General features: G+C 64.9%; 55 protein-coding genes and 1 pseudogene (1 of these 56 only partly in view). 29 read left to right on the forward strand and 27 right to left on the reverse strand.

The features are described from left to right. Positions 1 to 123 precede the first annotated feature (123 nt). From AC0L3X_RS34250 to dnaK, 7 genes are all read right to left on the reverse strand, one after another. Positions 124 to 1,425 carry a calcium-binding protein gene (locus AC0L3X_RS34250; protein WP_231143746.1) on the reverse strand — a complete coding sequence of 434 codons (1,302 nt, stop codon included), beginning with the start codon at positions 1,423 to 1,425 and terminating at the stop codon, positions 124 to 126. A gap of 409 nt (positions 1,426 to 1,834) precedes the next feature. Continuing rightward, complete coding sequence (locus AC0L3X_RS34255; RefSeq protein WP_063980243.1) at positions 1,835 to 2,137, reverse strand: DUF1330 domain-containing protein; 303 nt, start codon at positions 2,135 to 2,137, stop codon at positions 1,835 to 1,837. A gap of 73 nt (positions 2,138 to 2,210) precedes the next feature. Then, positions 2,211 to 2,924, reverse strand: coding sequence for an orotidine-5'-phosphate decarboxylase (gene pyrF, locus AC0L3X_RS34260; protein WP_063980244.1), 714 nt, complete (start codon positions 2,922 to 2,924; stop codon positions 2,211 to 2,213). A 6-nt stretch (positions 2,925 to 2,930) separates the two neighbouring features. Next, the gene (locus AC0L3X_RS34265; protein ID WP_063985970.1) at positions 2,931 to 3,509 is read right to left on the reverse strand and encodes an NADPH-dependent FMN reductase; all 579 of its coding nucleotides are present in this window, start codon (positions 3,507 to 3,509) and stop codon (positions 2,931 to 2,933) included. A gap of 57 nt (positions 3,510 to 3,566) precedes the next feature. After that, complete coding sequence (locus AC0L3X_RS34270) at positions 3,567 to 4,166, reverse strand: class I SAM-dependent methyltransferase (RefSeq protein ID WP_028148799.1); 600 nt, start codon at positions 4,164 to 4,166, stop codon at positions 3,567 to 3,569. Between the two features lie 88 nt (positions 4,167 to 4,254). Next, a complete protein-coding gene (gene dnaJ, locus AC0L3X_RS34275) occupies positions 4,255 to 5,382 on the reverse strand; it encodes a molecular chaperone DnaJ (RefSeq protein WP_063980245.1) in 1,128 nt (375 codons plus the stop codon). A 245-nt stretch (positions 5,383 to 5,627) separates the two neighbouring features. Next, a complete protein-coding gene (gene dnaK / locus AC0L3X_RS34280) occupies positions 5,628 to 7,529 on the reverse strand; it encodes a molecular chaperone DnaK (RefSeq protein WP_028148797.1) in 1,902 nt (633 codons plus the stop codon). A gap of 394 nt (positions 7,530 to 7,923) precedes the next feature. Here dnaK and AC0L3X_RS34285 point away from each other — a divergent pair, with 394 nt between their 5' ends. Together AC0L3X_RS34285 and pncA are read left to right on the forward strand one after the other, a co-directional pair. After that, on the forward strand, positions 7,924 to 8,865 hold the full coding sequence (locus AC0L3X_RS34285) for a hypothetical protein (RefSeq protein ID WP_063980246.1): 942 nt from the start codon (positions 7,924 to 7,926) through the stop codon (positions 8,863 to 8,865). A 138-nt stretch (positions 8,866 to 9,003) separates the two neighbouring features. Beyond that, positions 9,004 to 9,726: a bifunctional nicotinamidase/pyrazinamidase gene (pncA, locus tag AC0L3X_RS34290; protein WP_028155509.1), complete on the forward strand. Its 723-nt coding sequence runs from the start codon at positions 9,004 to 9,006 to the stop codon at positions 9,724 to 9,726. Between the two features lie 152 nt (positions 9,727 to 9,878). On the opposite strand, the gene grpE is transcribed toward pncA, so the two are convergent. Together grpE and hrcA are read right to left on the reverse strand one after the other, a co-directional pair. After that, positions 9,879 to 10,484 (reverse strand): nucleotide exchange factor GrpE, encoded by a 606-nt coding sequence (grpE, locus tag AC0L3X_RS34295; RefSeq protein WP_063980247.1) that lies wholly within the window; start codon positions 10,482 to 10,484, stop codon positions 9,879 to 9,881. A 96-nt stretch (positions 10,485 to 10,580) separates the two neighbouring features. Beyond that, complete coding sequence (gene hrcA, locus AC0L3X_RS34300; RefSeq protein ID WP_063980248.1) at positions 10,581 to 11,669, reverse strand: heat-inducible transcriptional repressor HrcA; 1,089 nt, start codon at positions 11,667 to 11,669, stop codon at positions 10,581 to 10,583. A gap of 168 nt (positions 11,670 to 11,837) precedes the next feature. On the opposite strand from hrcA, the gene rph reads away from it, so the two are divergent. Genes rph through hemW form a run of 3 tightly spaced genes read left to right on the forward strand, consistent with a single transcriptional unit; the run spans position 11,838 to position 14,339 of the window. After that, on the forward strand, positions 11,838 to 12,551 hold the full coding sequence (gene rph / locus AC0L3X_RS34305) for a ribonuclease PH (RefSeq protein WP_014490830.1): 714 nt from the start codon (positions 11,838 to 11,840) through the stop codon (positions 12,549 to 12,551). Between the two features lie 11 nt (positions 12,552 to 12,562). Then, the gene (rdgB, locus tag AC0L3X_RS34310) at positions 12,563 to 13,198 is read left to right on the forward strand and encodes an RdgB/HAM1 family non-canonical purine NTP pyrophosphatase (protein ID WP_063980249.1); all 636 of its coding nucleotides are present in this window, start codon (positions 12,563 to 12,565) and stop codon (positions 13,196 to 13,198) included. Further along, positions 13,185 to 14,339 (forward strand): radical SAM family heme chaperone HemW, encoded by a 1,155-nt coding sequence (hemW, locus tag AC0L3X_RS34315; protein WP_063980250.1) that lies wholly within the window; start codon positions 13,185 to 13,187, stop codon positions 14,337 to 14,339. Before rdgB ends, hemW begins: the two co-directional genes overlap by 14 nt. Before the next feature lie 101 nt (positions 14,340 to 14,440). On the opposite strand, the gene AC0L3X_RS34320 is transcribed toward hemW, so the two are convergent. Beyond that, complete coding sequence (locus AC0L3X_RS34320) at positions 14,441 to 15,676, reverse strand: penicillin-binding protein activator (protein WP_063980251.1); 1,236 nt, start codon at positions 15,674 to 15,676, stop codon at positions 14,441 to 14,443. Positions 15,677 to 16,015: 339 nt separating this feature from the next. Here AC0L3X_RS34320 and rsmI point away from each other — a divergent pair, with 339 nt between their 5' ends. The 7 genes from rsmI (at position 16,016) to AC0L3X_RS34355 (ending at position 23,144) form a co-directional block, all read left to right on the forward strand. Continuing rightward, a complete protein-coding gene (gene rsmI / locus AC0L3X_RS34325) occupies positions 16,016 to 16,966 on the forward strand; it encodes a 16S rRNA (cytidine(1402)-2'-O)-methyltransferase (protein ID WP_063980252.1) in 951 nt (316 codons plus the stop codon). Then, entirely contained in the window at positions 16,953 to 17,351 is a 399-nt protein-coding gene (locus AC0L3X_RS34330; protein WP_063980253.1) for a YraN family protein, read from the forward strand. The genes rsmI and AC0L3X_RS34330 overlap by 14 nt, the downstream gene beginning before the upstream one ends. A 10-nt stretch (positions 17,352 to 17,361) precedes the next feature. Beyond that, positions 17,362 to 18,306, forward strand: a complete 945-nt coding sequence (gene gshB, locus AC0L3X_RS34335; protein WP_063980254.1) for a glutathione synthase — start codon at positions 17,362 to 17,364, stop codon at positions 18,304 to 18,306. Positions 18,307 to 18,721: 415 nt separating this feature from the next. Beyond that, entirely contained in the window at positions 18,722 to 19,537 is an 816-nt protein-coding gene (gene cpaB, locus AC0L3X_RS34340; RefSeq protein ID WP_063980255.1) for a Flp pilus assembly protein CpaB, read from the forward strand. A gap of 13 nt (positions 19,538 to 19,550) precedes the next feature. Then, positions 19,551 to 21,068, forward strand: a complete 1,518-nt coding sequence (locus AC0L3X_RS34345) for a type II and III secretion system protein family protein (RefSeq protein WP_063980256.1) — start codon at positions 19,551 to 19,553, stop codon at positions 21,066 to 21,068. A gap of 52 nt (positions 21,069 to 21,120) precedes the next feature. Continuing rightward, a complete protein-coding gene (locus AC0L3X_RS34350) occupies positions 21,121 to 21,855 on the forward strand; it encodes a CpaD family pilus assembly protein (protein WP_063980257.1) in 735 nt (244 codons plus the stop codon). Continuing rightward, positions 21,852 to 23,144, forward strand: a complete 1,293-nt coding sequence (locus AC0L3X_RS34355; RefSeq protein WP_063980258.1) for a CpaE/TadZ family protein — start codon at positions 21,852 to 21,854, stop codon at positions 23,142 to 23,144. Before AC0L3X_RS34350 ends, AC0L3X_RS34355 begins: the two co-directional genes overlap by 4 nt. Before the next feature lie 30 nt (positions 23,145 to 23,174). On the opposite strand, the gene AC0L3X_RS34360 is transcribed toward AC0L3X_RS34355, so the two are convergent. Then, positions 23,175 to 23,948 (reverse strand): tetratricopeptide repeat protein, encoded by a 774-nt coding sequence (locus tag AC0L3X_RS34360; protein ID WP_063980259.1) that lies wholly within the window; start codon positions 23,946 to 23,948, stop codon positions 23,175 to 23,177. 79 nt (positions 23,949 to 24,027) lie between these two features. After that, entirely contained in the window at positions 24,028 to 24,273 is a 246-nt protein-coding gene (locus tag AC0L3X_RS34365; RefSeq protein WP_027534981.1) for a PilZ domain-containing protein, read from the reverse strand. A 296-nt stretch (positions 24,274 to 24,569) separates the two neighbouring features. Between AC0L3X_RS34365 and AC0L3X_RS34370 the strand changes: the two genes are divergently transcribed. From AC0L3X_RS34370 to AC0L3X_RS34385, 4 genes and pseudogenes are all read left to right on the forward strand, one after another. Continuing rightward, positions 24,570 to 24,899 carry a recombinase zinc ribbon domain-containing protein gene (locus AC0L3X_RS34370; protein ID WP_354132194.1) on the forward strand — a complete coding sequence of 110 codons (330 nt, stop codon included), beginning with the start codon at positions 24,570 to 24,572 and terminating at the stop codon, positions 24,897 to 24,899. A gap of 328 nt (positions 24,900 to 25,227) precedes the next feature. Further along, a pseudogene (locus tag AC0L3X_RS34375) lies at positions 25,228 to 26,136 on the forward strand (YifB family Mg chelatase-like AAA ATPase); the annotation flags it as partial. A gap of 110 nt (positions 26,137 to 26,246) precedes the next feature. Beyond that, on the forward strand, positions 26,247 to 26,720 hold the full coding sequence (locus tag AC0L3X_RS34380) for a hypothetical protein (RefSeq protein ID WP_063980265.1): 474 nt from the start codon (positions 26,247 to 26,249) through the stop codon (positions 26,718 to 26,720). Between the two features lie 119 nt (positions 26,721 to 26,839). Beyond that, a complete protein-coding gene (locus AC0L3X_RS34385; RefSeq protein WP_084794914.1) occupies positions 26,840 to 29,074 on the forward strand; it encodes an ATP-binding protein in 2,235 nt (744 codons plus the stop codon). Between the two features lie 273 nt (positions 29,075 to 29,347). On the opposite strand, the gene coaA is transcribed toward AC0L3X_RS34385, so the two are convergent. The 7 genes from coaA to hisB form a co-directional block, all read right to left on the reverse strand. Continuing rightward, the gene (gene coaA, locus AC0L3X_RS34390) at positions 29,348 to 30,304 is read right to left on the reverse strand and encodes a type I pantothenate kinase (RefSeq protein WP_028150152.1); all 957 of its coding nucleotides are present in this window, start codon (positions 30,302 to 30,304) and stop codon (positions 29,348 to 29,350) included. A gap of 25 nt (positions 30,305 to 30,329) precedes the next feature. Then, positions 30,330 to 30,650: a phosphoribosyl-ATP diphosphatase gene (locus AC0L3X_RS34395; RefSeq protein ID WP_028150153.1), complete on the reverse strand. Its 321-nt coding sequence runs from the start codon at positions 30,648 to 30,650 to the stop codon at positions 30,330 to 30,332. A gap of 79 nt (positions 30,651 to 30,729) precedes the next feature. After that, on the reverse strand, positions 30,730 to 31,503 hold the full coding sequence (gene hisF / locus AC0L3X_RS34400; RefSeq protein ID WP_063980266.1) for an imidazole glycerol phosphate synthase subunit HisF: 774 nt from the start codon (positions 31,501 to 31,503) through the stop codon (positions 30,730 to 30,732). A gap of 10 nt (positions 31,504 to 31,513) precedes the next feature. Then, positions 31,514 to 32,251, reverse strand: coding sequence for a 1-(5-phosphoribosyl)-5-[(5-phosphoribosylamino)methylideneamino]imidazole-4-carboxamide isomerase (hisA, locus tag AC0L3X_RS34405; RefSeq protein WP_063985972.1), 738 nt, complete (start codon positions 32,249 to 32,251; stop codon positions 31,514 to 31,516). Further along, positions 32,248 to 32,898 carry an imidazole glycerol phosphate synthase subunit HisH gene (hisH, locus tag AC0L3X_RS34410; protein ID WP_063980267.1) on the reverse strand — a complete coding sequence of 217 codons (651 nt, stop codon included), beginning with the start codon at positions 32,896 to 32,898 and terminating at the stop codon, positions 32,248 to 32,250. The genes hisA and hisH overlap by 4 nt, the downstream gene beginning before the upstream one ends. Next, positions 32,895 to 33,425 (reverse strand): DUF2628 domain-containing protein, encoded by a 531-nt coding sequence (locus AC0L3X_RS34415; RefSeq protein WP_063980268.1) that lies wholly within the window; start codon positions 33,423 to 33,425, stop codon positions 32,895 to 32,897. The genes hisH and AC0L3X_RS34415 overlap by 4 nt, the downstream gene beginning before the upstream one ends. Before the next feature lie 65 nt (positions 33,426 to 33,490). Then, a complete protein-coding gene (hisB, locus tag AC0L3X_RS34420; RefSeq protein WP_028150158.1) occupies positions 33,491 to 34,084 on the reverse strand; it encodes an imidazoleglycerol-phosphate dehydratase HisB in 594 nt (197 codons plus the stop codon). A gap of 190 nt (positions 34,085 to 34,274) precedes the next feature. On the opposite strand from hisB, the gene hslV reads away from it, so the two are divergent. From hslV to AC0L3X_RS34445, 5 genes are all read left to right on the forward strand, one after another. Beyond that, positions 34,275 to 34,835: an ATP-dependent protease subunit HslV gene (gene hslV / locus AC0L3X_RS34425; protein ID WP_028150159.1), complete on the forward strand. Its 561-nt coding sequence runs from the start codon at positions 34,275 to 34,277 to the stop codon at positions 34,833 to 34,835. A 17-nt stretch (positions 34,836 to 34,852) separates the two neighbouring features. Beyond that, positions 34,853 to 35,338, forward strand: a complete 486-nt coding sequence (locus AC0L3X_RS34430) for a GNAT family N-acetyltransferase (protein ID WP_063980269.1) — start codon at positions 34,853 to 34,855, stop codon at positions 35,336 to 35,338. After that, entirely contained in the window at positions 35,335 to 35,952 is a 618-nt protein-coding gene (locus AC0L3X_RS34435; protein ID WP_063980270.1) for a DUF2585 domain-containing protein, read from the forward strand. Before AC0L3X_RS34430 ends, AC0L3X_RS34435 begins: the two co-directional genes overlap by 4 nt. Before the next feature lie 49 nt (positions 35,953 to 36,001). Beyond that, complete coding sequence (gene hslU / locus AC0L3X_RS34440) at positions 36,002 to 37,306, forward strand: ATP-dependent protease ATPase subunit HslU (RefSeq protein WP_063980271.1); 1,305 nt, start codon at positions 36,002 to 36,004, stop codon at positions 37,304 to 37,306. 203 nt (positions 37,307 to 37,509) lie between these two features. Continuing rightward, complete coding sequence (locus tag AC0L3X_RS34445; protein ID WP_063980272.1) at positions 37,510 to 38,634, forward strand: hypothetical protein; 1,125 nt, start codon at positions 37,510 to 37,512, stop codon at positions 38,632 to 38,634. On the opposite strand, the gene AC0L3X_RS34450 is transcribed toward AC0L3X_RS34445, so the two are convergent. From AC0L3X_RS34450 to AC0L3X_RS34460, 3 genes are read right to left on the reverse strand one after another with little or no spacing between them, the layout of a single operon-like run. Continuing rightward, on the reverse strand, positions 38,631 to 39,221 hold the full coding sequence (locus AC0L3X_RS34450; protein WP_063980273.1) for a Smr/MutS family protein: 591 nt from the start codon (positions 39,219 to 39,221) through the stop codon (positions 38,631 to 38,633). The genes AC0L3X_RS34445 and AC0L3X_RS34450 overlap by 4 nt on opposite strands. Continuing rightward, the gene (gene mltA / locus AC0L3X_RS34455) at positions 39,218 to 40,771 is read right to left on the reverse strand and encodes a murein transglycosylase A (RefSeq protein WP_063980274.1); all 1,554 of its coding nucleotides are present in this window, start codon (positions 40,769 to 40,771) and stop codon (positions 39,218 to 39,220) included. Before mltA ends, AC0L3X_RS34450 begins: the two co-directional genes overlap by 4 nt. Next, complete coding sequence (locus AC0L3X_RS34460; protein ID WP_063980275.1) at positions 40,749 to 41,456, reverse strand: Tim44/TimA family putative adaptor protein; 708 nt, start codon at positions 41,454 to 41,456, stop codon at positions 40,749 to 40,751. The genes mltA and AC0L3X_RS34460 overlap by 23 nt, the downstream gene beginning before the upstream one ends. Before the next feature lie 413 nt (positions 41,457 to 41,869). Here AC0L3X_RS34460 and secB point away from each other — a divergent pair, with 413 nt between their 5' ends. After that, positions 41,870 to 42,355: a protein-export chaperone SecB gene (gene secB / locus AC0L3X_RS34465; protein ID WP_028150166.1), complete on the forward strand. Its 486-nt coding sequence runs from the start codon at positions 41,870 to 41,872 to the stop codon at positions 42,353 to 42,355. Here the strand turns inward: secB and dnaQ are convergent. The 4 genes from dnaQ to AC0L3X_RS34485 are packed head-to-tail and all read right to left on the reverse strand — an operon-like array spanning position 42,352 to position 45,175. Beyond that, a complete protein-coding gene (gene dnaQ, locus AC0L3X_RS34470; protein WP_063985973.1) occupies positions 42,352 to 43,068 on the reverse strand; it encodes a DNA polymerase III subunit epsilon in 717 nt (238 codons plus the stop codon). The two genes, secB and dnaQ, sit on opposite strands and share 4 nt — an antisense overlap. A 27-nt stretch (positions 43,069 to 43,095) precedes the next feature. Continuing rightward, on the reverse strand, positions 43,096 to 43,695 hold the full coding sequence (coaE, locus tag AC0L3X_RS34475; RefSeq protein ID WP_063985974.1) for a dephospho-CoA kinase: 600 nt from the start codon (positions 43,693 to 43,695) through the stop codon (positions 43,096 to 43,098). 23 nt (positions 43,696 to 43,718) lie between these two features. After that, positions 43,719 to 44,327 (reverse strand): Maf family protein, encoded by a 609-nt coding sequence (locus AC0L3X_RS34480; protein ID WP_063980276.1) that lies wholly within the window; start codon positions 44,325 to 44,327, stop codon positions 43,719 to 43,721. 8 nt (positions 44,328 to 44,335) lie between these two features. Continuing rightward, complete coding sequence (locus tag AC0L3X_RS34485; protein WP_028150170.1) at positions 44,336 to 45,175, reverse strand: pyruvate, water dikinase regulatory protein; 840 nt, start codon at positions 45,173 to 45,175, stop codon at positions 44,336 to 44,338. Between the two features lie 459 nt (positions 45,176 to 45,634). On the opposite strand from AC0L3X_RS34485, the gene hemJ reads away from it, so the two are divergent. From hemJ to AC0L3X_RS34520, 7 genes are all read left to right on the forward strand, one after another. Further along, entirely contained in the window at positions 45,635 to 46,069 is a 435-nt protein-coding gene (gene hemJ, locus AC0L3X_RS34490) for a protoporphyrinogen oxidase HemJ (RefSeq protein WP_028150172.1), read from the forward strand. 247 nt (positions 46,070 to 46,316) lie between these two features. Next, positions 46,317 to 47,582 carry a transcription termination factor Rho gene (gene rho / locus AC0L3X_RS34495; RefSeq protein ID WP_045004625.1) on the forward strand — a complete coding sequence of 422 codons (1,266 nt, stop codon included), beginning with the start codon at positions 46,317 to 46,319 and terminating at the stop codon, positions 47,580 to 47,582. Between the two features lie 318 nt (positions 47,583 to 47,900). Further along, positions 47,901 to 49,259: a tRNA uridine-5-carboxymethylaminomethyl(34) synthesis GTPase MnmE gene (gene mnmE, locus AC0L3X_RS34500; RefSeq protein ID WP_063980279.1), complete on the forward strand. Its 1,359-nt coding sequence runs from the start codon at positions 47,901 to 47,903 to the stop codon at positions 49,257 to 49,259. Positions 49,260 to 49,962: 703 nt separating this feature from the next. Continuing rightward, positions 49,963 to 51,843 carry a tRNA uridine-5-carboxymethylaminomethyl(34) synthesis enzyme MnmG gene (gene mnmG, locus AC0L3X_RS34505; RefSeq protein WP_063980280.1) on the forward strand — a complete coding sequence of 627 codons (1,881 nt, stop codon included), beginning with the start codon at positions 49,963 to 49,965 and terminating at the stop codon, positions 51,841 to 51,843. Positions 51,844 to 51,852: 9 nt separating this feature from the next. Next, positions 51,853 to 52,623 (forward strand): 16S rRNA (guanine(527)-N(7))-methyltransferase RsmG, encoded by a 771-nt coding sequence (gene rsmG / locus AC0L3X_RS34510; protein ID WP_063980281.1) that lies wholly within the window; start codon positions 51,853 to 51,855, stop codon positions 52,621 to 52,623. Positions 52,624 to 52,653: 30 nt separating this feature from the next. Next, complete coding sequence (locus AC0L3X_RS34515) at positions 52,654 to 53,508, forward strand: ParA family protein (RefSeq protein ID WP_063980282.1); 855 nt, start codon at positions 52,654 to 52,656, stop codon at positions 53,506 to 53,508. A 137-nt stretch (positions 53,509 to 53,645) separates the two neighbouring features. Then, complete coding sequence (locus tag AC0L3X_RS34520) at positions 53,646 to 54,533, forward strand: ParB/RepB/Spo0J family partition protein (protein ID WP_063980283.1); 888 nt, start codon at positions 53,646 to 53,648, stop codon at positions 54,531 to 54,533. A 265-nt stretch (positions 54,534 to 54,798) separates the two neighbouring features. On the opposite strand, the gene holA is transcribed toward AC0L3X_RS34520, so the two are convergent. Then, positions 54,799 to 55,797 carry the 3' portion of a DNA polymerase III subunit delta gene (holA, locus tag AC0L3X_RS34525; RefSeq protein ID WP_063980284.1) on the reverse strand. It continues 30 nt past the right edge of the window, so the window shows 999 of its 1,029 coding nt (coding positions 31-1,029); its start codon lies beyond the right edge, outside the window — the gene reads right to left on this strand; the stop codon is at positions 54,799 to 54,801.

Raw genomic sequence — 55,797 nt, forward strand, 5'->3', positions numbered from 1 at the left:
CCCCCCCCCCCCCCCCCCCCCCCCCCCCCCCCCCCCCCCCCCCCCCCCCCCCCCCCCCCCCCCCCCCCCCCCGCGCCGCGGGGGGGGCCCCCCCCCCCCCCCCCCCCCCGCTACTAGTCGGCGCTAGACAACGTCAACGGCCGTATAACCGGCGGCAGTGTTGATTTCGGCGATCGACTCGAACGGTGTCGCGCCGCCCGTGATGCCATCGAGCTGGATGGCGCCGAAGCCGAAATCCAGCACGGTGTTGGTGCCGTCGTCGTCCACTACCACTGTAGCCGGGTCAAAGCCTGGCGGAGCGTCGACAACAACGGCATCGCCATCGGCAAAGCTGAGATCGGTGACTTCATCGTTGCCGAAGTTCGTAGCTGTGTTGTCGCCGAAATTGTGCGTATCGGTACCAGCACCGCCCGTCAGCACATCATCGCCGAGTCCACCGTTGAGGACGTCGGCGCCATTGCCGCCGGACAACTCGTCATCGCCGTTACCGCCGTTCAGGGTGTCATTGCCGGCGCCGCCCGACAGGATGTCAGCCCCAGCCCCGCCGTTCAGGACATCGGTGCCGTCGCCGCCATCGAGCGTGTCATCTCCGGCGTCGCCGTCGAGCGTGTCGTTGCCGGTTCCGCCGCTCATTTCGTCATCACCGGCGCCGCCGCTCATGGCATCGTTGCCCGCGCCGCCGGCCATCTCGTCGTCTCCGGCATCGCCGAACATCGTATCGTTACCGGCGCCGCCGTCCATGATGTCGTCGCCCGCGTCGCCGTGCATGGTGTCGTTGCCATCGCCACCGTTGAGCGTATCGGCGCCCAAACCGCCGTTCAGGATGTCGTCACCGGTACCGCCGTTCAGCAGGTCATTGCCAAGTCCGCCGTTCAGCGTGTCGTTGCCGGCATCGCCATTCAGAGTGTCATCTCCGAATCCACCGTTGAGTAGGTCGTTACCGTCGCCGCCATTCAAGACGTCATTGCCGGCGTCGCCGCTCAACGTATCGTCGCCGGCGTCGCCCCACAGGGTGTCGGCACCCGCGCCGCCATGAATGTCATCATTGCCGTCGCCGCCGTGGATGCCGTCGTCGCCGGCGTCACCAAAGAGCTGATCAGCGCCGGTTCCGCCATCGATGGTGTCGTTGCCCTGGTCGCCGTGGATGATGTCGGCGCCGGCATTTCCGTTCAGCGTGTCGTCGCCCGCGCCGCCGTTGATCGTGTCGTCGCCGGCGCCACCGGTGATCGTATCGATACCGGCATTTCCATCAAGGATGTCGTTGCCGGCACCACCATCGATGGAATCATTGCCCGCGCCGCCGCTTACGTCATCATTGCCGTCCAGGCCAGTAATGGTGTCGTTGCCTTGAAGGCCAAAGATCTGATCGTCTACATTCGTGCCAGGCAACACATCGTCGCCTGCTGTTCCGATGATCAGTGCCATGATCTTCACTCCCTTTGCATGGAAATGCGCGATGCGGGTCGCCTTGCGGCCCGTCACGGACGTCGCAGATTTCGGGTTGGCTTGATGCCCATCACCGATCGATGTGGGCTCCGATCAAGCAACCTTGGATGAAACGAGAGCGATCCAGCAATCCCCATTTGGGGACAAAAGAATACGGCAAGCTGGTGGACCCAATGACGGCCACGGTCTTCGTCTCAGGCGCGAACGACCCTCAGGCGTTCAAGCGAATGAGTCCGTCAAGGTGATGCAAGATGATGTCGACGTGAGTGCGAGCGGAGATGTCCGCGACGCTCTCCTGATCGCGTGCGATGATCGCACGCGCGTGCTGTCCGCGAGAGCCGGATGATGCTCGCGTCAATCCAGGATAGGTTCTCGCGACGATCCGTCTTCAGGGCTGCGGGCCGTCATAGCCCTCGATGATGATGAGGTCGGCGATGGAGTGCGGCTGGCGCACCTTGATGTTGGCCTGGTATTCCGGCGAGTTGTAGCAGGCGATCGCGGTCTCGTAGTCGGGAAATTCAATCACGACGTTGCGCGAGCGGCTGGCGCCTTCGACGGTGGTGAACTTGCCGGCCCGAACGACGAAGCGGCCACCCCATTTCTTGAAGATCGGACCGTTGGCGACGGCATAGGGCTTGTAGCCCTCGTCGCTGCTCACATCCACGCGCCCGATCCAGTAGCCCTTTGCCATTGTTCTTCTCCCTGTTTGTCGGTCTCTATCTAAGCATGATCCGACCGGAAAACCGCTGCGCGGTTTTTCCGAATCATGCGCCGAGCGCCTGCGCGATCTCGGCCTGGATGGCTTCAGCGATCGCCTTGGGGTCGGCGGCTTCCACCACCGGCCGTCCGACGACGAGATAATCGGCGCCCGCGGCAATTGCGCGGCCGGGCGTCATGATGCGTTTCTGGTCGCCGCTCGCAGAACCCGCCGGCCGGATGCCGGGGGTGACGAGGCTCATCTGGTGGCCGACGATCTTGCGCAAGGCGCCGACCTCCTCGGGCGAGGACACCAGCCCGTCGACGCCGAGCACCTGCGCCTGCTGCGCGCGCGCTTCGACCAGCTCGGAGACGCTGAGCCGATAGCCGGCCGCATGCAGATCGTCGTCGTTGTAGGACGTCAGCACCGTGACGGCGAGAATCTTCAGGCTCGCGCTACCGCGGCCTTCGACCGCGCCCTTCATGGTCTGCGGATAGGCGTGCACGGTGACGAAGGTAGCACCCAGCTTGGCCACGCTCTCCACACCACGCGTGACGGTGTTGCCGATGTCGTGCATCTTGAGGTCGGCGAACACCTTCTTGCCCTTGTCGGCGAGCTTGCCGATCAGCGGCAGGCCGCCGGCATAAGCGAGCTGATAGCCGATCTTGTAGAAGGTGACGCTGTCGCCGAGCCTTGCGATCATCGCCTCCGCGGCGTCAACGCTGGGAAGGTCGAGCGCAACGATCAGGCGGTCCTTCGGGGCGATCTCGGCTGGCGTCATGTCACCTCACATCATGCGTTGGGAAATGTCGATCAATTGCCGCGCCAGCTCCTTCAACGCGGCGATGTCGCCCTCGTTCTTGAGCCTGTCCATATCGTCATAGGCCTGGTCGGCAAAGGCGAGCGTGAGCTGGCTGGCAATCACGTTGGCGTGGCAGGAGGTCAGGATCAGCCGCAACGCCTGGAGCGCACGGGCCGCACCGAGCCGGCTCTGCGAGGCGCCGGCGAGCGCGAAGGCGCGGTTGCGAAACACGTCGCCGCGCGTCTCGTGCAGCTCATGTACGCGGCTGACCCAGTCGATCGCGTTCTTCAGCAGCGGCGGCACCGAGGCGTTGTATTCGGGCGAAACGATCAGCACGCCATGATGCGCGCCGATCATGCGCTTGAGATTGATCGCGTGCTTGGGCACGCCGGACTTGGCCTGGAGATCGCCGTCGTAGATCGGCAGCGGAAAATCGGCGAGCGAGATACGGGTGACGTCGACGCCGGCCTGGGCGAATTCATAGGCGGCGACCGCCGCCAGCTTCGCATTGTGCGAGCCGGTGCGCAGCGAGCCGGGAATGACCAGGATTTTGGGTGCGGACATCCACTTCCATGCGTTCGGCGAAACGAGTCCGCCGCGCAAAAGGGAATGCCGACGGAATTAGTCCTTGCGATACACCCAGACGCGGGCCGGCGGAAGGTTCATCCAGATCCGTTCCGAGGCCTCTGTGGACACGCCGGGCAGCGATTTCGGGATCGGCGGCACCACCGCATAGGTGAACTGCACGAAGGGCGCGCCCGGGGTCAGCGCCGCGAAGGCGTCGCGGACCAGCCGGAGCCGCGTCAGCATCGGTTTTGTCACGAGCGGCAGGCCGGAGACGACGGCGGAGGCCGGCGCGCTGAGCACGTTCCAGAGCGTGTCGCGCAGGCGATAGGCATCGCCCTGCACCACCTTGGCTTGCGGATAGCGGTCGCGCAGCAAGGCGCAGAAGCCGGGATTGTATTCGACGAGGACGAGGCGCTTCTGGTCGACGCCGCGCTCGACCAGGGCCGAGGTGATGGCGCCGGTGCCGGGCCCGAGCTCGACCACGGGTGCGTCTGAGTTGACGTCGACGTAATGCGCCATGGTCCGGGCGAGCAGCTTGCCCGAAGGCATCACTGCACCCATGTGCAGCGGCTTTTCGATCCACGACCTTAGAAAGCGCACCTCGTCGTCGAGACGGGGCTTCTTCAACGCACGCGCGGACGATGGCAATGGCATGTCGGGACCGGACGGGACCGCGGGACCGCGGCGTGTCAGAAAATGGTCATAAACAGGTATAGGCCGAAGGCGATACGGTCAAGACGAGTCAGGTCGCCCGATTACTGAATAGATCCTTGACCTTGGCGAAGAAGCCGACGGATTCAGGCTGGGTATTGCCAGAGGAGAGCTTTTCGAATTCCGCCAGCAATTCCTGCTGCTTCTTGGTGAGATTCTGCGGGGTCTCGACGGCAACCTGAACGTACATGTCGCCCATCTGGCGCGAGCGCAGCACCGGCATGCCTTTTGATGCAATGCGGAATCGGCGGCCCGACTGGGTTCCGGCCGGCACCTTCACCTTGGTTTTGCCGCTGTCGATGGTCGGCACCTCGAATTCGCCGCCGAGGGCGGCCGTCACCATCGAGATCGGCACCCGGCAGTGCAAATCGGCGCCGTCGCGCTGGAAGAGCTGGTGCTGGGCCAGCGACAGGAAGATGTAGAGGTCGCCGGGCGGGCCGCCGCGAACCCCGGCCTCGCCTTCGCCGGCGAGCCTGATCCGGGTGCCGTCCTCGACCCCCGGGGGAATGTTGACCGACAGCGTCCGCTCGCGGGTGACCCGGCCCTGGCCGGAACAGGACGGGCAGGCATCCTCGATCATCTGGCCGCGGCCCTGGCAGCTCGGACAGGTGCGCTCCAGCGTGAAGAAGCCCTGCGACTGCCGCACACGGCCGGCGCCGCCGCAGCTCGAGCAGGTCTTCGGCTTGGTGCCGGCCTTGGCGCCGATGCCCGAGCAGGCCTCGCAGGTGACCGAGACCGGAATCTCGATCTGCGCGGTCTTGCCGCCAAAGGCTTCCTCGAGCGTGATTTCCATGTTGTAGCGCAGGTCGGCGCCACGCTCGCGGCCGCCGCGGCCGCGCTGCCCGGCCATGCCGAACAGGTCTTCGAAGATGTCGGAGAAGGAGGAGGCGAAGCCCGCACCGAAACCGGCGCCGCCGCCGCCCTGCTCGAAGGCCGCATGGCCGAAGCGATCATAGGCCGCGCGCTTGTCCTTGTCCTTGAGGACCTCGTAGGCCTCGTTGATTTCCTTGAACTTGACTTCGCTGGTGTCGTCCCCGGGGTTGCGGTCCGGGTGGAATTTCATCGCAAGCTTGCGGAAGGACGATTTCAGGACGGAATCGTCGGCAGTGCGTTCGACTTCGAGCGTTTCGTAATAGCAGCGCTTGGTGGACGTGGACATGTTGAACTCGGTCTATCCAATCGCGATTCAAGTCGGAGCGGAACAACGTCGCCAGGAGACGATATAGGCAGCCCTTTGCTTCGCGGCAGAGGGCGGCACGGCGACGTTCATCATAACGGCTGGGAATTGATCGATCGTAACGGGGACACACCCCGCCGAGCCCGACACGACGGCCTCCCCCGTGAGGGGGGAGGCCGGTAGCGCGTGTGGGGTCCAAGCCGTCCGCATCATCACCCTCTTGGGGATCAGGCGGACTTCTTGTTGTTCTTGTCGTCGTCGACTTCGGTGAATTCCGCGTCGACGACGTCGTCCTTGGCCGCATCCTTCTTGGCGTCGGCCTCGGCCTGCTGCTTGTACATGGCCTCGCCGAGCTTCATCGAAGCCTGGGCCAGCGTCTGGGTCTTGGCCTTGATCGCCTCGGCATCGTCGCCCTTCAGCGCTTCCTTGAGGTCGCTGACGGCATCCTCGATGGCGCGGCGCTCGGGCTCGGCGACCTTCGAACCGTGCTCGGCGAGAGCCTTTTCGGTCGAGTGCACCAGGCCATCCGCCTCGTTCTTGGCGGTGACGGCCTCGCGGCGCTTCTTGTCCGCCTCGGCGTTGGCCTCGGCGTCCTTGACCATCTTCTCGATGTCGGCTTCCGACAGGCCGCCGGAGGCCTGGATGCGGATCTGCTGCTCCTTGGCCGTGGCCTTGTCCTTGGCCGAGACGTTGACGATGCCGTTGGCGTCGATGTCGAAGGTCACCTCGATCTGCGGCATGCCGCGCGGAGCCGGCGGAATGCCCATCAGGTCGAACTGGCCGAGCATCTTGTTGTCGGCCGCCATTTCACGCTCGCCCTGGAAGACGCGGATGGTGACCGCGTTCTGGTTGTCCTCGGCAGTCGAGAACACCTGGCTCTTCTTGGTCGGGATCGTGGTGTTGCGGTCGATGATGCGGGTGAACACGCCGCCCAGCGTCTCGATGCCCAGCGACAGCGGGGTCACGTCGAGCAGCAGCACGTCCTTGACGTCGCCCTGGAGCACGCCGGCCTGGATCGCGGCACCGATCGCCACGACTTCGTCCGGGTTGACGCCCTTGTGCGGCTCCTTGCCGAACAGCTGCTTCACGACTTCCTGGACCTTCGGCATGCGCGACATGCCGCCGACCAGAACGACTTCGCCGATCTCACCGGCGGTGACGCCGGCATCCTTCAGCGCCTTGCGGCAGGGCTCGACCGTCTTCTGGACGAGGTCGTCGACCAGCGCCTCGAACTTGGCGCGGGTGAGCTTCATCGTCAGATGCTTGGGGCCGGTCTGGTCCGCGGTGATGAAGGGCAGGTTGATCTCGGTCTGCGTCGTCGACGACAGCTCGATCTTGGCCTTTTCAGCGGCTTCCTTCAGGCGCTGCAACGCGAGCTTGTCGTTGCGCAGGTTGATGCCCTGCTCCTTCTGGAACTCGTCGGCCAGATAACCCACGAGGCGCATGTCGAAGTCTTCGCCGCCGAGGAAGGTGTCGCCGTTGGTCGACTTCACCTCGAACACGCCGTCGCCGATTTCGAGAATGGAGATATCGAACGTGCCGCCGCCGAGATCGTACACGGCGATCGTGCCGGTCTTGGTCTTGTCCAGACCATAGGCGAGCGCGGCCGCGGTCGGCTCGTTGATGATGCGCAGCACTTCAAGGCCCGCGATCTTGCCGGCGTCCTTGGTCGCCTGGCGCTGGGCGTCGTTGAAGTAAGCGGGAACGGTGATGACGGCCTGGTCGACCTTCTGGCCGAGATGGGCTTCCGCGGTCTCCTTCATCTTCTGCAGGATGAACGCAGACACCTGCGAGGGCGAGTAGGTCTGGCCGTCGGCCTCGACCCAGGCGTCGCCGTTGGAAGCCTTCACGATCTTGTACGGAACGAGCTTCTTGTCCTTCTCGACCATCGGGTCGTCGTAGCGGCGGCCGATGAGGCGCTTCACTGCGAAGAACGTACGCTCGGGATTGGTAACGGCCTGGCGCTTGGCAGGCTGGCCGACGAGGCGCTCACCGTCGTCCGTCACGGCGACGATCGAAGGCGTCGTGCGCATGCCTTCGGAATTCTCGATGACTTTGGCGTTCTTGCCATCCATCACGGCGACGCACGAATTCGTGGTGCCGAGGTCGATCCCAATGACCTTTCCCATGGTCCTGATATCCTTGTTTTTGCGGCAGGTTGGCTGGGCCCAAGAGGCACCCGCTCCAAACCCCCTAAGATCAAACATCCGCGATATTGCGATGGTTGACGCTCATATAGGAGGGGGGGAGGGGCCCGCAAGGACCGAACGCAAGTTTCGGCCATGAAAACATTGGGTTTTGGAAGATCATATCCGGGCTCAACCGCCCTTGCGGGTGATGAATTATTAACAGGTTCAGGCGTCAGCCGGCCCCCGCCACCGTGATCTGCCCGCCCTGTTACCGGCGGGCCAAACCCGTTAAAAGGCGGGCGGCCGGACCGCCGCCATCAAGGCGGCTTTGCGCGACAAAGCGGCCCAATGGCCGACCATCGAACGGCCTCAATGTGAACCAATCAGAGTGCCCATGAAGCTCATTCGCCCCCTCGCCGCGCTCGCCGTCCTCGTCGCCACAGCGCTTCCGGCCTTTGCGGCCGATGCCGTTTTCCCGCCCGGCCTGCGCCTCGGCATGGTGCCGCTGGTCGGCCTGAGCACGGCCAAGACGTTTCCGGGCTTCGAGAGCGAGGACGGCAGCGTCAAGGTGCTGATCACCGAGCTGCCGCCGGCGGCCTATGGGGAGGTCGTGAGCGCCTTCAATTCCAATCCCGGCGGCACCGCCGGCGTCAAGCAGGACAAGATCGAGACCCCCGCGGGTCTTGCCTATTTCACCATGGAAAGCGGCAAGGCCGGCGAGACGCCGGTGAAGCGCTACTCGATGATCGTGCCGGGCGCCGGTTTCTCCGGCTATGTCGCGGTGCAGATCCCGGAGAACGCAACCAAGATCTACACCGACGAGGCGGTGCGGCAGATGTTTGCGAGCGCCGTCACCCGCAAGCAGGTCTCGGCCGAAGAGCAGATCGGGCTGATGCCGTTCAAGATCACCGATCTCGCCGATTTCAAGGACATCCGCACCCTGGCGCCGGGCTCCAGCATCATCCTGGCCGACGGCAATGAGAGTTCGGGCTATGAATCCAAGCCGTTCATGATCCTCGGCCTGATCGGCGCCACCCCGCAGCAGGCCGACGACCGCGCCCGCTTTGCCCAGGAGGCCGCGCTCCAGATCCCCGGCGTGCGCGAATCCCGCGTCACCATGTCGGAGCCGATCCGCATCAACGGCCAGCAGGGTTTCGAGACCCGGATCGACGGCGTCAGCGGCAAGGACAAGACGCCCGTGACCGTGGTGCAGTGGATCCGCTTCTCGAGCGGCGGCGCCTCGCTGCGCATCATCGCCAGCGCCCCGCGCGACCAGTGGTCGGCCGCCTTCACCCGCTTCCGCGCTGTGCGCGACGGCATCCAGCCCAAGGGTTAGTCTCAAGGGTTAGTCTCAAGGGTTAGTCCAAGGGTTAGCCCAAGCGCTGGACAGAGCCGGCTGCATTTTCGGGCTTCTGTTCGTATACGAACGGAACTAGGCTTCCTTCCATTGGATCATCCTGGAGGGAGGCGAACGATGCTTGATCGACGACAAATCCTCGCGGCGCTTGGGACAAGCGCTCTCGTAGCCCTTGCTCCAACCGCGCTCCTTGCGGCCGCATCGATCAAGCCGGACGATGCCTCCGCGCTGCTCGTGATCGACGTGCAAAACTGCTTCCTGCCCGGCGGCAGCCTCGCCGTGAAGGAAGGCGAGCAGGTCGTTCCCGTCATCAACAAGATGGCGAAAGCCTTTGCGAACGTGGTGATGACCCAGGACTGGCACACGCCAGGCCACATTTCATTTGCGTCGGTGCACTCCGGCAAGAAGCCGTTCGAGACCGTCGATCTCCCCTACGGCAAGCAGGTGCTGTGGCCCGACCATTGCGTGCAGGGCACCGACGGCGCCGCGCTGTCGAAGGATCTTGCGATTCCGCATGCCGAGCTCATCATCCGCAAGGGTTTTCACAAGGACGTCGACAGCTATTCGGCCTTCCTCGAAGCCGACGGCAAGACCTCGACGGGCCTCGCCGGTTACCTGAAGGGCCGCAAGATCAAGCGCGTCTTCGTCGCCGGCCTCGCGACAGACTTCTGCGTCGCCTGGACCGCGCTCGATGCGCGCAAGGCGGGCTTCGAGGTCTATGTGGTGGAGGACGCCTGCCGCGGCATCGACACGCAGGGTTCGCTCGCAAAAGCCTGGGCCGACATGGCCAAGGCCGGCGTGAAGCGGATTCAGTCCGCGGATATCGCGGTGAGCGCGTAAGCGGCACGAAAAGCTGCCAAACCCTCATCCTGAGGAGCGTGCTCCTTAGCACGCGTCTCGAAGGATGAAGGCCGAGCTGCAACAGCCGGGCCTGCATGGTTCGAGACGGCGCTGACGCGCCTCCTCACCATGAGGATCAACCAGTGCGCCGCTCAGTTCACTTCGTTGCTGTTCGCAGCCGGTGCAGCCTTCGTGCCGCCCTTGGCGACACCGACCAGCGCCGGGCGCAGCACGCGCTCGCCGATGGTGTAGCCGGCCTGCATGACCTGCACGACGGTGCCCGCAGGCACCGACGCATCCGGCACCTCGTACATCGCCTGCTGGAAGTTCGGGTCGAACTTCTGGCCCTGCGGATCGAACTTCTTGACGCCGTGCTTTTCCAGCGCATTGAGCAGCGAGCGCTCGGTGAGCTCGACGCCCTCGATCAGCGAGGTCAGGCCGGGATCGGCCGCGGCACGGGCCTCGGCCGGAACGGCATCGAGCGCACGCTGGAGATTGTCGGCGATGTCGAGCACGTCGCGGGCAAAGCCGGTGATGCCGTAGAGGCGGGCGTCGGCGACCTCCTTGGTGGTGCGCTTGCGCAGATTTTCCATCTCGGCCAGCGTCCGCAGCATGCGGTCACGCGCCTCGGCGGCTTCCTTCTGCAACAGCTCGACCGAGCCGGGCTCCGGATCGTCGGGCATGATGTAGGGTTTTGACACCACGGGCTCGTCGGTCGGTGGGGTAGTGTCGTCGGGCTGCCGGTCTCGATCGGTCATCGGCTCTCTTCTCGAACTCGTCTCAAGGGATTGTTGGCCCGGATATCGTGCCTAAGCTCACGAAAATCAAGCGCCCGTGATCGGAGGAAACGCCGGTCAGCCCCCCAGGAGGCGGCTGACGATGCGCGCGGCGTAGTCCACGGTCGGGATTACGCGGGCATAATTCAGCCGCGTCGGCCCGATCACGCCCAAAACGCCGACGATGTGGCCGGCGGCATCCCGATAGGGTGAGATGATGGTGGAGGAGCCTGACAAGGAAAACAGTTTGTTCTCCGAGCCGATGAAGATCCGCACGCCCTCGGCGGTCTCGGCGCGTCCCAGAAGGTCGATCACGCCGCGCTTGGTCTCGAGATCGTCGAACAGCAGGCGAACGCGCTCCAGATCCTCCAGCGCGTGCAGATCCTCGAGCAGGTTGGCGTGGCCGCGAACGATCAGCTGGCGGTCCTCGTTCTCGCCGCCGGACCAGCTCGCAATACCGGCCGAAATCACCTTCTGCGTCAGTTGGTCGAGTTCGGCGCGGGCTTCGCCGAGCGCGGTTTCGAGCTCGAGCCGCGCCTCGGCCAGCGTGCGGCCGCGAATCCGCGCATTGAGGAAATTACCGGCTTCCGTGAGCGCCGAGGAGGGAACTCCCGGCGGCAGCGACAACACGCGGTTTTCGACCTGACCGTCCTCGCCGACCAGGATCACCAGCGCCTTTTCGGGTTCCAGCCGGACGAATTCGATGTGTTTCAGCCGCGCATTGGATTTCGGGGTCAACACGACCGCTGCGGCGCGGGTGAGACCGGACAGCCGCGTCAGCGCCTCCGACAGCGCCGCCTCGACCGATTGGGCGTGACCCACCGACGTCAACTGGCTCTGGATCGACTGCCGCTCGGCGTCATTGAGGTCGCCGACCTGCATCAGGGCGTCGACGAAGAAGCGTAAGCCCAGTTCCGTCGGCAATCGGCCGGCGGAGGTGTGGGGCGCATAGATCAGGCCGAGCTGTTCCAGGTCGGCCATGACGTTGCGGACCGAGGCCGGCGACAGCGGCATCGCGATCAGCCGCGAAATATTGCGCGACCCGACCGGCTCGCCGGTCGCGAGATAGCTTTCGACAATTTGACGAAAGATGTCGCGGGAACGCTCGTTGAGCTGGGCGAGGCCTGCGCGCGGCGCGATCAGATGGATCGGATCGTGATGGGCCACGGACGGTAACTCCTCTCAGACGCTTATAATTTGTCCATCCCGGAGGGTTCTGACAAGCGTGGCGTTTGCGGGGTGGAAAACTGGGGGTGAAAAAGCCTTGCCGCCCACCCTCACCCCACCTACAAGCACCGCGAATAGCCCTTTTCCGAGAGTTTTGGAGGATTTCCCATGCGGCCAAGCCGCCGTGCGCCCGACGAATTGCGCCCCGTGACGCTGGAGCGCGGCGTGGTCAAATATGCGGAAGGCTCCTGCCTGGTGAAATTCGGCGACACCCATGTGCTGGTCACCGCCACGCTGGAAGACCGCCTGCCGCCGTGGCTGAAGGGCCAAGGCCGCGGCTGGGTCACCGCCGAATACGGCATGCTACCACGCGCGACCTCCGAACGCACCCGCCGCGAGGCCTCCGCGGGTAAACAAAGCGGCCGTACCGTCGAGATTCAGCGCCTGATCGGCCGCTCGCTTCGTACCATCGTCGATCTCGAAGCGCTCGGTGAGCGCCAGATCACGGTCGATTGCGACGTGCTCCAGGCCGACGGCGGCACGCGCACGGCCTCGATCACCGGTGCCTGGGTCGCGCTCGCCGATTGCATCAACTGGATGAAGGCGCGCAACATGATCAAGGCCAAGGTGCTGCGCGACAACGTCGCCGCGATCTCCTGCGGCATCTACAACGGCACGCCCGTGCTCGACCTCGACTATGCCGAGGATTCGGAAGCCCAGACCGACGCCAATTTCGTCCTGACCGGCGATGGCCGCATCATCGAGGTGCAGGGCACCGCGGAACGCGAACCGTTCACACAAGACGAATTCCTCGCGCTGATGGCGCTGGCCCAGAAGGGCATTGCCCGTCTCGTGGACTTGCAGAAACTGGCCGTCGCGTAGTCAATAGGCCCATGCACCGCCGAATCACCGAAAAGCTCGTCATCGCGACCCACAATCCCGGCAAGCTCGCCGAGATGAAGGAGCTGCTCGCGCCTCACGGCATCGAGGCGGTGTCGGCCGGTGAGCTCGGCCTGCCCGAGCCCGACGAGACCGGCAACGATTTCCGCAGCAATGCCGCGATCAAGGCGATCGCGGCGGCGCAGGCGACCAAGCTTCCCTCCTTCGCCGACGATTCCGGCATAGTGGTCGACGCGCTCGATGGCGCGCCCGGCATCTACAGCGCGCGCTGGGCCGGTCCAGCAAAGGATTTTACCGCCGCGATGGCGCAGATCGAGCGCCTGTTGCAGGAGCGCGGCGCCACCACGCCCGACAAGCGCACCGCGCATTTCGTATCCGCGCTCTGCGTCGCCTGGCCCGACGATCATCTCGAAGAGGTCGAGGCGCGCGTCGACGGCACCTTGGCCTGGCCGCCGCGCGGCACCGCCGGCTTCGGCTATGATCCGATGTTCCTGCCCAATGGCCACGATCGCACGTTCGGCGAGATGACCAGTATCGAGAAGCACGGCCTGCCGCCGCTTGGCCTCGGCCTGTCGCATCGCGCCCGCGCCTTCGTGAAACTGGCGGAGATCTGCCTTGAGCCGCGCTAAGCAAGCTTTCGGCGTCTATGTACACTGGCCGTTCTGCCTGTCGAAGTGCCCCTATTGCGACTTCAACAGCCACGTCCGCCACGCCGCGATCGACGAGACGCGCTTCGCTTCAGCTTTCGCGCGCGAAATCGAAACGACCGCACAGCGTGCGCCCGGGCGTGAAGTCACCTCGATCTTCCTCGGCGGCGGCACGCCTTCACTGATGCAGCCCGCGACCGTCGGCGCGGTGCTCGATGCCATCGGCAAGCACTGGCACGTCGCCAGCGATGTCGAGGTCACGCTCGAGGCAAACCCGACCAGCGTCGAAGCCACGCGTTTTGCCGGCTATCGCGCCGCCGGCGTCAACCGCGTCTCGCTCGGCGTGCAGGCACTCGACGATGCCTCGCTGAAAGCGCTGGGCCGGATGCACAGCGCCCGCGAAGCGCTCGACGCTGTCGCCATCGCGCGCCGCTCGTTCGACCGCTACTCCTTCGACCTGATCTACGCACGCCCCGACCAGACACCGGCGATGTGGGCCGACGAGCTGCGTCTCGCGATCGATGAAGCCGCGGAGCATCTGTCGCTCTATCAATTGACGATCGAGGAAGGCACGCCGTTCTTCGGCCTGCACCAGGCCGGCAAATTGAAGACGCCGGACGAAGCCGTCGCGCGCGCGCTCTATGACGTCACGCAGGAGACCTGCGACAAGCTCGGCCTGCCCGCTTACGAGATTTCAAATCACGCGCGGCGCGGCGCCGAGTGCCGGCACAATCTGGTGTATTGGCGCGGCGATGAATATGCCGGCATCGGCCCCGGTGCCCATGGCCGCCTCGACATCGACGGGATCAGGCACGCCACCGCCACCGAGAAGCGCCCCGAAGCCTGGCTGATGCGGGTCGAAACCAACGGCCACGGCAACGTCACCGACGATCTCCTCAACAGCGAGGAGCGCGCCGACGAATTTCTGCTGATGGGGCTCCGCCTCGCCGAGGGCATCGACCCCGAGCGCTACAGCGCGCTGTCGGGCCGCCCGCTTGATCCCAAGCGCATCGCGCTGTTGCGCGAGGAGGGCGCGATCATCGTGGATGCGACGGGGCGCTTGCGGGTCACGAGCAGCGGATTTCCGGTGCTTGATGCAGTGGTCGCGGATCTGGCGGCATAGCGAGCTGCCGTAGCCCGGATGGAGCGCAGCGCAATCCGGGTTCTATCCGAGTGGCGAAAGCGTCCCGGATTACGCTGCGCTCCATCCGGACTACGAAGCCATCAAGCCCCAAAACTCTTCGGCGAGCCCGCGACCGCCACGCCACCACCTGTCGTCACCTTCATCACCGCTAACCCACGCTCATTCGTGCCATCGGCGCGGAAGCGGAACAGGCCGTCGATGCCGGCGAAGCCGGAAGGGTTGGTGAGCACATCCGGCGAGAAGCGCGTCGGGCCCTGCGTGCGCGCGAGCGCGGCGACGAGGGCGACCGCGTCATAGGCGAGCGTCGCGGTGCGGATCGGCTCGGCACCGTATTTGGTGCGATAGCGGCCGGAGAAGGCGCGGAAGCCGGCCGGGTCCGGCGCGGCGTAGAGACCGCCTTGCAAGTTTGCATTGGCATAGACGCGCGGATTGTCCCACAGGCCGGTGCCGAGCAGCTGGATGTTGCGCAAATTCGCGCCTGCGGCCGTCATCGCATCGGCCACCGCGACGACGGCATCGCCGTCATCGGCGATGAACAGCGCATCCGCGCTGCCGAGCTGCTGCGCCACGGTGCGTGCCGGCGTCGCGCGATCGGCGCCGTATTTCTCGAAGGCGACAATGCGGCCGCCGCGCCGCGGCACCGCCGCCTTCACCGCGGCCTCGACGACATTGCCATAGGCATTGTCGGGCACGAGCACGGCGACGGAACGTTTTCCGATGCTGGCGGAATATTCGACTATGCGGTTGACGTCGGACTCCGGCAGGAAGCTCAGCAGAAAGACGCCGCGGCCGGCGATGCTGGAATCGGTCGAGAACGCGATCACCGAGATGCCGCGCGTACGCGCGACCTGCGCCACCGCCGGCACCGACTGCGCGAACAGCGGGCCCAGGATGATCTCGGCGCCCTCGTCGACCGCCTGCTGCGCGCCCGCCTGGGCGCCTTGCGGGCTGCCGTTGTCGTCCTTGATCAGGAGCTGGATGTTGGGATTCTGGAACTCGGCCAGCGCCATCTCGGCGGCGTTGCGCATCGACTGCGCGGCAAGGCCGGCATTGCCGGCGGCCGAGAGCGGCAGGATCACGGCAACCTTCACCCCGCCGCTGCCGGCGGTGGTGGCCTGTTGCGGCGGTCCGGCCGGCTGAGCCGGGGCCGGGGAGGAGCTGCTGAACGGGTTGGAGAACTGGCTGAGACTCTGCTGCACGCCGGCGCAGGCCGACAGCAAGGGGGCGCCGAGTAACAGGCCGAGTGCGCTCCGCCGGGTCGCCCCCGATAATCGGGAGCCCTGAACGGGAGATTTAGGATCGCGCGGGCCCAGCATCACAACTTCTCTTCTGACCGACCGTCGGCCGGCCGGTCACAACATTCTTTCCACGACACAAGCCGCGGATTCAGGCATATTGTCGGCAAATAGTTAACTAAAACAAAAGGATAATGACCACTTAACGCGGCCACACCTCAAGCCCTGGCTAGCTGTCCACCATCCGTCACCCGCATCAAGGCGGCGTTTCCGCCGCGAATGTGGCGCCGACGCTTCATTCCCTCTGCAATGTGATGCCGGATGGATCACATTCCAGTCCTTCCTCACCCCTGACCTGGCGCGATCTTTTTCCGAGGACCGGTTCCCAGCCCCCGGGATCATGCCTAAGTTCGATTCATTATGCGCGTAAAGCCGAGCCCGATAAATACACCTGAAGCGACGGATCCCGCCTCGCGCGGTTTCTCCATCGACGCCCATCGGCTGACGGCGCCGAAGGCGGCGCCGGGCCTCCATCTGGTCGCCACCCCCATCGGCAATCTCGGCGACATCACGCTGCGCGCGCTTCAGACGCTCGCCGGCGTCGACGTCATCGCCTGCGAGGACACCCGCATCACGCGGCGCCTGACCGAGCGCTACGCGATCACGGCGCAGCTCAAGCAATATCACGAGCACAACGCGGAAGCGGCGCGTCCGAGGATCCTGGAGGCGCTGGGGCAGGGCGGCTCGATCGCGCTGGTGTCGGATGCCGGCACGCCGCTGATCTCCGACCCCGGTTTCAAGCTGGTGCGCGAGGTCTGCGCAGCCGGCCATGCGGTCTACGCGCTGCCCGGCCCGTCCTCGGTGCTGGCCGCGCTGTCGGTCGCCGCATTGCCGACCGACCGCTTCTTCTTCGAGGGCTTTCTGCCGGCGAAATCCGCCGCGCGAAAGTCGCGCCTTGCAGAGCTCGCCCGCATCGATGCGACGCTCGTGATGTTCGACTCCGGCAACCGCGTCCAGGACACGCTCGCCGAGCTTGCCGAGATCATGGGGACGCGCGAAGCCGCGATCTGCCGCGAATTGACGAAACTGCACGAGGAAATTTCGCGCGCCCCGCTGCAGGAGCTGGCACGCGGAGCGGACACGCTGGAGACGCGCGGCGAATTCGTGCTGGTGATCGCGCCGCCTGCGGCGGACGCGGAGCTGCTGACCTCGGATGCGCTCGACGGCCTGCTGCGCGAGCAGCTCGCCGCGCACAGCGTCAAGGATGCCGTCGCGCATGCGGTCGCGCTCTCGGGCCGACCGCGCCGCGAGGTCTATGCCCGCGCGCTCGAGCTCGCAAAGGACCTGAGGGACGGCGATGGCGAAGACTAAGGGCGCGGAACCGAAGGTCGCCTCGCCCGAGCGCGTCGCCGCGTTCCGCACCGGCATCTCCGCGGAGAGCCGCGCCGCCGCCTATCTCATGGCCAAGGGCTACCGCATCCTCGCCAGGCGCTACCGCACCCCACATGGCGAGATCGACATCGTGGCGCGCCGCCGCAACCTGATCGCCTTCGTCGAGGTCAAGGCCCGCGCGACGCTAGATGACGCCGCCTTCGCCGTGACCCCGCGCCAACAGCAGCGCATCATCGACGCCGCGCAAGGCTGGCTCGTGGCGCATCCCGAGCATGCCGAATTCGAACTGCGATTCGACGCCATGCTGATTGCGCCGCGCTCACTTCCGCGCCATGTGTTGGCGGCATTCGACGCCTCGACCTGAAAGGCAGACCATGAAACTGAACGTCGCCGTCCAGATGGACCCCATCGCCCGTATCAACATCAAGGGCGATTCCACCTTTGCACTGCTCCTGGAGGCGCAGAAGCGCGGCCACGGCCTGTCCTATTACACGCCCGACAAGCTCTCGATGGTCGGCGAGGAGATCGTCGCGCCCATCCAGCTCCTGACCGTGCGCGACGAGCCCGGCAATCACTTCACGCTGGGCGAGCCCAGGCGCGAAGCGCTCAACGGCTTCGACGTCGTGCTGCTGCGCCAGGATCCGCCGTTCGATCTCGCCTACATCACCTCGACGCATTTCCTGGAGCGCATCCATCCGAAGACGCTGGTCGTCAACAACCCCGCCTCAGTGCGCAACGCGCCGGAAAAACTGTTCGTGATGAACTTTCCGCAGCTGATGCCGCCGACGCTGATCTCGCGCGACCTCGACGAGATCAACGCGTTCCGGGATAAGCACGGCGCCGTCGTCATGAAGCCGCTGCACGGCCATGGCGGCGCGGCGGTGTTCCGCGTGATGCCGCAGGACATGAATTTCGGCTCGCTGTTCGACATGTTCTCGGTGACCTTCAAGGAGCCGTGGGTGATCCAGCAGTTCATCCCCGAGGTGAAGCACGGCGACAAGCGCATCATCCTGGTCAACGGCGAGTTCGCCGGCGCGGTCAACCGCGTGCCGGCCGCCGACGACCTCCGCTCCAACATGGTGCGTGGCGGCGCCGCGCAGGAGACCGAGCTCACGCCACGCGAGCGCGAGATCTGCGCCACCGTCGGCCCGGCGCTGCGCGAGCGCGGCCTGCTGTTCGTCGGCATCGACGTCATCAACGGCAACCTCACCGAGATCAACGTGACATCGCCGACGGGCATCCGCGCCATCGCGCGGCTCGGCGGCCCGGACGTCGCGGCGAAGGTCTGGGACACGATCGAGCAGAAGCGGGCGAAGTAGGGCGCTCACTCGTAGCCCGGATGGAGCGCAGCGAAATCCGGGATCTCACAACGCGCTGCACGAGCCCGGATTGCGCTTCGCTCCATCCGGGCTACGGACATCAATTGAAACACGAGGAAGTACGCTCCTCACCCAGAGGAGCGACGACCGCGCACGCTGCGCGAAGCGCCCATGGCTAAACCACCCATTCACCATGACGCCGCGCGCATCGTTCGAACGAACGTCCCGCCCTGCGTGAATCTACGGGGCCATTGGCCGAGCGGATAACGCGACGTTCACCATCTGCCCAGAACGCGCATCGTCACGGGCCATCACACTCGGCCTCGCAACACCCCTTATACCTTTACTCCCTACTCATCGACGCAGGGGAACCCGCCACGTGCGGTTCGAGTGCCCCGCGTAAGAGTAGAAGCGCATGAACACCGCACGCATTGTCGTTCTCGTCATCGCGCTGGGCGCCGGCGGCGTCGCTGCGTATCTGGCGAGCGGCTTTGACAACAAGCCAGCACCCGCCCTTCCCGTCGCCGAGAAGCTGCCGACGGTCGAGGTGCTGATCGCGAAGAACGACATCCAGCTCGGCCAGGCCGTGAAGCCCGAGGATCTGCAATGGCAGTCCTGGCCGGCGGCGACCGCGAGCAGCGCCTTCATCCGCCGCGACAGCAGGCCCGACGCCCAGACCCAGATCGCAGGCTCGATCGCGCGCGTGCCGTTGATGCAGGGCGAGCCGATCCGCGAGCAGAAGCTGGTGCGGGCCGAGGGCTCGGGCTTCATGGCCGCGATCCTGCCCTCCGGCATGCGGGCCGTCTCTACCGAGATTTCAGCCGAGACCGGCGCCGGCGGCTTCATCCTGCCGAACGACCGCGTCGACATCGTTCTAACGCGGCGCCTGAAGAACCCCGATGGCGCCAACGGCGCGACCGGCGGCAACGACCTGATCCTGTCGGAGGTCATCCTGAGCAACATCCGCGTGCTCGCGATCGACCAGGCGCCGAAAGAAAAAGACGGCCAGAACGCCGTACTCGGCAAGACCGTCACGCTCGAGCTCAAGCCGGACCAGGTCGCGACGCTGTCGGCCTCGCGCCAGGGCGGCACGCTGACGCTCGCGTTGCGAAGCATCGCCGATGCCAACGCGTCGGAGATTTCGATCGAAGACCTGACGGCCAAGCGGCCCGGCGGCGTGAACGTGATCCGCTACGGGGTGCAGGCACGGCAACTGACGTCACAGAAGTGATGATGGGGACACCATGAACTACGGGGATGATCGGACGGGCCTGCGCATTCGGGGGAAGCGCGCACGCTCGTTCTGGACGGGGGCGGTGCTGATGCTGGGGCTGATCGCAGCCCCCGACTTCGTCAGCGCGGCGGATGCGCCGGTCGGCGACCAGGCGCCGATGCAGGCGCCGGATCTCGGCGTGTCGCCGGTTTCGACCATCGCGCCTACACGCACGCGCTCGCTGTCGCTCGGCGTCGGCAAGTCCGTCGTCATCGATCTGCCGCGCGAGGTCAAGGACGTGCTGGTGGCCGATCCCAAGATCGCCAATGCAGTGATCCGCTCGTCGCAGCGCGCCTATATCATCGGCGGCCAGGTCGGCCAGACCAACGTCGTGTTCTTCACCGCCGACGGCCAGCAGGTTGCCTCTTACGACATCGCGGTAAAGCGCGATCTCAACGGCATGCGCACGGCGCTGCGCCAGTCGCTGCCGGGCGTGCAGATCGAAGGCGTAGGCGACAGCGTGATGCTGACCGGCTCGGTGTCGAGCCCGATCGAGGCCCAGCAGGCCGGCGACGTCGCCGCAAAACTCGTTGGCGGCGCTGACAAGGTCGTCAACAACATCGTCGTGCGCGGCCGCGACCAGGTGATGCTCAAGGTCGTCGTCGGCGAAGTCCGCCGCGACATCGTCAAGCAGCTGGGCGTCGACCTCAGCGCCAGCCTGAATGCCGGCACGGCGGTCGTGAACTTCAACAATTCCAACCCGTTCTCGGTCTCTGGCGGACCGATCGTCGGCAGCAACGGGCTCGGCGTGGCCGGCCTCGCCAAGGGTGTCGCCACCGTCAGCGCCACGATGCGCGCGATGGAAAGCGCCGGCGTCATGCGCACGCTCGCCGAACCGAGCCTGACCGCGATCTCGGGCGAATCCGCCACCTTCATCGCCGGCGGTGAATTCCCGATCCCTGCAGGCTATTCCTGCGATCCGGTCACCCACGTCTGTACCACCCAGGTCACCTACAAGAAGTTCGGCATCTCCCTGAACTTCACCCCGCTCGTGCTCAGCGAAGGCCGTATCAGCCTGCGCGTGATGACCGAGGTCTCGGAGCTGTCGAACACGAACGCGATCACGCTGACGCAGGCGGTGTCCTCGACCTCGAGCAACTCGATCACCATCCCCTCGGTCCAGACCCGCCGCGCCGAGACCACGCTGGAGATTCCTTCCGGTGGCTCGATGGCGATGGCCGGCCTGATCCAGCAGAAGACCAAGCAGGCGATCAACGGCCTGCCCGGCGTCGACCAGGTGCCGATCATCGGCGCGCTCTTCCGCAGCCAGGACTTCGTCAACAACGAGACCGAGCTGATGGTGATCGTGACGCCCTATGTGGTGCGGGCGGTCGCCCAGAAGGAATTGTCGCGGCCCGACGACGGCTTTGCGCCGGCCTCGGACGCGCAGACGGCGCTGCTCGGCCGCATGAACCGGCTCTATGGCATCGCGCGCAGCGTCGATCCGATCGAAGGCACCCGCGGCGATTTCGGCTTCATCATCGACTGAGACGGACGGTTTGGGGACCGGGGCAAGAAATGGGGCAAGAGGGGACAAAGCGATGACGAAGACGATCGCCGATCGACGTCGCAACCTGCGGATCGCGCTGGCGCTGACGGGGCTTTCCGTCATGCTCGGCGCCTGCAACACCACCGGTGACATCGTCACCCAGACGGTGCCGACCGACTATCGCCAGCGCCACCCGATCGCGGTGCAGGAAGCCAAGAAGTCGATCGTGATCTTCGTCGGCAAGGCGCGCGGCGGCCTCTCCACCGCGCAGCACGCGGACGTCGCGGGCATTGCCAGGGACTGGGTGCGCGAAGGCACCGGTTCCGTCGTCGTCGACGTGCCGAGCGACGCTGCGAATTCACGCGCCGCGGCGGCGACCTATCACGAAATCCGGTCGGTGCTCGCATCCGGCGGCGTGCCGTCGCGCGCCATCGTCCAGCATCCCTATCGCCCCGAGGATCCCGGACTGCTGCCGACCATCCGCCTGAGCTATTCGAAGATCGCCGCGGTCGCCGGCCCCTGCGGGCTGTGGCCGGAAGACGTCGGTCCGAACATCCTCGACCCCGGCTACAACGAGAACCGGCCGTACTTCAATCTGGGCTGCGCCAGCCAGCGCAACCTCGCGGCCATGATCGACAACCCCGCCGACCTCGAGCAGCCGAGGGCGGAGACGCCTGCCTACACCGCACGGCGCGAGATCGCCTTCGAGCGCTACCGCAAAGGCATGGCGACCACGACCATGTATCCCGAGGCCGAAAAGGCCAAACTCAGCGACACCGGCAAATGACAAGTTTTCACGACGACGAGGAAGCGGACGACCCGCGGCACCCCGAGGACCACATTGCGCCGGTTCCTCGCATCTCGGTGCAGGCCTTTTGCGAGACCGAGCAGACGCTCGCCGCGATCACCGCGGCCGGGCAGGATCGCCGTCTCGCCAAGGCGCATCTCACCGCCAAGGGCGGCGGCCTTGCCGCGGCCATCGAAGTCTATGACACGATGCCGACGCCGAACGTCATCGTGATCGAATCCGACGGCACACGCGATATCCTCGAGGGCCTCGACGATCTCGCCGGCGTCTGCGATCCCGGCACACGCGTGGTCGTGATCGGCAACCCCAACGACACCGCGCCCTATCGCGAGCTGGTCCGCCGCGGCGTCAACGACTACGTGGTGGGACCGGTCGAAACCCTCGACGTCGTCCGCTCCATCTGCAGCCTGTTCTCGGCGTCGGAAGCCATCATCACCGGCCGCGTCATCGCGGTGGTCGGCGCCAAGGGCGGCGTCGGTGCGTCCACGGTCGCGCACAACGTGGCCTGGACCATCGCGCGCGACCTCGCACTTGATTCCGTCGTGATCGATCTCGACCTCGCCTTCGGCACCGCCGGCCTCGACTACAACCAGGACCCGGCGCAGGGCATCGCCAACGCGGTGCTCTCGCAGGACCGGCCGGACACGGCGCTGATGGAGCGCCTGCTCGCCAAATGCACCGAGCGCCTCAGTCTCCTCGCGGCGCCCGCAACGCTCGACCGCGTCTACGATTTCGGCGCCGAAGCTTTTGATGCGATCTTCGACACGCTGCGCATGACCACACCCTGCATCGTGCTCGACGTTCCCCACCAATGGTCGGGCTGGACGCGCCGCGCGCTCGTCAATGCCGACGATATCGTGATCGTGGCCGAACCCGATCTGGCCAATTTGCGCAACACCAGGAACATGCTGAGCGTGCTCAAGGCGGCACGGCCCAACGACCGTCCGCCGCTGTACTGCATCAACCAGGTCGGCATGCACAAGCGCGCGGAGATCGACGTCAAGGCGTTCGCCAAGACCATGGAGAGCCAGCCGATCGCGGCGATCCCGTTCGACTCGAAACTGTTCTCGACCGCGGCCAATAACGGCCAGATGATCGCGGAAGTCTCCAAGAACCACCGCACCACCCTTCTGTTCCAGAACATGGCGAACCGCCTCGCCGGGCGTGGCGAGGTGAAGAAGCCGAAGCGCTCGCTGCTCGGGCCGCTCCTGAAGAGGCTCAAGGGCAGGGCGGGTCGCGGGTCAGCCCCGCATCGCAAGGTGTCGTAAGCACCAACGCGAACGAGAAACGAGGGCGGGCTACTTGTCCGCCCGCTGCTGCTTCTTCGCCAGCAACTGCCGTAGCGCCGTGACCTTTGCCGCGGCCTGATCCGGCGGCAGGTCGGCCTTCACGATGGTCTCGGCCTCGGCCTGCTTTCCCTGCAGTCCCACGACGAGCGCCAGATTGGCGCGCACGCGGGAATCGGCGCGATTGTGCTCATAGGCGCGGCGCAGCGTTTCCTCGGCCCGCGGCAGATTGTTCTGGAGCATGTAGGACAGGCCGAGATTGGACAGAACCTGCGGCTCCTCGGGCACGATCTTCAGCGCTGCCGAATAATATTGCTGCGCCTCTTCGTTGCGGCCGAGCTGATCGAGCGCCGCGCCTTGCGCCGACAGGATGCGCCAGTCGGGATCCTCAGGCGTATGCGCGCGGCTGAGCACATCGAAAGCCTGCTGGAAATTGCCGCTGTCGGCGAGCGCGCGGCCGTAGCCGGCGAGCAGCGCCTTGTTGCTGGGATGGGCGAGCACGGCCTGCTCCATCACCGCAACGGCCTGGGCGCGCTGGCCGGTCTCGCGCAGCGCCATGCCATATTCGAGCGCGACGTTGGGATCGGAAGGCTTGGCGCGATAGCGCTCGCGAAGCGCGTCCATGTCCGGCTTCGGGTCGGCCCTGCCAGCGGTTTCCGACTTGCCACCGAGCGCGCCGGTGATGTCCTCCAGACTCGTGGTCTGGCAGCCGCCGAGGGCAAGCATCACGAGCGCGGAAAGCAGGAATCTCGCCGGCGGAGAGGCAAGGGACGAACGCTTGGGCATACTCTGATCACTCGGCGACTGATCAGCGATGCTTACCGATTAACCCTAAAGTCCAGTTAAGGAACCTGGCCCGTCCGGCTCAATCGGTGAACTCGGCGCCGAATTCGCAGCCGATGCGCCAGCGCAGGCGGCATTGGCGGGAATAATCGGGCGCGAAGATGATGGTGAATTGCGGCGGCACTTCCAGAAACTCCGCCACCACTTTCACGCCCCCATCCGAGATATCCGTGATCGTGCAATCCCTCGGCAGCGAGCCCGCGCCAAAGTGAATCTTGGCGAGCCGAGTGCACACCCGTCGTTCGCTTCTGCGGCGATTTGCAAGCATTTGAATTGTTCACCCGTTAGATCACGGCCCATCCCGCAGCTCTAGGAGTAGCGAACATTCGTTGGGATGTGCTGATGAGAGCCGCTCGCATTCGAGGCGTAGTGTCTGCGTGATGTTTACGACCGGTTAGGGTTTTCCGGGCCCTCGGGCTGTTCTCGTATTGTTCTTGCAAGAAAGATCGGGCTCTGCTACCCCTAATTGTACGAGAGGGCAGGCTGGTTCGGGCATGGTTCAGCGGGTTCACACCGCACACCACGACCCATGATGAAACCACGAGGGCACGCCGAGATGAGCCTATGGCACCCGTGGAGAACCTGTTCCCTGCTGCTGTTGACGCAGACATCTATTGGCGGGTGAACCGCAAGCTGATCACCAAGGCAGCCCGAGGCCGGAACGCCAGACAACTGTCGAAATCCATCGTATCGGGCATCATCTTCTGCGCCACGTGCGGCCATGCGGTCACGAGGGTGGCCAAAGGTGACTACGTCTACCTCGTGTGCTCGCGAGCGAACATGCGGGCGGAGGGCTGTGACTACAGGGCCGTGCGGTATACAACGCGCATTCGATGGCAGCGCATTGGCCGCAGATGCTGGAGGACGCGCAGTATCAGACAGTCTCGCTTGTAACGACACCCCGAGAGCGCATCAGGTATGGGGACGAGGAACCCGTCTACGACCAGAAAAAGAAGAAAATTAAGCTGCCTCGCACATGCCATGACTGCGGTGCTCTCCAAGGGCAACTTCACGTGAGCGGATGCGACATGGAAGAATGCCCGGCCTGTGGCGGCCAAGCCATTTCCTGCGGCTGCGTACAGGTTCCCATGACGTCCGAACAGTTAGAGGCTTGGACGGAGCGAGATGACACAGTCGACGACGACCATTTGGAGCCTGACAGCAAAACCGATGAGCTGAAACCGCAAGGCCCACCGCCTGATCCATAAATTGTCATTGACGTAATCACCTGCTCATGATCGGCGCGCCCGGCGCCGGCAAGTCGATGCTGGCGGCGCGCCTGCCCTCGATCCTGCCACCGCTGTCGCCGGGCGAATTGCTCGAAGTCTCCATGATCGCCTCCGTCGCCGGCGAGATCGAGGGCGGCGCGTTGACCGCGCGGCGGCCGTTCCGTTCGCCGCATCATTCCGCCAGCATGGCCGCACTCACCGGCGGCGGCATCCGCGCAAAACCCGGCGAGATCTCGCTTGCGCATCAGGGCGTGCTGTTCCTCGACGAGCTGCCCGAGTTCGATCCTCGGGTGCTGGATTCGCTGCGCCAGCCGCTGGAGAACGGCGAGGTCTCCGTCTCCCGCGCCAATCATCGCGTGACTTATCCTGCGCGCTTCATGCTGGTCGCGGCGATGAATCCGTGCCGCTGCGGCCATGCGTTCGAGCCCGGCTATGCCTGCAAGCGCGGCCGCATCGATCGCTGCACCGGCGACTACCAGGCGCGCATCTCCGGTCCGCTGATGGACCGCATCGATTTGCGCATCGAGGTTCCCGCGGTGACCGCAGCCGATCTGATCCTGCCGCCGGCGGCGGAGGGCTCGGCGGAAGTCGCCGCGCGCGTGGCAGCCGCGCGCGACATCCAGCTCGCGCGTTACGCGGATGCGGGCCTGCCGCATGTTCGCACCAATGCCGAGGCGCCGGCCTCGGTGTTGGAGGACGTCGCCAAGCCGGATGCGCAAGGCGCCAAATTACTGCGCGACGCCGCCGAGACCATGCGGCTGTCGGCTCGCGGCTATCACCGCGTCCTGCGGGTGGCGCGCACGCTCGCCGATCTCGACGGCGCCGACAAGATCGGCCGGCTGCATCTCGCCGAGGCGCTGTCCTACCGCGCACTCGCGGAGGATGTGCGGCAGATGGCCTGATCCTTCCGCGCATCAACCCGGCGGTAACGAGTTTCCTTTACGCTCTGCAAACCATAAGGCCCAAGCGTTCCCCTATGAGTTCCACACAGGGCCCGGGCGAGTAGAGTGTCATGTTGCGTTTCAAGATCCTGGCCTCGGTTGTTCCCCTGCTGGCGGCCGCGGTGTTCGCCCGCGGCGAGATCGGATCGGTCTCGCATCCCTGCATCGCGCTGGGCGAGACTTCAGTCGAGCTGACATCCCTGTTCTGGACGGCCGGCGTCCATGTCGCCTTCACCGACGATCTGTCGCGGGCCACGGTGCGGGTTCAGATCACCGACGATCCGGACGCGGCGGACTTCGCGGTCGTGGACGACGGTCTCGGCTCCGAAACGGATTCCTGTCAGGCCAATCCGGCGACGCGCCTCATCACGATTGCCGCGGAGCCGGTCGACGGCGGTCCGGTGATTTACCTGTCCACCGACGGGCCGGCCGATTACCGCATCTATGTGCGCTCGAAGACCTTTTCGCAGCGCGAGGCCGCGGCGCTGATCGTCGGTGCCAATGGCGGCCACCGCCCGCTCCCGCTCCAGGCCGCCTCGCTCTGAAGCGTTAACACCTCGTCAACCCTGTTTGGAGGCCGAACCAAAGCCTCAAGCTGTTCGCAAGGTCGGCGAGACATCGTCGCAATTGGCGACGCGGGGTTTCGGAGCAAGAGTCGGGGTCGATGGCGATGGATCGGACGTTCCGGATCAAGGTGCGCATGCGCCGCTTCAGGCGACAGCATCCCCGCATCGCGTTCGCGATCCGCTCCTTCATGATTTTCTCGGCGACGTTCGGCGGCGCCTATGGCTTCGTCTCCGGCAGCCGCTCCGAGAACTCCGGCTACGATCCCAATACGTTTGCGGTCGGCGCGAGCTTCCTGTTCGCGCTCGCCTGCCTCGGCCTCGCCACGCTCAGCATGCGGCTGCGCTTCGTCAACAAGCGGATGCGTAAGCTCGCCGCCCACAACGAGACGCTGATCGACCGCAATTGGGAACTGAAGGAAGCGGAGGAGCGCGCGCGCAGCCTGTTCGAACAGCAGGGCGATCTGATCGTGCTGCGCGACCACCAGGGCCGCATCTCCTTCGCCAACGACGCCTATTGCGCACTCGCAGGACAGGGGCGCAACGCGCTGGTCGGCACGCGTTTCGATTTCGACGTCCTCGAGCAGGGCGACAGCGCCCGCGAAAGCAACGGCACGCGCATTCACGACCAGAGGATCACCACCCCGCACGGCGCGCGCTGGATCGCCTGGCGCGAGGGCTATGTCCGTCTCGATGCCGGCCAGCCCGCCGAATTGCAGAGCGTCGGACGCGACGTCACCGACCGCACCGAGACCGAGCGCGCGCTGTCGGACGCGCGCGACCAGGCCGATGCCGCCAACCGCGCCAAGTCGCGCTTCCTGGCGATGGCCTCGCATGAGATCCGCACGCCGCTCAACGGCATGATCGGCATGGGCGGCCTGTTGCTCGACACCACGCTGACGCCGGAGCAGACGACCTATGCCAGGGCGGTGAAAACCTCCGGCGAAGCGCTGATGGCGCTGATCGAGGAGCTGCTCGACTATTCCAAGATCGAGGCCGGCAAGCTCGATCTCGACCAACGCCCGTTCGCGCTCTCGACCATGATCGAGGAGATCACCGAGCTGCTCGCGCCGCGCGCGCAGGCAAAGACGCTCGAGATCGCCGCCTATGTCGACGAGCGCCTGCCGCTCGAGGTCGTCGGCGATGCCGCGCGGTTGCGCCAGGTGCTGCTCAACCTCGCCGGCAACGCCATCAAGTTCACCGCGACCGGCGGCGTCGCGCTGATCGTCGAACCCGGCATCTGGCCGAACGAGATCAGCTTTCTGGTGCGCGACACCGGCATCGGCATCGCGCCCGAGGCGCGAACGCGCATCTTCCGCGAGTTCGAGCAGGCCGACGAGCGCGTCGCCCGCACCTATGGCGGCACCGGGCTCGGCCTTGCCATCAGCGAACGCATCGTCAAGCGCATGGGCGGCCGCATCACCCTGGAGAGCGAGCCGGGCAAGGGCTCGACCTTCGACGTCGCGATCCCGCTTGCGCCATCGCAATCCGGCGCGGGGCAGACGGCGTTCCCGAGCCCTGATCTCACCGGCAAGTCGATCCTCCTGATCGCCGACGGCATCGAGGCCTCGCTGATCGCGCGGCGGCTGGAGCGCTGGGGCGGACAGATCTGCCTCGTCTCGGATGGAGCCGTCGCAGAGGCGCTGCTGCCGGAGCGCTCATGGCATGCGGTGCTGGTCGATCGTGCGATCGGCGCCGCCATCGCCGACCATCTCGGCGAGGTCGCGCGCAAGCATGCGACGCAGCGGCTGGTGCTGCTGACGTCGAGCTCGCGTCACGAGAAATTTTCAGCTTCCTTCACCGGCTTTCTGATCAAGCCGCTGCGCGCAGCTTCGCTCGCGGCACGTCTCGCGCTGACGCCGGAGGTCGCCTCGCCCGAACTGGCGCCGGAGCCGCCGGCCGCCTCCCCCGCCGGCGTCGTAACGGCAAAGGGTCTGTCGATCCTCGTCGCCGAGGACAACGAGATCAACGCGCTGCTGATGCGCTCGCTGCTGACCAAGCTCGGCCACCGCGTCGTCATCGCGGTTCATGGCGAGGCGGCGCTGGAATCCTGGCTCGCCGCGTCATCCGCCGGCACGCCCTACGATCTCGTGCTGATGGACATCCAGATGCCGCAGCTCGACGGCATCGAGGCGACGAAACGCATCCGCACGCATGAGGCGGCCAAAGGCGGCCACCACACGCCGATCCTCGCGCTCACCGCCAATACGCTGGTGGAGGATCGCTATGCCTGTTTCGAGGCGGGCATGAACGGATTTCTGATCAAGCCGCTCGACCGCGACAAGCTGGACGAGGCGCTGGCCGGGCTGGCGGCGGCGCGGCATCTGGCGGTGTAGGAAGGTCTCTCCTCCGTCATTGCGAGGAGCCCTTGCGACGAAGCAATCCAGAATCCCTCCGCGGAAAGATTCTGGATTGCTTCGCTGCGCTCGCAATGACGATGTGGCTGCAGGCGTGCGCCAATCACCGATGCCGTAGGGTGGGCAAAGCCAACGGGTCGCGCGAATGCGCGCCCAATGACAGGCTCCGCGTGCCCACTATTCACATTCGACAATGCAGATAGACGGTGGGCACGGCGCTTCGCGCCTTTGCCCACCCTACGATACCGCGGCCTATAGCCGTCGCAGCGCCACGCTTGCCACGGTGTGGTCGGCGCCCTTCTTCAGGATCAGCGTCGCGCGGGGGCGGGTCGGCAGGATGTTATCCTCGAGATTGGCGAGGTTGGTGCGTTCCCAGATCGCGATCGCGGTGGCGGTGGCTTCCTCGTCCGACAACAGCGCGTAGCGATTGAAGTAGGATTTCGGATTGGTGAACGCGGTGTCACGCAGCGCCAGGAAGCGCTTGATGTACCATTGCCGCAGCGCCGCCTCGTCGGCGTCGATATAGACCGAAAAGTCGAAGAAGTCGGAGACGACGGGCACCGCCTTGCCGTCGCGCGGCAGCTTGCCGGTTTGCAGCACGTTGACGCCCTCGACGATCAGGATGTCCGGCTGGTCGATCTCGGCCCACTGGTTCGGCACGATGTCGTAGGTCAGATGCGAATAGACCGGCGCGCGCACGTGGCGGCGGCCTGCCTTGATGTCGGAGAGGAAGCTGAGCAGCAGCGGCAGGTCGTAGCTCTCCGGAAAACCCTTCTTCTGCATGATGCCCTGCCGCTCCAGCACGGCGTTGGGATACAGAAATCCGTCGGTGGTGATCAGTTCGACCTTCGGACGCGGCGACCAGCGCGCCAGCAGTGCCTGAAGCACGCGGGCCGTGGTGGATTTTCCGACCGCGACCGAACCAGCGACGCCGATGATGTAGGGCATCTTGCGGTCGCGGATGTTGAGAAACTGGCGCTCTGCGTAGTACAGGCGCTGCATCGCATCGACATAGATCGACAAGAGGCGCGACAGCGGCAGGTAGATGTCCTCGACCTCCTGCAAGTCCAGGCGATCGTGCAGCGAGCGCAGCCGGTCGAACTCGCCGGGCTCCAGCGTCATCGGCGTGTCGTCGCGCAGTCGCGACCACTGCTCGCGCGTATAGACGCGGTACGGATTATACTGCTGCTCGGGTGCGCGGATATCCATGACGCGACCTTTCCGTTGGGATCTACTAACCCTTGCGGGACGCCTTTTCTTCCAATCCGGACATATTCGTCCGCTTGTCCAGCGCGGCCTCGACCTCCTCCAGCTTTACGCCGCGGGCCTTGAGCAGCACAAGGAAGTGATAGAGCAGGTCGGCACTTTCAGCGATCAGATGCGCGCGATCGTTTTCGACTGCTGCGATTACGGTTTCGACTGCCTCCTCGCCGAACTTCTTGGCGCAATGCTCGGCGCCCTTGTCCAGGAGCTTACGGGTATAGGACGCCTCGCCGCCGGCCGCCGCGCGGGCGTCGATGGTGTCGGCCAGATCGTGGATCGTGAAACGCGACATCGGAATTACTCGAACAACACACAAGGCCACGGAGGCCATTCCCCGTAGGCCTATGTAGCATTTTTATGATCGGGAGTCGTCAGGCATCGAGGCGCATGGCCAGTCCGCGCCGGGCCATGTGCTCCTTGGCTTCGCGAATGGTGAATTCCCCGAAATGGAAGATCGAGGCGGCCAGCACAGCTGTGGCGTGGCCGTTGCGGATACCGTCGACGAGATGATCGAGATTGCCGACGCCGCCCGAGGCTATCACGGGAACGGGAACGCTGTCGGCGATCGCCCGGGTCAGCGGGATGTCGAAGCCCTGCCGGGTGCCGTCGCGGTCCATGGAGGTGAGCAGGATTTCACCAGCACCGAGCGAGACCACTTCCTGGGCATATTCGATGGCATCGATGCCGGTCGAGTTGCGGCCACCATGGGTGAAGATCTCCCAGCGGTCGCCGCCCGGACGCTTGACCCGCTTGGCGTCGATCGCGACCACCACGCATTGTTCGCCGAATTTCTCGGCAGCTTCCTTGACGAACTCGCGCCGCGACACCGCGGCGCTGTTGATCGAGACCTTGTCGGCGCCGGCGCGCAGAAGCGTCTTGATGTCGTCAACCTTGCGCACGCCGCCACCGACGGTCACGGGCATGAAGCAGGCCTCCGCCGTACGCCGGACCACGTCCAGCATGATGCCGCGGTTCTCGTGGGTCGCGGTGATGTCGAGGAAGGTGAGCTCGTCGGCACCGGCGGCGTCATAGGCGATCGCGGCTTCGACGGGATCGCCGGCATCGCGCAGGTCGACGAAGTTGACGCCCTTGACGACCCGGCCGTCCTTGACGTCGAGGCAGGGGATCACGCGCACCTTGAACATGTGTCGGCTCCTAGGCGGTGCGCGCGTTGCGGATCAAGGTGAGGGCGGCGGCGGGATCGAGCCGGCCGTCGTAAAGCGCACGGCCGGCGATCGCGCCGGCGAGCTTCCTGGCGCGCGGCGTCAGCATCGCCTTGACGTCCTCGATCGAGGCGAGGCCGCCGGAGGCGATCACGGGAATCGAGATCGCATCTGCCAGCGCAATGGTCGCATCGTGGTTGAGGCCCTTGAGCAGGCCATCGCGCGCGATGTCGGTGAAGATGATGGCGGCGACGCCGGCATCCTCGAAACGCTGCGCGATTTCCAGCACCGTCACCTGCGAGGTCTCGGCCCAGCCTTCGACGGCGACCTTGCCGTCACGGGCATCGAGCCCGACCGCAACGCGGCCGGGGAATTTCCTTGCAGCCGCCTTCACCAGTTCAGGGTCGCGCACCGCGGCGGTGCCGATGATGACGCGGGTGATGCCCTTGTCGAGCCAGGCTTCGACGGTCGCGAGATCGCGAATGCCGCCGCCGAGCTGCACCGGGATCTTGATCGTCTTGAGCATCGCCTCTACCGCCTGCGCATTCACCGGCTTGCCGGCAAAGGCGCCGTCGAGATCGACGACGTGGAGATACTCGAAGCCCTGTTCGACAAAGCTCTGCGCCTGGGCCGCGGGATTGAGGTTGAACACGGTCGCGCGCGCCATGTCGCCTTGCTCGAGGCGCACGCACTGGCCGTTCTTGAGGTCGATCGCGGGAAAGAGAATCACGGTTTCCATCGCAAAAAGTTCGAGATCAGGGCCAGGCCGAAACGCTGGCTCTTCTCGGGGTGGAATTGGGTGCCGATGGCGGTGTCCTTCGCGACGATCGCGGTGACCGGTCCACCGTAATCGGCGCGCGCGAGCACGTCCGCCTCGTTGGCGGCGTTGAGGTGGTAGGAGTGCACGAAATAGGCGTGCTGGCCCTTGGGGCCGAGCGGCAGCCTGTCCAGCACCGGATGCTCCTGCAGCAGGTCGAGCGTGTTCCAGCCCATGTGCGGGATCTTCAGGCTCTCGTCGCGCGGCATGATCTTCTCGACGTCGCCGCCGACCCAGTTCAGGCCCTCGGTGATGACGTGTTCCTTGCCGCGGCTCGCCATCAGCTGCATGCCGACGCAAATACCAAAGAAGGGCCGCGCCTTGACGCGGACCGCTTCGGTGATCGCCTCGACCATGCCGTTGACGGCATCGAGCCCGCGCCGGCAATCGGCGAAGGCGCCGACGCCCGGCAGCACCAGACGGTCGGCGCCGTAGGCCTGATCCGGATCGCTGGTGACGAAGACCTTTTGCGGAATCTCCAGGCTGCGCGCGGCGCGCTCGAACGCCTTGGCGGCGGAATGCAGATTGCCTGAACCGTAATCGATGATCGCGACGCTCATCTTGACCCTCCCGGTTCCGGAAACAATCCAATGATGCCGCCCGACGGCAGCGGTGGCGGATTTGAGAATTGCTGACCCGGCACGTTGCGGGTTGGCGGCGGGCCGCCGCGATCGACGGCCCATTGATCGTTGACGATGCCGCGCTGCTTCAGGCTCCAGCGCTCGAAGAAACGCCGCTCGGCGGTGTCCTCGTCGTCGGAGATGACGACGTCAAGCTGGCGCCACTTGCCGCGCGACAGTGTCCAGCGGCGCAGGCTCGAGGCCTCGAAACCCATCAGCACCGCGATGATCATATTGGCCAGGAAGATCGAGCTGCGGCCAACGCCGAGGCTATGCAGCCCTGCATCGAATGCAGCCAGGAAAATCACCCAGCCGATCAGCGCCAGCCAGAGCCTGTTCCAGAGCAGCCAGAACGGACCCAAAACCATCGCCCAGAAATGAAAACCGTCGCGCACGAAGACGAACTTGTCGGTCGCGCGCAGATCGGCTCCGGCAGGGGAGGGAGCATGAACTGTGTAGACAGGCATGGTGATGCCCCGTTCCTAGGAATTCAGTGATACCGCAAGCGGCGCGTGCCGCGGGCCGAAAGACGTCAGCCGCCGAGCGAACCCTTGGTGGACGGGATTTCGCCCACGGCCTTCGGATCGATCGCGACGGCAGTGCGCAGCGCCCGCGCCAGGCCCTTGAAGCAGGACTCGGCGATATGGTGGCTGTTATCGCCATATAGGGTCTCGACGTGGAGAGTCACGCCGGCGTTCATGGCGAAGGCCTGGAACCACTCGCGCACCAGCTCGGTATCGAACTCGCCGATCTTGTCGCGGGGGAAGTCGGCCTTGAACACCAGGAACGGACGGCCCGAGATGTCGATGACCACGCGCGACAGCGTCTCGTCCATGGGCATGTGCACGCCGGCATAGCGGGTGATGCCCGCCATGTTGCCGAGCGCCTGCTTGACCGCCTGGCCCAGCGCGATGCCGGTGTCCTCGGTGGTATGGTGATGATCAATGTGCAAATCGCCAACCGCCTTGACCGTGAGGTCGATGCGGGAATGGCGGGCGAGGAGATCGAGCATATGGTCGAAAAAGCCGATGCCGGTCGCGATATTGGACACGCCGGTGCCATCGAGGTTCACGGTGACCTCGATGTCGGTTTCCTTGGTCTTGCGCTTGATCGTCGCGGTGCGCATTGAAAAGCGGTTTCCATTCTGGTTTTGGACCGAAAACGGCGGTCTTTTAACAGTCAAATGACGCCTTCGCTACTGCGGGAACGGCTGGCCGGGCCTCTACTTCTGCCTATGGTGAGCGAAATGGGCCCGGAGCGGCCCGTTGTACGGTCGGTCCCGACCGCCTAAATCAGGTCCGACAACGAGGTATTTGATGCAGGATTCCCAGAACAGCGCACCGGGCTGGCACGGCACCACGATTTTGACGGTCCGCAAGGGCGGCAAGGTGGTGATCGGCGGCGACGGCCAGGTCTCGATCGGCCAGACCGTGATCAAGTCCAACGCCAAGAAGGTGCGAAAACTCGGCAAGGGCGACGTCATCGGCGGCTTTGCCGGCGCCACGGCTGACGCCTTCACGCTCTTCGAGCGGCTCGAATCCAAGCTCGAGCAGTATCCGGGGCAGCTGACCCGGGCTGCGGTGGAGCTCGCCAAGGACTGGCGGACAGACCGCTATCTGCGCCGCCTGGAGGCTATGATGATCGTGGCCGACAAGGACGTCTCCCTGGTCCTGACGGGCACCGGCGACGTGCTGGAGCCCGAGGCCGGGGTCATGGCGATCGGCTCTGGCGGCAATTACGCCCTGGCCGCTGCGCGGGCCTTGATCGACACCGACAAGGATGCCGAGACCATCGTCCGCCGCTCCCTCGATATCGCCGCCGACATCTGCGTCTACACCAACCGCAATCTGACCATCGAAAGCCTGGCGACCGGCTAGGCCAGACCGAACAGGACATGGCGCCCGCCTACACCTTCCGCCCGATGAGCCCGGCCGATTTGCCGCTGATCCGGCGGTGGCTGGGCGAGGTGCATGTGCGGGAGTGGTGGGGCGATCCGGACGAGCAGTTCTTGCTGGTGAGCGGCGATCTCGATGAGCCGGCGATGGACCAGTTCATCGTGTTGGCTGGCACCCACCCGTTCGGCTATCTTCAATGCTATCGCCTGACAGCCTGGAATACCGGCTTCGGGCCGCAACCGGAGGGCACCCGTGGGATCGACCAGTTCATCGGCGAAAGCGACATGATCGCGCGCGGCCACGGCTCCGCGTTCATCCGCCAGTTCGTCGACGGCCAGTTGCGGCAGGGCCTGCCACGCATTGTCACCGATCCCGATCCGCTCAACGCACGCGCCGTGCGCGCTTATGAGAAGGCCGGCTTCGTCCGCGACCGCATGGTCGAGACGCCGGACGGGACGGCGCTGCTGATGGTGCGCGAGCCGTGACGCTGACGAGCACGCACGAGAGCAAGGTCGCCGTACCGCCATTGGCCTGGGTCGGCATCGCACTGCTGCTGCTGGCGCTGCAGGCCTCGATCTTGTTCGCGATGGGGCGGGTGCCGATCTGCACCTGCGGCTATGTAAAGCTCTGGCATGGCGTGGTGAACAGCTCCGAGAATTCGCAGCACATCGCCGACTGGTACACCTTCTCTCACATCCTGCATGGCTTCCTGTTCTACGGCTTGACCTGGCTGCTGTTCGCGCGCCTGCCCTTCCTACAACTGTCCTGGCCGGCACGGCTGATCGTCGCCATGCTGATCGAAGGCGCCTGGGAGATCGTCGAGAACTCGCCCTTCATCATCGAACGCTACCGTGCCGGCACGATCTCGCTGGATTATTTCGGCGACAGCATCGTCAATTCGATTTCTGACAATCTGGCCATGATGATGGGGTTCCTCGCCGCGCGCGTGCTGCCAGTCTCGGTGACCGTCCTGCTCGGGCTCGCCTTCGAGATCATGCTCGCGCTTCACATTCGCGACAATCTGACGCTCAATATCCTGATGCTGATCCATCCGATCGACGCCGTGAAACAGTGGCAATCGGGCCCGCCCATCATCTGACGTAAAATGCGGCTTGTCCCGACCCGCATCTGATCCTAGCTAAGGTCCCATGACAGACTTCTCTCCCCGCGAAATCGTCTCCGAACTCGACCGTTTCATCGTCGGCCAGGCCGATGCCAAGCGCGCGGTCTCGATCGCGCTGCGCAACCGCTGGCGCCGGCAGCAGCTCTCCGGCTCCTTGCGCGAAGAGGTACTCCCGAAGAACATCTTGATGATCGGCCCCACCGGCGTCGGCAAGACGGAGATCGCGCGACGGCTCGCCAAGCTCGCGAACGCGCCGTTCCTGAAGGTGGAAGCGACGAAATTCACCGAGGTCGGCTATGTCGGCCGCGACGTCGAGCAGATCGTGCGCGATCTCGTCGAGGTCGCGATCGCCCAGGTGCGTGAGCGCAAGCGCAAGGACGTGCAGGCACGCGCGCAGCTCGCCGCCGAGGAGCGCGTGCTCGACGCGCTGGTCGGCGCCAATTCCAGCCAGGCAACGCGCGAATCGTTCCGCAAGAAGCTGCGCGCTGGCGAGCTCAACGACAAGGAAATCGAGATCGAGACGCAGTCCTCGGGCGGCGGCATGCCGATGTTCGAGATCCCGGGCATGCCCGGCGCGCAGATGGGCGCGGTGTCGCTCGGCGACATCTTCGGCAAGCTGGGCGGGCGCAGCAAGACGCGGCGACTGACGGTGGAGAACTCGCACGAGATCCTCGTCAATGAGGAATCCGACAAGCTGCTGGATACCGACCAGCTCACGCTGGAGGCGATCAGCGCGGTCGAGAACAACGGCATCGTGTTCCTGGACGAGATCGACAAGATCTGCGCACGCGACGGCCGGGTCGGCGGCGACGTCTCGCGCGAGGGCGTGCAGCGTGACCTGTTGCCGCTGATCGAAGGCACCACGGTCTCGACCAAGCACGGCGCGGTGAAGACCGATCACATCCTGTTCATCGCGTCCGGCGCCTTCCACGTCGCGAAACCGTCCGACCTGTTGCCGGAATTGCAGGGCCGCCTGCCGATCCGCGTCGAACTGCAGGCACTGACCCGCGACGACATGCGGCGCATCCTGACCGAGCCCGAGGCCTCGCTGATCAAGCAATATATCGCGTTGCTGCAGACCGAGGGCGTGACGCTCGACATCACCGCCGACGCCATCGACGCCCTGGCCGACGTCGCGGTCGCCGTCAATTCCACCGTCGAGAACATCGGCGCGCGGCGGCTCCAGACGGTGATGGAACGGGTGCTGGACGAAATCTCCTTCACCGCCCCCGACCGCAGCGGCGAGACCGTCAAGGTCGATGCGGATTTCGTGCAGAAGCACGTCGGCGACCTCGCCAAGAACGCCGATCTGAGCCGGTTCATTTTGTAATTCGGCTGCGGCCACGCTATGGATGCCGCTGTCGTCCCTGCGAAAGCAGGGACCCATAACCACCAGCGGCTCTTGTTGAAACAGATGGCGACCACGATCCCGGCTCGAACGACTTCCTGTGGTTATGGGTCCCGGATCTGCGCTCGCTGTGCTCGCTTGTCGGGGACGACGGCGGAGGTAGATCGCGTCAGTTCGGGTGCGGCGTGATCGCCCAGATTCAGAAAAATCCCTGGCGTCTCCTGCTCGCGATCAACGCCGCGGTCATCGTCGGCGTGTTCGTCCACAAGATCCAGCTGCCGCCTTACGTCCCCTACATCCACCTCCTCGTCGACTATCATTTCGGCTTCATCAAGCGCGCGCTGATCGGGGCCATCGTCGCGCTGTTCACGGACAAGGTGCCGGTTTGGCTGGTGTTCGCGCTCGGCGGAGCGACGTGGCTGGTGACGCTGGGGCTGTACGCAAGGCTATTCCAGAAAACGTTCGGCTTCACCGCGAGAACGCTGCCGCTGTTCGTCTTCATCGCGGGCTCGCCGTTCTTTCTCAAGAACTTCATGCACACGCTCGGCCATTTCGACATCTATGGCTGCGCGCTGGCGATCATCCTGCTGCTGATGCCGGCGGGCTCGCTGCTGTTCGTCGCAATGGCCGCGCTGTTCTCGATCGTCCTCGTGCTGATCCACCACATTCATCTGCTGATGTATGTGCCGACGATCATCGCCATCGTCGTGATCAGGCACTACCTCGCCTACAGCGTCACCAAGACGAATGTCGCGTTTGGTTTGGTGGCATTGCTTGGCGTGAGCGCGCTGTTCTTCGCGGCGCAATTCCTGGGAACGATGCCGATCCCGGAAGCGGATTTCGTTGCCTACCTGAAGACCCGGATGGCTGATCCGGCGCGGACCGACCTGCTGCAATTCGCCTACATCTGGTACCAGCCGCTGGCGAAGGAGGTTTCGGATACCTGGGGCCGCCTGCCGCACAACATCCTCGGCGTGCCGGTGTTTGCCCTGCTGATCTGGCTGCACACGCCACTCTGGCGCTATTTTGCCGGCGTGATCGGCGCGCTCGCGAACGACCTGCACCGGCGCCTCGTCATCGCGGCGCTGATCGGCATCAGTCTCGCCTATCTCGTGATGTTCGCGATGGTGTTCGACTATTCGCGCTGGATCTCGAACTGGGCGGTCTGCCTGTTCCTGATCCTGCACGCGGTGAAGATGCTGCCGGCCAAGTACAATGCACCGCTGATCGCGTCGGAGGATCGGAAGACAAATATCTTCGGCCTGATCCTCACGCTGATCCCGCGCGTCGGAATCGTCCGGCCGTTCTAATACCTCGCCCGGCGTATCCGCACATAGAGCGCGCCCTCGCCGCCATGGCCGATATGCGCCTCCTCGAAGCCGACGACGAAGGCGCGGAATTCCGGCAGGCTCAGCCATTCCGGCACCTGGCGGCGGAGCACGCCGCTTTCGCCGCCGCTCCGTCCCTTGCCAGTGATGACGAGCACGAAGGTCAGGCCGTCATCATGGGCGCGGTGCAGGAAGCCGGTCAAGGCCCGGTGGGCGCGTATCTGGGTCATGCCGTGCAGATCGAGCCGCGCCTCGATCTCGCTGCGGCCGCGCGACAATTTTGTGCGCTCGCGCTTGCCCAGCGGTGCCAGCGGCGGCATGGCCGGCTTTGCCATGCGCACCGCCGGCGCGGCAGCGATCGGCCGTGGCGATGGCGCAGATCGCGTAGCCGGCGCTGCCGGTGAAGGCTCAGTGCGCGGCGGGGCGTGTGTCTTTGCCACGCGATGCTTCCGCAGCGGCTTGACCTGTTTTGCGACCGCATCCCACAGCGCGCGCTCCTCCTCGCTCAGCGCACGGCGGCGCGGCGAGGTACGAGGCTCCAGCACGGGCGGACGGGACGATCGCTTCATTGCTGCCGATGGGGACGATTCTTGACTGGCCGCCGCGGCTCCTGAACGGGCTCTATCACGGGACGCGGCACCGGCAACGGGACCGGATTGGCAACGGCGACGGTCTCACCCTTACCTTGCGCCACGGCTGCGGCCGGAGCCGCGGGCTTGGTCTGATCCTTGGGCGAATCCTTGGCAGGATCGGTCTGCGGAAACAGCCTTGCGATCTTCTCCGAGGGACGCGGGTCCGGCACCGGCAACTTCGCGGCGCGTACTGCGGGATCGAGGCCCTTCGGTACCAACATGACGAAGTGCATGGGATGGCGCAGCCGTCCCGAGACACGGCCGGCATCCGCGCCGGCGCCGAAATAGAGATCGGCGCGCGCGGGGCCGATGATGGCCGAGCCGGTGTCCTGCGCGATCATCAGCCGGTGGAACGGCGTCTTGGAGCGTTCGGAATCGATCGGCAGCTCGCCCTCGATGAAGAACGGCGTGCCGTAGACGTGCAGTGCCTTGTCGACCGCGATCGAACGGCCGGCGGTCAGCGGAATGCCCTGCGCACCCACCGCTTCTTCCTTGTCGGACAGATTGACCTCGCGGAAGAAGATGTAGGATCGGTTCTGGCGGCGCAGATCCTTGGCGCCATCGGGGTTCTGCGCCATCCACTCCCTGATCTTCTGCATCGACATCTCCTCCTTCGGAATGATGCCGCGCTCGATCAGGACACGGCCGACGGCCGTGTAGGGATAGCCGTTATAGGCGTCGTAATTCAGCCGGACCGTGCCGCCGTCGTCGAACTTGATCCGCGCCGAGCCCTGGATCTGGGCGAACAGCAGATCGGTCGGGTCCTTCAGCCAGGCGATCTCCAGCCCGCGGCCGGCGATCTTGCCGTCCTCGATCTCGCCGCGATCGTAATAGGGCACCAGCTTGCGGCGGCCGATCTTGCGGTAGACCGGGCCCTTGTTGGGCAAGCTGACCGAGTCCTGCTTGTAGCCGCGCACGAACAGGTTCGACGGGCGACGATAGACCGGCACGTTGAAGACGTCGGTCTGCGTCCGCGATCCCTCCAGCACCGGTTCGTAATAGCCGGTGACGAAACCGTCGGGCTCGCCGAGGCGCGAGATCCGCAGCGGTGCAAAATTCTCCTCGAAGAAGGTCCTGGCTTTGCCGTCGTCGGTGAGCTCGAGCGACTTGGCGGCCCTGCAGGGCTCGCTCAGCGAGCCGCCAAGCGCCTTCGGTTCGGCCGCACCGGTCTGCGCGTTGATCGTCCGGCAGCTCGCGCGGAACGTCTTGTAGGCGGCGAGATGGTCGTCGTCGCTCCAGCCTTTCACGTCCGTCCAGGTCAGCGGCAGATATTGCGCACCGGGGATTTCGAACGGCAAAGGGAGCTGCGGATAGGGCAAGGCGCGCGGCGGGGCGGCGGCAAGTGCCGGGAGATGATGGTGATGGCTGCGATAGTGACGCCGCGCCGCCTCGGCGCCGAGCGAAAACGACGACAGCACGACGGCACCTGCGCAAAGCGCCGTCGCGCTGTTCTTCAGGAAATTCTTAATTCGCGCTTCCGGTGCCAACCAGCTTCCAGTTTGGATCGCGAGAGGTGATATCGCGGGCGAAGGTCCAGATGTCGGTGATGTCGGCGACCGTGTCCGCACTACCGTCGACGATATTGCCGCTCTTGTCGCGGGTGGCCGAGATCATCTGCGAGACGAATCGTATGGTGAGCTGAGCCGTGCGGTCGCGCAGCTCGGCGCCGACGAGCTCGGCCTTGTCGATCGAGACGAAACGCGTCTCGGTCTTCTGCTCATACTTCTCGCGTTCCTTGATGGCGGCGTCGAAGCTATCATAGACCTCCGACGACAGCAGGTCGCGCAACGCGCGGCGGTCGCCATTGGCAAAGGCCAGCACGATCATCTCATAAGCGCCGCGGGCGCCCGAGATGAAATGGCGCGGGTCGAAGGTGGAATCCTTGTCGACGATGGCATCGAGACCCTGGGCGAGCGCGGTGCCCGGCTCGGTCAGGCCCTTCCAGCGGTCGGAGGGCGGAGCCGGCTCGGCGGTCGGCGCCAGCGGGGCCTGGTCGATCACCTTGCCCGGCATGGTCACGACGTTCTTGTCCTGGGCACCCCCCAGCGCATTGCGGGCGGCGGTGCGGTCGAACGGCGGCCGCTCGTTACCCGTCCGCTGTCCCAGCACGCTGCGCAGCCTCAGAAAGATGAAGACCGCCAGCGCCAGGAAGATGATGGTGTAGATGTCCACGTCGTATTCGCTTTCTGGTCTTCGCTGAAAGGGGCCGTCTCGGGTCGTCGCCGGGAAAATCAATCCGGCCAGTAGACCGTTCCATACGGGAACGGCAAGTCTACATCACCATTTTAGGTCCGCGCGTCTGGTCCTCGGGATGTAGGCACGAAATCTTGCCCGGCCAATGGCGCCTTTTGGCACAGCGCCGAGTGTAGCGCGTTTTATGCTTAAGGGGAAACCCGATCCTGCCCGGAAATCGCGCATCTTCAATCGTTTAACGCGCGATTTCGTCAGGAGGGCCGGGTGAACGTCACAATTGCGGGGGCGGCGCGGATACCCGATCCGGGGCCGTTCGTCCTTGTGGAGTGAGGCGGCCCTATGTTAGCCAACCGCCGCGAAATTCAGCCCAAATCGGGTAAGGAGAGACTCTCATGACCAACGGCAACGGCACCCCTCCCGAGGCGGCCCAGGCTGCCCAGCTCAACGTTCTGGCGCAGTATATCAAGGACCTTTCGTTCGAGAATCCGAACGCGCCGACCTCGCTCCAGCAGCAGGGCCAGCCGCCCCAGATCAACATCCAGATCAATGTCAGCGCCATCAATCTCAGCGAAACCGAGTTCGAGGTGACGCTGTCGGTCGAGGGCAAGGCCGAGACCGCCGGTAAGATCATGTTCTCGTTCGAGCTCGCCTATGCCGGCGTGTTCCGCATCACCAACGTGCCGAAGGAGAATTTGCATCCGCTGGTCATGATCGAGTGCCCGCGTCTGCTGTTCCCGTTCGCCCGCGAGATCATCGCGACCGCCGTGCGCGACGGCGGGTTCCCGCCCCTGATGCTGGATCCGGTCGACTTCGTCGGTCTCTATCGTCAGAACATGGAGCGGCAAATGGCCGCTCAGCAGACGAGCGGTCAGGCCTAAACAGCCGGAGGGGCGGCTGGAGCGGGCAGGAACTCGTTCCAGATCGCCTTGTCGCCGAGCGTTGCGATAAAGGCCCGATGGGCCTCGCGCTCGGCATCGGAAATCCGCGGCGCGAGCGGCACGGTCCGCTGCCGCCGCGGCACATCGCCAGCCGCATTGGCGCGAATGTCCTCGCCTTCCGAAGCGAGGAGCAATTGCGATTGCCGCGCCCCGACCAGATCGACATAAACTTCGGCCAAGAGTTCGGCGTCGAGCAGCGCGCCGTGCTTGGTGCGGTGTGAATTGTCGATCGAATAGCGCGAGCAGAGATCGTCGAGCCGGTTCGACACGCCCGGATGCTTGCGCCGCGCCAACAGCAGCGTATCGACCAGCCGCTCGCGCGGGATCGCGACGCGCTTGACCTTGTCGAGCTCGGCGTTGATGAAGCCGATGTCGAACGAAGCGTTGTGGATCACCAGCGGCGCATCGCCGATGAACTCCAGAAACGGGTCGACGACCTCGTGGAACAGCGGCTTGGTCGACAGGAACTCGGCCGACAGCCCGTGTACCGCAAAGGCTTCCGCCGGCATGTCCCGTTCGGGATTGATATAGACGTGATACGTCTGGCCCGTCGGCATACGGTTGAAAATCTCGACGCAGCCGATTTCGACCAACCGATCGCCGCGGAGCGGATCGAGGCCAGTGGTTTCGGTGTCGAGAACGATTTCACGCATGATCAAGAGGCCGTGTGAGGCAGCGAATCAGGCTCGCCGCTGCGGCATCTTAACGACCTCGGCCAGAATGTGCGTGATTTGGGCGCGCACGGGTTCAAGTCCGTGTGACGTATCCACTACGAAATCGGCCCGCTTGCGCTTCTCGGCATCCGGCGTCTGCTTGGCGATGATCGCGTCGAGCTTGGCCTCGTCCATCGTGCCGCGCTCCAGCACACGCTTGCGCTGGAGTTCCGGCGAGGTCGACACCACGACGACGGCGTCGACCCGCTTCTCGCCGCCGGTTTCGAACAGCAGCGGGATATCCAGGACCACGACGGGCGCCTTGGCTGCTTCCGCATCGGCGAAGAATTTTTGCCGGGAGGCGCCGAGCATCGGATGAACGATCTGTTCGAGCTGCTTGATCGCGGCCGGATCATGCACGACGCGCGCGGACAGTTTTGGGCGATCAACCTTGCCGTTCGAGGTGGTGCCGGGAAAGGCGGCCTCGATCGCGGGCGCGGCCTCGCCCTCGTAGAGCTGATGGACAGCGGCATCGGCGTCATAGACGGGAACGCCGGCCTCCGCGAACAATTTCGCGGTGGTGGATTTTCCCATCCCGATCGAGCCGGTCAGTCCAAGGATCCGCATCAGCAGGCAGCCGTTCCTGTCGTTCACACTGCAACTAGCCGTTCGCGCCGCAGGAACGCAAGCAACGGCAGCAGCGGCAGCCCGAGAATGGTGAAATGGTCACCCTCGATGCGCTCGAACAGATGGCTGCCGAGACCTTCGAGCTGATAGGCGCCGACACTGGTCGTCACCGCATCGCCGGCGGCGTCGAGATAGGCGGAAAGCTCCGTCTCGGTCATCGGCCGCATGGTCATGCGGGCCACCGAAACATCCTCGAAAACGATCTTGCCATCTCGCGCCACGGCCACCGCGGAATTCAGCGCGTGGCTTTTGCCGGCGAGGTCGAGCAATTGCGCCATCGCCTCTGCGCGGCCTGCAGGCTTGTTGAAGAGACGCTCGCCGAGAGCCAGGGTCTGGTCGGCACCGATCACATAGCTCCCCGGATGACCGGCCGAGACCGCCTTGGCCTTCTCACGCGCCAGCAGCAGGGCGATGTCATGCGGGCCTGAAAGTTTCGAGGCGGCCTGAATGCCGCGCTCGTCGATATCGGCCGCAATCGCCTTGAACTCCAGTCCGGCACTAGCCAGCAGCATCTTTCGCGCGCTGCTCTGCGAGGCCAGTATCAACGGAGTTTCGCCGCGCCAGAGAGACATCGCCGAAACTATCCCGTAGGCCGGTTGCGCTGGCGGTCACTGTAGAGCTTCATGATCGCCGCGGCGGTTTCCTCGATCGATCGCCGCGTGACGTCGAGCAGCGGCCAGTCGTGCTTGGCGCTCAGCTTGCGCGCGAACGCGACCTCGTCGGCGACCGCCTGCCTGTCGGTATAGGTGTCGCCGCTGGTATCGGCACCCATCGAGAGCAGGCGGTTCTGGCGCACCTGGATCAGGCGTTCCGGCGTCGCATGCAGGCTCACCACCAGCGGCCGCGTCAGGGTCTCCAATTGTGCCGGCACCGGAATGCCCGGAACCAATGGCACGTTGGCGGTGCGGATGCCGCGATTGGCTAGATAGATCGACGTCGGTGTCTTGGAGGTGCGTGAGACGCCGACGAGCACCACGTCGGCATCGTCGAGGCCTTCGACATGCTGGCCGTCGTCGTGGATCATCGTGTAGTTCAGCGCGTCGATGCGCTTGAAATATTCCGCATTGAGGACGTGCTGGGCGCCGACGCGGCCCGTGGTCGCGGCGCCGAGATAGGCTTCGAACAACTGCATCACCGGCCCGATGATCGACAGGCTCGGAACGTTGATCTGCTTGCACTTGTCCTCGAGCCGAGAGACCAGATCCTTCTCCAGCAGCGTGAACAGCACGATCCCCGGCGCCTCCTCGATCTCGTCGAGCACGCGATCGAGCTGCTTCTGGCTGCGCACCAGGGGATAGACATGCTCGACCGGGGTGACGTTGGCGTACTGCGCCGCGACGGCGCGCGCGACGGTGATCAGCGTCTCTCCGGTGGAGTCGGAGACCAGGTGGAGATGGAAATAATTGTTCGAGGTCGGCACAAAAGCCCTTTGTATGGAGGCGGTGTGGTTTGTGGATTTCTGTGGACCTTAACCCCTCGGAAAGGGTTGCGCGACACCAGGGGCGGGACAAGTGCCAATTTTCTTCACACCACTGCCCATCGGAACAAGTCCGGCGACCTGTTGAGAGGAAAACGGGATTGCGCGGACAACCCCCTTGATAAGCTGCCGACAGAAACGCGCAAGCCTTTGAAGCTGGCCGACTTATCGAAGGCCGCAGGAAGCATCAGGGATATGTTGATGGATGTGAACAAGCGCACGTGAACGTGCGGACGGAATTGTGTGAGTCCTATTCACGGTCACATAGACTCAAACCTTAAGAATCTAAGATTCTAGATTAGAGGAAGGCGCTACGGACGGATAAGTGTGTAGGGTGAGACCTTAACGAGTTCTTACTATCCCCAGCGTTCCCTGCGCTGGACAGAAAGCCGGGCGCAGAAAATGTTCGAAGACGTCTATCTCTGGATCAAGGCGCTGCACGTGATCGCCGTCATCTCCTGGATGGCGGGCATGCTGTATCTGCCGCGGCTGTTCGTTTATCACTCCGAGGCCGAGATCGGCTCGAAGCAGTCGGAAACGTTCAAAGTGATGGAACGCCGGCTGCTCAAGGCGATCATCAACCCCGCCATGATCGTCACATGGCTTGCCGGGCTCTATCTCGCCTGGTCCGGCCACTGGTTCTCTTTCGGCTGGCTGCACGTAAAACTGGCACTGGTCCTGGCGATGTCTGGGGTCCACGGCTTTTTTTCACGCTGGTGCAAGGATTTCGCCGCCGACCGGCGTCCGCGTAGCCAGAAATTCTATCGAATTATCAATGAGGTGCCGACTGCTCTGATGATTTTGATCGTCATCATGGTGATCGTGAAGCCGTTCTAGGCAAGGCTTGCGATGAATCGCTCAGCGCTTCGGCTTGCGGAGTGGAAAGCGATTTTCTATATTGGCGACATCCCACCCAACGCAGGCGGATGTGGTTTTGTCTGAGCTTTCCAGAGGCCGGACACCGCATCAGGTTTGAAGCCTCACCGGCGCTCTCCTTGCCAGACCTGCGGACCTTACCTTCTCGCGTCCGCATTTCAGAGCCTCCTCGCACCCCCTCCCAAGGTTACCCCACAGGACCACCCCAATGCGGGAAATTAAACTCCAGGACCTCAAGTCGAAGACGCCGGCCGAGCTTGTCTCGTTCGCGGAAGAGAATGGGGTCGAGAATGCCAGCACCATGCGCAAGCAGGAGCTGCTGTTCGCCATCCTCAAGCAGCTCGCGATTGCTGAAACCGACATCGTTGGCGAGGGCGTCGTCGAGGTGCTCTCCGACGGCTTCGGATTCCTCCGCTCGCCGGACGCCAATTATCTGCCGGGACCGGACGACATCTACGTTTCGCCCTCGCAGATCCGCCGCTTCGGTCTGCGCACCGGCGACACCATCGAAGGCCACATTCGCAGCCCGAAAGAGGGCGAGCGCTATTTCGCGCTGCTGAAGGTCAACACACTCAATTTCGAGGACCCGGAAAAGGCCAAGCACAAGGTCAATTTCGACAACCTCACGCCGCTGTTTCCGAATCAGCGCTTCCGCATGGAAATCGACGATCCGACGCGGAAAGACCTTTCTGCAAGGGTGATCGACATCGTCGCGCCGATCGGCAAGGGCCAGCGCGCGCTGATCGTCGCGCCGCCGCGCACGGGTAAAACCGTGCTGATGCAGAACATCGCGCATTCGATCGCGCACAATCACCCCGAATGCTATCTGATCGTGCTGCTGATCGACGAACGTCCGGAAGAAGTCACGGACATGCAGCGCTCGGTGAAGGGCGAGGTCGTTTCGTCGACCTTCGACGAGCCGGCGGTTCGTCACGTCCAGGTCGCCGAGATGGTGATCGAAAAAGCAAAACGTCTGGTCGAGCATGGCCGCGACGTCGTCATCCTGCTCGATTCGATCACGCGCCTGGGCCGCGCCTACAACACCGTGGTGCCGTCATCCGGCAAGGTCTTGACCGGTGGTGTCGACGCCAACGCGCTCCAGCGCCCGAAGCGCTTCTTTGGTGCCGCCCGCAATATCGAGGAGGGTGGTTCGCTGACGATCATTGCAACCGCGCTGGTCGATACTGGCAGCCGCATGGACGAAGTCATCTTCGAAGAGTTCAAGGGCACCGGTAACTCCGAACTGATCCTGGACCGCAAGGTCTCGGACAAGCGCACCTTCCCGGCGATCGACATCTCGCGCTCCGGCACCCGCAAGGAGGAGCTCATCACCGATCCGCAGGTGCTCAAGAAAATGTACGTGCTCCGCCGCATCCTGAACCCGATGGGCACCATGGATGGGATCGACTTCCTGCTCGACAAGCTGCGCTCGACCAAGAGCAATTCAGAGTTCTTCGACTCGATGAACACCTGAGTGCGATGCAGCATGAGATCAGAGGGCGCCTCCGGGCGCCCTTTTTCGTTTGTGCGGCTTTGCTGCGGAAGAAATGCAGCATGGCGATGGGACGAAAGGAAAATCGGATCTTCCGTAAGTTATTGATATATTTACATAATACTTGACGCTGCCTGACCATTTGGTGCTTGGGCGAGGCTGCCTCTGCAGCAAAATGCTGCGCTTTATGTTGCATCGCAATAGAGCCGTTGCTGCGGGCCAGAGCGCAGCAAAAGGGGGGGCGTCGGCATCGCGAGAACGGGCCGTTTGCCTTTTCCCCGCCAGCCGGACAAATAGGCCATGCATCCGCGAGACCAGACCATCTTTGCGCTGTCGTCCGGCCGTGCGCCCAGCGCGATCGCCGTGGTGCGCGTCTCGGGCCCGCAGGCCGGCCTCGCACTCACGACGCTGGCGGGGAAGCAGCCGGCGCCGAGACAGGCCAGCCGCCGGCTGCTCCGCGATGGCGCGGGCCAGGCGATCGACGACGCGGTCGTGCTCTGGTTTCCGGGGCCGGCCAGCGCGACCGGCGAGGACGTCGCCGAATTTCACGTCCATGGCGGCCGCGCGGTGCTCGCGGCGCTCCTCTCCGCGGTTTCCCTTATTCCGAATACGCGCGCGGCCGAGCCCGGCGAATTCACGCGGCGCGCCTTCGAGAACGGCAAGCTCGATCTCACGGAGGCCGAGGGTCTCGACGATCTCATCCATGCCGATACCGATCGTCAGCGCCGCCAGGCGCTGCGCCAGTTGCAGGGCCTGCTCGGCGATCGCGCGCGCGACTGGCGCGAGCGCATCATCGAGGCGTCGGCGCTGATCGAGGCCGGCATCGATTTTTCCGACGAGGGCGATGTGCCAGCCGAGTTGAGGGCGCCAGCGGTGAAAGCGATCAAAGCGCTGTATGACGAAATCACAGAAGTCCTTGCGGCACAGGGACATTCTGAACGCCTGCGCGACGGCCTGGTGGTCGCGATCGCCGGCGAGCCGAATGTCGGCAAGTCGACGCTGATCAATCAGCTCGCGCGCCGCGAGGTCGCGATCGTCTCGCCCTACGCCGGCACCACGCGCGACGTGATCGAGGTGCAGCTCGATCTCGACGGCTACCCGGTCACGGTGATCGACACGGCTGGCATCCGGGAGACCGACGATCCCGTGGAGCAGGAAGGCGTGCGCCGAGCGCGAGCCCGAGCCGAAGACGCCGACCTCGTGCTGTGGCTAGTCGAGGGTGGCCACGCCGTCGATCCGGGCGCGATGCAATCGCTGGTGAAGTCCGGCCCCGGGCGTGATCAATCGAGCGGCGCGGTCTGGATCGTCCGCAACAAGATCGATCTGGGCGAGGCGGGGGAGGTCGGGCCGCGCGGCGAGTTCGGGATCTCGGCGAGCCGGGGGGACGGCGTTCCCGACCTGATCGACGCTCTCGTGAAATTCGCCGCCGAGTTTTTCGGGACCACCGAGGGCGCATTGGTGACCCGGGCCCGCCAGCGAGATCTGTTGCGCCGGGCCTCAGACAGCTTGCGCCGGAGCCTGGAGCTTGTAGAAGACGGCGAAGAGCTTGCCGCCGAAGAGCTGCGCGCTGCGGCCTATGCCTTGGGTCGGCTGTTGGGCCGGGTCGACGTCGAGGACGTCCTCGGGGCCATCTTCCAGAAATTCTGCATCGGAAAATAGGACTAGTTCTTCATTGTAGAACTAGAGCTTGTTCCAGTCCTTGCGTTTCCCGTGAAACGGGGGCTCGTTTCGTAGCCCGGATGAAGCGAAGCGCAATCCGGGGACGGCTCCGCAGCCGGAACACCTTTCCCGGATTTCGCTGCGCTCCATCCAGGCTACAAGCTTGTCACGCTCCTTGCGTTTCACGTGAAACAGCGGCGGGGTCGGTTCCGGTCCGTTTCACGTGGACCACGTGCCTTGCAGGCTCCGGCCTGTTTCACGTGAAACCGCGGGACGATTGGACCGCCCTGGTCGCAGTGTTCGTACGCACGGTCTGATCGCCTGACGGGCAGTGAGGGTCTTGGCCGCCGGTCGTCCCCGAAGCCCGTCATTGCGGGGAGCCCTTGCGACGAAGCAATCCAGACTGCCTCCAAGGAGGGATTCTGGATTGCTTCGCTCCGCTCGCAATGACGGAGCAGACCCATCGCTTGTGCCCTCTCTACCCCCGTCCAGAACCGTGCGAGATCTCGCCAGGAGTTCTCTCCCGGTCAGACCCATCCTGTTTCACGTGAAACAGCAGTCCTCTCAATGTCCCTTCTACTGTGCATGGGGTTGTTTTCGCGAAAATGCGCATCGCCTACTTGGCCGCACCGTTTCACGTGAAACAACCGCCTCACCCAGTTTCTACTTCCGGCTTCTCCACCTCTGAGATAGAAGTCCGCCCATGCGAACAGAGCGAGAGAGTTTCGACGTCATCGTGATTGGCGGCGGCCATGCCGGCTGTGAAGCCGCGGCTGCTTCCGCCCGGATGGGTGCGACGACCGCTCTGGTGACGCACCGTTTCTCCACGGTCGGCGCGATGTCCTGCAACCCCGCCATCGGCGGCCTCGGCAAGGGCCATCTGGTCCGCGAGGTCGACGCGCTGGATGGTCTGATGGGCCGGGTCGGCGATGCCGGCGGCATCCAGTTCCGCGTCCTCAATCGCCGCAAGGGACCGGCTGTCCGAGGCCCCCGGGCTCAGGCCGACCGGAAGCTCTATGCCGCAGCCATGCAGGCTGCGATCCGGGACACCGAAGGTCTTTCCGTCATCGAGGGCGAGGCAGACGAGCTGATCGTGGCCGAGGGCCGGGTGACCGGCCTACGCCTGGCAGACGGCCGCGAGCTTCGGGCAGGGGCCGTCGTCGTCACCACCGGCACCTTCCTCCGCGGTCTGATCCATCTCGGCGAGAAGAACTGGCCGGCTGGGCGGGTCGGAGAGGCCCCGGCGATGGGTCTCTCCGCCTCCTTTGAGCGGGCAGGCTTCACCCTTGGACGGCTTAAGACCGGAACTCCGCCGCGTCTGGACGGCACCACGATCGACTGGTCAGCGGTCGAGATGCAGCCCGGAGATGAGCCGCCGGAGCCGTTCTCGGTGATGACCGAGCGGATCACGACCCCGCAGATCCAGTGCGGGATCACCCGAACGACCTCCGCGACCCATGAGGTGATTCGCGCGAACGTCCATCGCTCTCCGATGTACTCCGGCCAGATTAAGAGTTCCGGACCGCGCTACTGTCCCTCGATCGAGGACAAGATCGTCCGCTTTGGCGACCGCGACGGGCATCAGATCTTCCTGGAGCCGGAAGGGCTCGACGATAGCACTGTCTATCCCAACGGCATCTCGACCTCGCTGCCGGAGGAGGTCCAGCTCGCGATCCTCGCCAGCATTCCTGGCCTGGAGCAGGTGAAGATGGTTCGCCCGGGCTACGCCATCGAATACGACCACATCGATCCCCGCGAGCTCGATCCGACCCTCCAGACCAAGCGTCTGCGTGGCCTCTTCCTGGCGGGTCAGATCAACGGCACCACCGGATATGAGGAAGCTGCCGGGCAGGGCATCGTGGCCGGCCTGAACGCAGCTTTGGCCGCGAGCGGCGCCGCCCTGACAGTGTTCGACCGTGCCGATGGCTATCTCGGTGTGATGATCGATGACCTCGTCACCCGCGGGATCAGCGAACCCTATCGGATGTTCACCTCCAGGGCCGAGTACCGGCTGACCCTGCGCGCCGACAACGCCGATCAGCGTCTCACCGAGAAGGGGATTGAGCTCGGATGCGTCGGGAGCGCCCGGACGCAGCATCACCGCGCCAAGATGGACGCTCTGAATGCGGCCAGGGCGCTGTCGAAGTCCCTGACCATCACGCCGAACGAGGCGATCAAGCACGGCCTGTCCCTGAACCGGGACGGCCAGCGCCGTTCGGCGTTCGAGTTGATGGCCTATCCCGACATCGGCTGGAGCCAGGTCCGGACCATCTGGCCGGAGCTGTCGGCGATCGACCCGGTCATCGCCACCCATCTGGAGATCGACGCGAAGTACGACGTCTATCTCGAGCGCCAGAGCGCCGACGTCGAAGCTTTCAGGCGAGACGAGGGGATGGTGCTGTCGGACGTCGATTACCAGCAGGTCCCTGGTCTTTCCAATGAAGTGCGGGCCAAGCTTGAGAAGGCGCGGCCGTTCACCGTTGGCCAGGCTGGCCGGATCGACGGCATGACGCCGGCGGCTCTCGGTATCCTCGCGGCCTACCTCCGGCGCGAGGCACGGAAGACCTCAAAGGCGATCGCATAGGCGTTTCACGTGAAACAGCGCGGGCCGGGCGGCAGATCGTCATCAGGGAAACCATCGGCGGGCGAGGGCGCGAGTCGCCGATCCGAGTCGACGCCGATCAAGCCGAAGATCGACAAGGCCAGCGCCAACGATCGGTCGCTGGACGCGATCATCGCCGCGGACAAGCTCGCGGCCCTCAGGCTCGCCCCCGTTTCACGTGAAACCGAGGAACGACTCGATCGCTACATCGCGCTGCTCCGGGAGTGGCAGGCCAAGACCAATCTGGTCGCGCCCTCGACCCTGCCGCAGCTCTGGACCCGGCACATCGCCGACTCGCTCCAGCTCGTCGATCTCGCCCCTTTGGCCAAACGCTGGGCCGACCTCGGTAGCGGCGGCGGCTTCCCCGGAATCGTCCTCGCCTGTGCCATGGCCGGGACGCCTGGCGCCAGCGTCCACCTCGTCGAGCGAATCGCCAAGAAGGCGGCCTTTCTGCGCGAAGCAGTTCGCGTCACCGCATCTCCGGGGCTCGTACATCTCGCGGAGATCGGGGATAATGTGGATAGAATCACCGGCCCCGTGGATTGCGTCACCGCGCGTGCGCTGGCTCCGCTACATCAACTCATCGGCTTTGCGGAGCCGCTGATGCGCCAGGGTGCAAAAGCGCTGTTTCCGAAGGGGCAAGATGTAGAGGCTGAATTGACCGAAGCCGCTAAATATTGGAATATTCAACCGCAGCTTCACCAAAGCCGTACCGGCGACGGTTGGATCGTCGAGCTGACGTCCGTCGAGCAGCGCGGCTGAGGCGTTCAGGGGTCGAGTGGGGAATTTGCGATGAGCGTGATTGACGAACCGCAGCAGCAACAGACCGGCGAAGTCCCGCAGGGCCACCCGCGCATCCTGGCGCTGGCGAATCAGAAGGGCGGCGTGGGAAAAACAACCACGGCGATCAATCTTGGCACGGCACTCGCTGCGATCGGCGAGCGCGTCCTGATCGTCGATCTCGATCCGCAGGGCAACGCCTCGACCGGCCTCGGCATCGATCGCCGCAACCGCTCCTGCTCGACCTATGACGTGTTGATCGGCGAATCGAGCTTGCGCGAGGCGGTGGTCTCGACCGCGGTGCCGCGGCTGCACATCGCACCCTCGACCATGGATCTCTCCGGCCTCGAGCTCGAGCTCGGCACCACGCCCGGCCGCGCGTTCAAGCTGCGCGACGCCATCGGCGCGCTCAACAACAACGTCTCGCCGGACGCCGATTACACCTATGTGCTGATCGACTGCCCGCCCTCGCTCAACCTGCTCACGGTGAATGCGATGGCGGCCTCCGATGCGATCCTGGTGCCGCTCCAGTGCGAGTTCTTCGCGCTCGAGGGTCTGTCGCAATTGCTGCAGACGGTGGAGCAGGTGCGCTCGACGCTCAATCCGAACCTGTCGATCCACGGCATCGTGCTGACCATGTTCGACTCGCGCAACAACCTCTCGAACCAAGTCGTCGCCGACGTCCGTCAGTTCATGGGCGAGAAGGTCTACAAGACCATGATCCCGCGCAATGTGCGCATCTCGGAGGCGCCGTCCTACGGAAAGCCGGTCCTGGTCTACGATCTCAAATGCGTCGGCAGCGAAGCGTATCTGCGGCTCGCCACGGAAGTGATCCAGCGCGAGCGCGAGCTGCGCACCACGCATTGACGCTGCCGTAGGGTGGGCAAAGGCGTCTTCGCCGTGCCCACCATCTTCTGCACACAACTGGTGGGCACGCTTCGCTTTGCCCACCCTACGATAATTCAGTTCTGGAGTGTTGCACCGTGAATCCAAGGGAGCTGGCGATGGCCGACGAAGCGCGTTCGCGACTGGGCCGGGGTCTTGCGAGTCTGATCGGTGATGTCGGCGGCGAGGCTCAGCATGTCGATCGTCCGCGCGCGCAGCGCAAGGTGCCGATCGAATTCATCAAGCCCAATCCGCGCAACCCGCGCCGCGCCTTTTCGGAAACAGAGCTCAAGGAGCTCTCTGATTCGATCAGACAGCACGGCGTGATCCAGCCGATCGTCGTGCGTCCGGTGAAGGGCGCGCAGGATCGCTTCGAGATCATCGCCGGCGAACGGCGCTGGCGCGCGTCGCAGATGGCCGGCCTGCACGAGGTGCCGATCGTGCCGGTCGACATCAGCGACAGCGATGCGCTGGAGTTCGCGATCGTCGAGAACGTGCAGCGCGAAGACCTCAACCCGATGGAAGAGGCGCTCGGCTATCACGCGCTCGCCAACGAGTTCAAACGCAGCCAGGACGACATCGCAAAGGTCGTTGGCAAGAGCCGCAGCCACATCGCCAACATGATGCGGCTGACGAAACTGCCGGCCGAAGTGCAGGCCTTGATCACGAGCGGCGAGCTGACCGCCGGCCACGCCCGCGCGCTGATCGGCGTGCCCGATCCGCTCGCATCAGCCAGGCGCATCGTCGCGGAAGGCCTTAACGTCCGCCAGGCCGAGGCGCTCGCGCATGAAGAGGGTGTGCCGGAGCGCAAGCCGCAGAAGGCGCGCAGCACCGGCGGTAAGGAAAAGGACCCTGATACGGTCGATCTCGAAAGGCGCGTCAGCGATGCGCTCGGCCTCAAGGTCACGGTCAATCACCGCGACCCCGGCGGCTCCGTCCAGATCAACTACCGCAACCTCGATCAGCTCGACGAGGTGATGAGGCGGCTGGCGAAGGGCGCGCTGTAGACGTCATTCACAGTCTGTCTCCCTCACCCTGAGGAGCCGCAAAGCGGCGTCTCGAAGGGCGAGGGCCCGGGCCTTCATCCTTCGAGACGCGCGCAAGGCGCGCTCCTCAGGATGAGGAGTAGGCGCTTCGTTCCGTCTTTGCGGGCGCATCTGTTTCCACATCGTCATTGCGAGCGAAGCGAAGCAATCCAGATTCTTTCCGCGGAGGGACTCTGGATTGCTTCGTCGCTTGCGCTCCTCGCAATGACGTGGAGAGAGCGGTGCCTCAGCTGCGCCGCTTCGCATTCACGGCGATGGCCATCAACGTGCGCTGGGCGATGGCGGCGGCTAGCGTCGATTGCTTGCGGGTGTCGAGCGCGGCGGTCGCGAGCTGCTCGATGATTGCGGCGAGCCGCGCCACGCTGAAATTGCGCAGCGCCGTTTCCACCGCCGGCTTTCGCGAAAAATGCAGGCGCGGATAGCCGCCCTCGAGCACCGCGGAGGCAGGCTGGCCGTCGGCGATCGCGAGCGCAGATTTGTGCAGCCACGCGGCCTGGCGCTGCGCGGCGGAGATGATCACGCCGGGATAGGTGCCGGCGATCATGGCCTTTGCAAATTCGGTCTCGACGATGTCGGGCCGGCCGGCGAAGGCGCCGTCGACGATGGGATCGAGTTTCAGCTCGGACGCATCGGCAACGACGGACATCACATCATCCAGCGTGATCTCGCCTTTGCCATGCGCATAGAGCGTCAGCTTGCGCAGCTCATTGCGCGAGGCCTGGCGGTCGCCGCCGAGGAATGACATCAGCGCCGCGCGGGCATCCTGCGCGATGCGCAGATTGGCGATGCGGAGCTCGTCGTCCATCAGCTTGGCAAGGTCGCGCTCGGTGTCGGGATAGCAGCCGATCGCCACGGCCGTCTTGGCGCGCTCGCAGGCTTTGCGCAGCGGCGATTCCGGGCGCAGCTCGCCGGCCTCGATCACGATGCGGCAATCCTTCACGCCCATCTCCGCCAGCGTATCGATGCCGCTGGCAAAGCTGCGCGAGCCGGCGCGGACGCGGATGGCGCGGCGGCCGCCGAACAACGGCACCGTCATGGCCTCATCGACGAGCCGCGACGGCTCGGCGGAGAGTTCGTCGCCGTCGAGCTTGACGAGGGAGAAGGGATCGTTGGGGTCGTCGACGGCCGAGGCTATCAGTGCATCGGCGCGCTCGCGCACGAGGCCGGCATCGGGACCGTAGAGCAGGATGATCGGTCGGCCCCCGTCGGGACGGGCGAGGAAGGC

Source organism: Bradyrhizobium sp. MI1.7, assembly GCF_055811795.1.

Bases quoted from the DNA above. Each gene is read 5' to 3' on its own strand.
- hslU (WP_063980271.1), top strand. From the start codon at position 36,002: ATGACAGACTTCTCTCCCCGCGAAATCGTCTCCGAACTCGACCGTTTC.
- hemJ (WP_028150172.1), top strand. From the start codon at position 45,635: ATGTTCGAAGACGTCTATCTCTGGATCAAGGCGCTGCACGTGATCGCC.
- grpE (WP_063980247.1), bottom strand. From the start codon at position 10,484: ATGACCGATCGAGACCGGCAGCCCGACGACACTACCCCACCGACCGAC.
- mnmG (WP_063980280.1), top strand. From the start codon at position 49,963: ATGCGAACAGAGCGAGAGAGTTTCGACGTCATCGTGATTGGCGGCGGC.
- AC0L3X_RS34430 (WP_063980269.1), top strand. From the start codon at position 34,853: ATGGCGCCCGCCTACACCTTCCGCCCGATGAGCCCGGCCGATTTGCCG.
- hisH (WP_063980267.1), bottom strand. From the start codon at position 32,898: ATGAGCGTCGCGATCATCGATTACGGTTCAGGCAATCTGCATTCCGCC.
- AC0L3X_RS34355 (WP_063980258.1), top strand. From the start codon at position 21,852: ATGACAAGTTTTCACGACGACGAGGAAGCGGACGACCCGCGGCACCCC.
- AC0L3X_RS34385 (WP_084794914.1), top strand. From the start codon at position 26,840: ATGGCGATGGATCGGACGTTCCGGATCAAGGTGCGCATGCGCCGCTTC.
- cpaB (WP_063980255.1), top strand. From the start codon at position 18,722: ATGAACACCGCACGCATTGTCGTTCTCGTCATCGCGCTGGGCGCCGGC.
- secB (WP_028150166.1), top strand. From the start codon at position 41,870: ATGACCAACGGCAACGGCACCCCTCCCGAGGCGGCCCAGGCTGCCCAG.
- coaE (WP_063985974.1), bottom strand. From the start codon at position 43,695: ATGCGGATCCTTGGACTGACCGGCTCGATCGGGATGGGAAAATCCACC.
- hslV (WP_028150159.1), top strand. From the start codon at position 34,275: ATGCAGGATTCCCAGAACAGCGCACCGGGCTGGCACGGCACCACGATT.
- AC0L3X_RS34285 (WP_063980246.1), top strand. From the start codon at position 7,924: ATGAAGCTCATTCGCCCCCTCGCCGCGCTCGCCGTCCTCGTCGCCACA.
- AC0L3X_RS34370 (WP_354132194.1), top strand. From the start codon at position 24,570: ATGGCACCCGTGGAGAACCTGTTCCCTGCTGCTGTTGACGCAGACATC.
- dnaK (WP_028148797.1), bottom strand. From the start codon at position 7,529: ATGGGAAAGGTCATTGGGATCGACCTCGGCACCACGAATTCGTGCGTC.
- rho (WP_045004625.1), top strand. From the start codon at position 46,317: ATGCGGGAAATTAAACTCCAGGACCTCAAGTCGAAGACGCCGGCCGAG.
- AC0L3X_RS34395 (WP_028150153.1), bottom strand. From the start codon at position 30,650: ATGTCGCGTTTCACGATCCACGATCTGGCCGACACCATCGACGCCCGC.
- pncA (WP_028155509.1), top strand. From the start codon at position 9,004: ATGCTTGATCGACGACAAATCCTCGCGGCGCTTGGGACAAGCGCTCTC.
- rsmI (WP_063980252.1), top strand. From the start codon at position 16,016: ATGCGCGTAAAGCCGAGCCCGATAAATACACCTGAAGCGACGGATCCC.
- AC0L3X_RS34450 (WP_063980273.1), bottom strand. From the start codon at position 39,221: ATGAAGCGATCGTCCCGTCCGCCCGTGCTGGAGCCTCGTACCTCGCCG.
- AC0L3X_RS34415 (WP_063980268.1), bottom strand. From the start codon at position 33,425: ATGCCTGTCTACACAGTTCATGCTCCCTCCCCTGCCGGAGCCGATCTG.
- AC0L3X_RS34365 (WP_027534981.1), bottom strand. From the start codon at position 24,273: ATGCTTGCAAATCGCCGCAGAAGCGAACGACGGGTGTGCACTCGGCTC.
- AC0L3X_RS34250 (WP_231143746.1), bottom strand. From the start codon at position 1,425: ATGGCACTGATCATCGGAACAGCAGGCGACGATGTGTTGCCTGGCACG.
- pyrF (WP_063980244.1), bottom strand. From the start codon at position 2,924: ATGACGCCAGCCGAGATCGCCCCGAAGGACCGCCTGATCGTTGCGCTC.
- hisF (WP_063980266.1), bottom strand. From the start codon at position 31,503: ATGTTCAAGGTGCGCGTGATCCCCTGCCTCGACGTCAAGGACGGCCGG.
- AC0L3X_RS34520 (WP_063980283.1), top strand. From the start codon at position 53,646: ATGGCCGACGAAGCGCGTTCGCGACTGGGCCGGGGTCTTGCGAGTCTG.
- AC0L3X_RS34320 (WP_063980251.1), bottom strand. From the start codon at position 15,676: ATGCTGGGCCCGCGCGATCCTAAATCTCCCGTTCAGGGCTCCCGATTA.
- gshB (WP_063980254.1), top strand. From the start codon at position 17,362: ATGAAACTGAACGTCGCCGTCCAGATGGACCCCATCGCCCGTATCAAC.
- AC0L3X_RS34330 (WP_063980253.1), top strand. From the start codon at position 16,953: ATGGCGAAGACTAAGGGCGCGGAACCGAAGGTCGCCTCGCCCGAGCGC.
- AC0L3X_RS34265 (WP_063985970.1), bottom strand. From the start codon at position 3,509: ATGTCCGCACCCAAAATCCTGGTCATTCCCGGCTCGCTGCGCACCGGC.
- AC0L3X_RS34350 (WP_063980257.1), top strand. From the start codon at position 21,121: ATGACGAAGACGATCGCCGATCGACGTCGCAACCTGCGGATCGCGCTG.
- dnaQ (WP_063985973.1), bottom strand. From the start codon at position 43,068: ATGCGTGAAATCGTTCTCGACACCGAAACCACTGGCCTCGATCCGCTC.
- AC0L3X_RS34270 (WP_028148799.1), bottom strand. From the start codon at position 4,166: ATGCCATTGCCATCGTCCGCGCGTGCGTTGAAGAAGCCCCGTCTCGAC.
- AC0L3X_RS34360 (WP_063980259.1), bottom strand. From the start codon at position 23,948: ATGCCCAAGCGTTCGTCCCTTGCCTCTCCGCCGGCGAGATTCCTGCTT.
- AC0L3X_RS34380 (WP_063980265.1), top strand. From the start codon at position 26,247: ATGTTGCGTTTCAAGATCCTGGCCTCGGTTGTTCCCCTGCTGGCGGCC.
- coaA (WP_028150152.1), bottom strand. From the start codon at position 30,304: ATGGATATCCGCGCACCCGAGCAGCAGTATAATCCGTACCGCGTCTAT.
- AC0L3X_RS34255 (WP_063980243.1), bottom strand. From the start codon at position 2,137: ATGGCAAAGGGCTACTGGATCGGGCGCGTGGATGTGAGCAGCGACGAG.
- AC0L3X_RS34480 (WP_063980276.1), bottom strand. From the start codon at position 44,327: ATGTCTCTCTGGCGCGGCGAAACTCCGTTGATACTGGCCTCGCAGAGC.
- dnaJ (WP_063980245.1), bottom strand. From the start codon at position 5,382: ATGTCCACGTCCACCAAGCGCTGCTATTACGAAACGCTCGAAGTCGAA.
- AC0L3X_RS34515 (WP_063980282.1), top strand. From the start codon at position 52,654: ATGAGCGTGATTGACGAACCGCAGCAGCAACAGACCGGCGAAGTCCCG.
- AC0L3X_RS34345 (WP_063980256.1), top strand. From the start codon at position 19,551: ATGAACTACGGGGATGATCGGACGGGCCTGCGCATTCGGGGGAAGCGC.
- rph (WP_014490830.1), top strand. From the start codon at position 11,838: ATGCGGCCAAGCCGCCGTGCGCCCGACGAATTGCGCCCCGTGACGCTG.
- hisB (WP_028150158.1), bottom strand. From the start codon at position 34,084: ATGCGCACCGCGACGATCAAGCGCAAGACCAAGGAAACCGACATCGAG.
- rdgB (WP_063980249.1), top strand. From the start codon at position 12,563: ATGCACCGCCGAATCACCGAAAAGCTCGTCATCGCGACCCACAATCCC.
- mnmE (WP_063980279.1), top strand. From the start codon at position 47,901: ATGCATCCGCGAGACCAGACCATCTTTGCGCTGTCGTCCGGCCGTGCG.